Source organism: uncultured Photobacterium sp., assembly GCF_947502415.1.
Classification (GTDB): domain Bacteria; phylum Pseudomonadota; class Gammaproteobacteria; order Enterobacterales; family Vibrionaceae; genus Photobacterium.
Window position 1 is genome coordinate 1 of the sequence record NZ_CANMZV010000019.1, and the last position, 57,671, is coordinate 57,671.

General features: G+C 44.6%; 43 protein-coding genes, 3 tRNA genes and 1 pseudogene. 20 read left to right on the forward strand and 27 right to left on the reverse strand.

Annotation, left to right across the window (positions count from 1 at the left end):
* From Q0852_RS17590 to Q0852_RS17600, 3 genes are all read left to right on the forward strand, one after another.
* Positions 1–77: transfer RNA gene (locus tag Q0852_RS17590), tRNA-Val, on the forward strand.
* Positions 78–116: 39 nt separating this feature from the next.
* Positions 117–193, forward strand: a tRNA-Val gene (locus Q0852_RS17595).
* A 22-nt stretch (positions 194–215) separates the two neighbouring features.
* Positions 216–292, forward strand: a tRNA-Val gene (locus Q0852_RS17600).
* A gap of 235 nt (positions 293–527) precedes the next feature.
* On the opposite strand, the gene Q0852_RS17605 is transcribed toward Q0852_RS17600, so the two are convergent.
* Entirely contained in the window at positions 528–911 is a 384-nt protein-coding gene (locus tag Q0852_RS17605; RefSeq protein WP_367278168.1) for a polymer-forming cytoskeletal protein, read from the reverse strand.
* On the reverse strand, positions 872–1,822 hold the full coding sequence (locus Q0852_RS17610) for a M23 family metallopeptidase (RefSeq protein ID WP_299020146.1): 951 nt from the start codon (positions 1,820–1,822) through the stop codon (positions 872–874). Before Q0852_RS17610 ends, Q0852_RS17605 begins: the two co-directional genes overlap by 40 nt.
* 225 nt (positions 1,823–2,047) lie before the next feature.
* On the opposite strand from Q0852_RS17610, the gene Q0852_RS17615 reads away from it, so the two are divergent.
* Positions 2,048–3,151: an efflux RND transporter periplasmic adaptor subunit gene (locus Q0852_RS17615; protein WP_299020148.1), complete on the forward strand. Its 1,104-nt coding sequence runs from the start codon at positions 2,048–2,050 to the stop codon at positions 3,149–3,151.
* Positions 3,151–6,318 carry an efflux RND transporter permease subunit gene (locus Q0852_RS17620; protein WP_299020149.1) on the forward strand — a complete coding sequence of 1,056 codons (3,168 nt, stop codon included), beginning with the start codon at positions 3,151–3,153 and terminating at the stop codon, positions 6,316–6,318. Before Q0852_RS17615 ends, Q0852_RS17620 begins: the two co-directional genes overlap by 1 nt.
* A 263-nt stretch (positions 6,319–6,581) precedes the next feature.
* On the opposite strand, the gene cydB is transcribed toward Q0852_RS17620, so the two are convergent.
* The 3 genes from cydB to Q0852_RS17635 all read right to left on the reverse strand — a co-directional run bounded on the left by cydB (position 6,582) and on the right by Q0852_RS17635 (position 10,138).
* Complete coding sequence (gene cydB / locus Q0852_RS17625) at positions 6,582–7,580, reverse strand: cytochrome d ubiquinol oxidase subunit II (RefSeq protein ID WP_299020152.1); 999 nt, start codon at positions 7,578–7,580, stop codon at positions 6,582–6,584.
* Between the two features lie 8 nt (positions 7,581–7,588).
* Entirely contained in the window at positions 7,589–8,974 is a 1,386-nt protein-coding gene (locus tag Q0852_RS17630) for a cytochrome ubiquinol oxidase subunit I (RefSeq protein ID WP_299020153.1), read from the reverse strand.
* Between the two features lie 306 nt (positions 8,975–9,280).
* Positions 9,281–10,138 (reverse strand): GNAT family N-acetyltransferase, encoded by an 858-nt coding sequence (locus Q0852_RS17635; RefSeq protein ID WP_299020154.1) that lies wholly within the window; start codon positions 10,136–10,138, stop codon positions 9,281–9,283.
* Between the two features lie 495 nt (positions 10,139–10,633).
* Here Q0852_RS17635 and Q0852_RS17640 point away from each other — a divergent pair, with 495 nt between their 5' ends.
* Positions 10,634–11,122 carry a L,D-transpeptidase family protein gene (locus Q0852_RS17640; protein WP_299020155.1) on the forward strand — a complete coding sequence of 163 codons (489 nt, stop codon included), beginning with the start codon at positions 10,634–10,636 and terminating at the stop codon, positions 11,120–11,122.
* Between the two features lie 199 nt (positions 11,123–11,321).
* On the opposite strand, the gene Q0852_RS17645 is transcribed toward Q0852_RS17640, so the two are convergent.
* The 3 genes from Q0852_RS17645 to Q0852_RS17655 all read right to left on the reverse strand — a co-directional run bounded on the left by Q0852_RS17645 (position 11,322) and on the right by Q0852_RS17655 (position 17,704).
* Entirely contained in the window at positions 11,322–14,090 is a 2,769-nt protein-coding gene (locus tag Q0852_RS17645; protein ID WP_299020157.1) for a bifunctional diguanylate cyclase/phosphodiesterase, read from the reverse strand.
* A 486-nt stretch (positions 14,091–14,576) separates the two neighbouring features.
* On the reverse strand, positions 14,577–16,070 hold the full coding sequence (locus tag Q0852_RS17650; RefSeq protein WP_299020158.1) for a glycoside hydrolase family 19 protein: 1,494 nt from the start codon (positions 16,068–16,070) through the stop codon (positions 14,577–14,579).
* A 188-nt stretch (positions 16,071–16,258) separates the two neighbouring features.
* Entirely contained in the window at positions 16,259–17,704 is a 1,446-nt protein-coding gene (locus tag Q0852_RS17655) for an NAD-dependent succinate-semialdehyde dehydrogenase (RefSeq protein ID WP_299020269.1), read from the reverse strand.
* Between the two features lie 719 nt (positions 17,705–18,423).
* On the opposite strand from Q0852_RS17655, the gene Q0852_RS17660 reads away from it, so the two are divergent.
* The gene (locus Q0852_RS17660) at positions 18,424–19,353 is read left to right on the forward strand and encodes a carbamate kinase (protein ID WP_299020159.1); all 930 of its coding nucleotides are present in this window, start codon (positions 18,424–18,426) and stop codon (positions 19,351–19,353) included.
* Between the two features lie 61 nt (positions 19,354–19,414).
* Here the strand turns inward: Q0852_RS17660 and Q0852_RS17665 are convergent, their stop codons facing one another.
* Complete coding sequence (locus Q0852_RS17665; protein WP_299020160.1) at positions 19,415–21,715, reverse strand: ATP-dependent helicase; 2,301 nt, start codon at positions 21,713–21,715, stop codon at positions 19,415–19,417.
* Positions 21,716–22,020: 305 nt separating this feature from the next.
* Between Q0852_RS17665 and Q0852_RS17670 the strand changes: the two genes are divergently transcribed.
* Positions 22,021–23,124 (forward strand): phosphoribosylaminoimidazolesuccinocarboxamide synthase, encoded by a 1,104-nt coding sequence (locus Q0852_RS17670; RefSeq protein ID WP_299020161.1) that lies wholly within the window; start codon positions 22,021–22,023, stop codon positions 23,122–23,124.
* A 276-nt stretch (positions 23,125–23,400) separates the two neighbouring features.
* The gene (locus Q0852_RS17675) at positions 23,401–25,269 is read left to right on the forward strand and encodes a methyl-accepting chemotaxis protein (protein WP_299020163.1); all 1,869 of its coding nucleotides are present in this window, start codon (positions 23,401–23,403) and stop codon (positions 25,267–25,269) included.
* Positions 25,270–25,403: 134 nt separating this feature from the next.
* Here Q0852_RS17675 and Q0852_RS17680 read toward each other — a convergent pair whose 3' ends face one another.
* From Q0852_RS17680 to Q0852_RS17705, 6 genes and pseudogenes are all read right to left on the reverse strand, one after another.
* Positions 25,404–27,314 (reverse strand): methyl-accepting chemotaxis protein, encoded by a 1,911-nt coding sequence (locus Q0852_RS17680; RefSeq protein ID WP_299020165.1) that lies wholly within the window; start codon positions 27,312–27,314, stop codon positions 25,404–25,406.
* Positions 27,315–27,865: 551 nt separating this feature from the next.
* Positions 27,866–28,180 (reverse strand): annotated as a pseudogene (locus tag Q0852_RS17685) (alanine:cation symporter family protein); the annotation flags it as partial.
* 230 nt (positions 28,181–28,410) lie between these two features.
* A complete protein-coding gene (locus tag Q0852_RS17690) occupies positions 28,411–30,003 on the reverse strand; it encodes an ABC transporter ATP-binding protein (RefSeq protein WP_299020166.1) in 1,593 nt (530 codons plus the stop codon).
* A gap of 3 nt (positions 30,004–30,006) precedes the next feature.
* Entirely contained in the window at positions 30,007–31,023 is a 1,017-nt protein-coding gene (locus Q0852_RS17695) for an ABC transporter permease (RefSeq protein ID WP_299020169.1), read from the reverse strand.
* A gap of 5 nt (positions 31,024–31,028) precedes the next feature.
* Positions 31,029–32,114 carry a microcin C ABC transporter permease YejB gene (locus tag Q0852_RS17700; protein WP_299020171.1) on the reverse strand — a complete coding sequence of 362 codons (1,086 nt, stop codon included), beginning with the start codon at positions 32,112–32,114 and terminating at the stop codon, positions 31,029–31,031.
* 100 nt (positions 32,115–32,214) lie between these two features.
* The gene (locus Q0852_RS17705; protein WP_299020173.1) at positions 32,215–34,029 is read right to left on the reverse strand and encodes an extracellular solute-binding protein; all 1,815 of its coding nucleotides are present in this window, start codon (positions 34,027–34,029) and stop codon (positions 32,215–32,217) included.
* A gap of 300 nt (positions 34,030–34,329) precedes the next feature.
* On the opposite strand from Q0852_RS17705, the gene Q0852_RS17710 reads away from it, so the two are divergent.
* The 3 genes from Q0852_RS17710 (at position 34,330) to fusA (ending at position 37,938) form a co-directional block, all read left to right on the forward strand.
* Positions 34,330–34,662, forward strand: coding sequence for a PBPRA1643 family SWIM/SEC-C metal-binding motif protein (locus Q0852_RS17710; protein WP_299020174.1), 333 nt, complete (start codon positions 34,330–34,332; stop codon positions 34,660–34,662).
* Positions 34,663–34,798: 136 nt separating this feature from the next.
* Positions 34,799–35,254 carry an RNA methyltransferase gene (locus Q0852_RS17715; protein WP_299020176.1) on the forward strand — a complete coding sequence of 152 codons (456 nt, stop codon included), beginning with the start codon at positions 34,799–34,801 and terminating at the stop codon, positions 35,252–35,254.
* A 596-nt stretch (positions 35,255–35,850) separates the two neighbouring features.
* Positions 35,851–37,938: an elongation factor G gene (fusA, locus tag Q0852_RS17720; protein WP_299020178.1), complete on the forward strand. Its 2,088-nt coding sequence runs from the start codon at positions 35,851–35,853 to the stop codon at positions 37,936–37,938.
* A gap of 87 nt (positions 37,939–38,025) precedes the next feature.
* Here the strand turns inward: fusA and Q0852_RS17725 are convergent, their stop codons facing one another.
* The 5 genes from Q0852_RS17725 to Q0852_RS17745 all read right to left on the reverse strand — a co-directional run bounded on the left by Q0852_RS17725 (position 38,026) and on the right by Q0852_RS17745 (position 41,944).
* The gene (locus tag Q0852_RS17725; protein ID WP_299020180.1) at positions 38,026–38,898 is read right to left on the reverse strand and encodes a phosphorylase; all 873 of its coding nucleotides are present in this window, start codon (positions 38,896–38,898) and stop codon (positions 38,026–38,028) included.
* Positions 38,899–39,245: 347 nt separating this feature from the next.
* Entirely contained in the window at positions 39,246–40,421 is a 1,176-nt protein-coding gene (locus Q0852_RS17730; protein ID WP_299020182.1) for an amino acid permease, read from the reverse strand.
* 179 nt (positions 40,422–40,600) lie between these two features.
* Positions 40,601–40,762, reverse strand: a complete 162-nt coding sequence (locus Q0852_RS17735; RefSeq protein ID WP_299020184.1) for a hypothetical protein — start codon at positions 40,760–40,762, stop codon at positions 40,601–40,603.
* Between the two features lie 292 nt (positions 40,763–41,054).
* Positions 41,055–41,516: a YeeE/YedE family protein gene (locus Q0852_RS17740; protein ID WP_299020186.1), complete on the reverse strand. Its 462-nt coding sequence runs from the start codon at positions 41,514–41,516 to the stop codon at positions 41,055–41,057.
* A gap of 11 nt (positions 41,517–41,527) precedes the next feature.
* Complete coding sequence (locus Q0852_RS17745) at positions 41,528–41,944, reverse strand: YeeE/YedE family protein (protein ID WP_299020189.1); 417 nt, start codon at positions 41,942–41,944, stop codon at positions 41,528–41,530.
* Between the two features lie 298 nt (positions 41,945–42,242).
* Between Q0852_RS17745 and Q0852_RS17750 the strand changes: the two genes are divergently transcribed.
* Complete coding sequence (locus Q0852_RS17750) at positions 42,243–43,946, forward strand: FAD-dependent oxidoreductase (RefSeq protein ID WP_299020191.1); 1,704 nt, start codon at positions 42,243–42,245, stop codon at positions 43,944–43,946.
* Positions 43,947–44,012: 66 nt separating this feature from the next.
* Here Q0852_RS17750 and Q0852_RS17755 read toward each other — a convergent pair whose 3' ends face one another.
* The 3 genes from Q0852_RS17755 to Q0852_RS17765 all read right to left on the reverse strand — a co-directional run bounded on the left by Q0852_RS17755 (position 44,013) and on the right by Q0852_RS17765 (position 46,853).
* Positions 44,013–44,999, reverse strand: coding sequence for a hypothetical protein (locus Q0852_RS17755; RefSeq protein ID WP_299020193.1), 987 nt, complete (start codon positions 44,997–44,999; stop codon positions 44,013–44,015).
* Between the two features lie 456 nt (positions 45,000–45,455).
* Positions 45,456–45,851, reverse strand: coding sequence for a DUF805 domain-containing protein (locus Q0852_RS17760; RefSeq protein ID WP_299020195.1), 396 nt, complete (start codon positions 45,849–45,851; stop codon positions 45,456–45,458).
* Between the two features lie 99 nt (positions 45,852–45,950).
* Positions 45,951–46,853 (reverse strand): LysR family transcriptional regulator, encoded by a 903-nt coding sequence (locus tag Q0852_RS17765; protein ID WP_299020196.1) that lies wholly within the window; start codon positions 46,851–46,853, stop codon positions 45,951–45,953.
* A 154-nt stretch (positions 46,854–47,007) separates the two neighbouring features.
* Here Q0852_RS17765 and Q0852_RS17770 point away from each other — a divergent pair, with 154 nt between their 5' ends.
* The 5 genes from Q0852_RS17770 to Q0852_RS17790 all read left to right on the forward strand — a co-directional run bounded on the left by Q0852_RS17770 (position 47,008) and on the right by Q0852_RS17790 (position 52,229).
* Entirely contained in the window at positions 47,008–48,702 is a 1,695-nt protein-coding gene (locus Q0852_RS17770) for an L-lactate permease (protein ID WP_299020198.1), read from the forward strand.
* Positions 48,703–48,838: 136 nt separating this feature from the next.
* The gene (locus Q0852_RS17775) at positions 48,839–49,591 is read left to right on the forward strand and encodes a (Fe-S)-binding protein (RefSeq protein ID WP_299020200.1); all 753 of its coding nucleotides are present in this window, start codon (positions 48,839–48,841) and stop codon (positions 49,589–49,591) included.
* 2 nt (positions 49,592–49,593) lie between these two features.
* Positions 49,594–51,024, forward strand: a complete 1,431-nt coding sequence (locus tag Q0852_RS17780; protein ID WP_299020202.1) for a LutB/LldF family L-lactate oxidation iron-sulfur protein — start codon at positions 49,594–49,596, stop codon at positions 51,022–51,024.
* 10 nt (positions 51,025–51,034) lie between these two features.
* On the forward strand, positions 51,035–51,685 hold the full coding sequence (locus Q0852_RS17785) for a lactate utilization protein C (RefSeq protein WP_299020204.1): 651 nt from the start codon (positions 51,035–51,037) through the stop codon (positions 51,683–51,685).
* A gap of 295 nt (positions 51,686–51,980) precedes the next feature.
* Positions 51,981–52,229, forward strand: coding sequence for a hypothetical protein (locus tag Q0852_RS17790; RefSeq protein ID WP_299020206.1), 249 nt, complete (start codon positions 51,981–51,983; stop codon positions 52,227–52,229).
* Here Q0852_RS17790 and Q0852_RS17795 read toward each other — a convergent pair.
* Positions 52,210–52,485, reverse strand: coding sequence for a hypothetical protein (locus tag Q0852_RS17795; protein ID WP_299020207.1), 276 nt, complete (start codon positions 52,483–52,485; stop codon positions 52,210–52,212). The genes Q0852_RS17790 and Q0852_RS17795 overlap by 20 nt on opposite strands.
* A gap of 313 nt (positions 52,486–52,798) precedes the next feature.
* Complete coding sequence (locus tag Q0852_RS17800; RefSeq protein WP_299020209.1) at positions 52,799–54,016, reverse strand: NupC/NupG family nucleoside CNT transporter; 1,218 nt, start codon at positions 54,014–54,016, stop codon at positions 52,799–52,801.
* A 54-nt stretch (positions 54,017–54,070) separates the two neighbouring features.
* Here Q0852_RS17800 and Q0852_RS17805 point away from each other — a divergent pair, with 54 nt between their 5' ends.
* Positions 54,071–54,256, forward strand: coding sequence for a hypothetical protein (locus tag Q0852_RS17805; RefSeq protein ID WP_299020211.1), 186 nt, complete (start codon positions 54,071–54,073; stop codon positions 54,254–54,256).
* A 112-nt stretch (positions 54,257–54,368) separates the two neighbouring features.
* Positions 54,369–54,809, forward strand: a complete 441-nt coding sequence (locus Q0852_RS17810) for a c-type cytochrome (protein WP_299020213.1) — start codon at positions 54,369–54,371, stop codon at positions 54,807–54,809.
* Positions 54,810–54,878: 69 nt separating this feature from the next.
* Here Q0852_RS17810 and Q0852_RS17815 read toward each other — a convergent pair whose 3' ends face one another.
* Both Q0852_RS17815 and Q0852_RS17820 read right to left on the reverse strand, forming a co-directional pair.
* The gene (locus Q0852_RS17815; protein WP_299020215.1) at positions 54,879–55,799 is read right to left on the reverse strand and encodes a LysR family transcriptional regulator; all 921 of its coding nucleotides are present in this window, start codon (positions 55,797–55,799) and stop codon (positions 54,879–54,881) included.
* A gap of 119 nt (positions 55,800–55,918) precedes the next feature.
* Complete coding sequence (locus tag Q0852_RS17820) at positions 55,919–57,547, reverse strand: methyl-accepting chemotaxis protein (RefSeq protein ID WP_299020217.1); 1,629 nt, start codon at positions 57,545–57,547, stop codon at positions 55,919–55,921.
* Positions 57,548–57,671: the final 124 nt, after the last annotated feature.

Here is a 57,671-nt window from a genome sequence, read left to right on the forward strand (position 1 = left end):
GCGTCTGTAGCTCAGCTGGTTAGAGTACTACCTTGACATGGTAGGGGTCGGTGGTTCGAGTCCACTCAGACGCACCAATTTCAGTTAACTGCCCTATCGCAGTTTAACTAAATAGTACGACCGTAGCTCAGCTGGTTAGAGCACCACCTTGACATGGTGGGGGTCGGTGGTTCGAGTCCACTCGGTCGTACCAGATTCTCTTGAATCAACAATCTGCGTCTGTAGCTCAGCTGGTTAGAGTACTACCTTGACATGGTAGGGGTCGGTGGTTCGAGTCCACTCAGACGCACCATATTTATCTCAAAGAGATACAAAAGCCTGTTCTTGCGAACAGGCTTTTTTGCATCTTAAGCCGGCCTCTGCACTCACAATCCTTAGCGCAGCTCTCCTTATTAGAAATAAGAAATATTCTCCAAATTGTGTAATTGAACAGATAGATGACGCAAAGTCACATTCTACCTAACAATAAAAAAGCTCACTTTTATAGTGAGCTTTTTATTCAATAAAGTTGGCAACAGCTGGCGTAATTACTCGTTAACAGCTTTCTGCTCAGGTTTCTTTTTCGTTGTTTTTGAAGCTGTTTTCTCTTTAGAGGACAACTCGACCACCTGCTCTTTTTCTGCCGGATGAGTGCTACCCAGGAAGCAACCACCGCGTTCAATGCTCAGATTGTCGCAATAAATTGTACCGGAAACTTTGCCATTATCGAGAATTTCAATTGCGTTAGCGTAACAGGTACCTTCAATCAAACCATTCACAACAATTTTATCCGCAAAAATCTCGCCTTTCAGACGGCCAGTGTTACTAACGACCAAGGCTTTTTCCAGGCGAAGCTTTCCTTCAATTACACCATCTACCTGAATATCACAAGCTAGCTGGAGCTCGCCTGTGATGTTACAACCTTTTGCGATGACAGTTGTAGTTGCGTGCTGACTCGTTGTTCCACCTTGTTTATTAAAGATAGCCATTTTATTTTTCTCTCTTTTTCGAAAATATGTTCAAAGTTATCCATGCCCCAATCAACAAACGGACGCGGATCTAGTGCCCTGCCAACGAAGCGGATTTCATAATGCAAGTGTGGACCTGATGACAACCCTGAATTCCCGGAATATCCAATCAAGTCCCCCTTATTGACGAAGTCACCACTACGGACAGCAAACTTCTTCATATGTGAATATGAAGAGGTAAATCCAAACGAATGTTGTAGTCGTAAGAAGTTTCCTGAGCCCTTATTACTTGGCCTAACCGTTTCAACAACACCGTCGGCCGGTGCATAAATCGGCGTACCAATATTGACAGCAAAGTCGAGTCCCCGATGCATACGAGTTTTCCCCGTTACCGGATGTACACGCTTACCGAACTGTGAAGACTGCCTTGCATTTTTTACCGGCGCTCCATTTGGCAGGCTTTCAAGAATGCTAACTCTCACAGCAGAAGTAATCGCCGCCACATCTAATCGAGACTCAATCGGCGTTTCTCCATCGGCATTAACGCCCAATAAATTTTCCAGATCTCCTAGTCGATCAGAAACCAGCGTCAGCTTGGATTCCCGCTCATCCAGGTCATGTTCAAGATCTGTCTTAAGCTGCTTTAATACATCAAGTTCTTCGTTTAAAGAATAGGAACGTTTCTCCAGCTCCTCTTGCTTCACTTTGGCAAAGTCAACTTCATTCATCAGATAGAAAATTGAACCTACCGTAACAAGTGAAGCAGTCAAAACACCAACCACTGCCCAACGAATGCTTTTTTGCGCTTTCATCCCCAGATGGAAGTGCTTGGATCCATTGATAGTGGATACCGAAATAATGATACGTTCCTTCATGGAATTGCATTTCTTAATGAATCTCTACATTAAAAAAGCGACCACCTTCGGTAATCACTTAAGCCTTGTTATACGCATTTTGCGTTACTCAGATATAAAGTTAACAATACAGCAATTTATTGCTAGTATATTCACCTTGCGCACAACGCAAAAATGCATAATAAACTCTCACTAACCCATACATCGGCCACATAAATTACACTTTGCTTACAAGGAAAGTAGCAGATGATCCCAGTAAAACAGACTCTCTCTAGAAACCCTTGGATTATTTCACTCTTTATCTTATTAGCCATTGGGTTATGGTTACTTAGCGGAATAAACAAATCTCCTGAACAAAATTCCCAGTTACAGCCCGATGACTCAAAAACCTCTCTCTCAGCCCCTCTCGCAAAAGTTGTTGTATCAACCGTCAAAACCCAACCCATCAGCCGTTCAATCACCCTTTACGGACGGACTGCCCCCGATAGAGAAGCCACCCTTGGAGCTGAAGTCTCTGGTAAAGTCGAATCCCTACTTGTCCGCAAAGGTGAACGGGTAAAATCTGGGCAACCATTAGTGCAGCTCAACAAGGCAGACAGGGAGCTTCAATTAAAACGAGCAGAAGCCCTGCTTCTGGTACGTCAAAAAGAACATAAGGCGGCAAAATCACTCCGAGAACGCGGATTACAAGGCGAAGTCGCTTTCAGCCAGGCAGAAGCCGCTCTAATCGAAGCGAAAGCTTCTGTGAGAAGCTTTGAACTCGCATTGGAAAATACCGTTATCACAGCCCCATTCGATGGCATTGTAGAAATATTACATATAGAAAAAGGGGACTATCTTGGTATCGGCGATCCAGTGGCTTTGATTGTTGATCTCGATCCCTTAGTGATCACCGCCGATGTCAGTGAGCGACACATACAGCAAGTCTTCCTTGGGCAGGAAGCGCAAATTTCCCTCATTACCGGACTCACAACAACAGGGGCACTTCGTTATCAAGCAACCGTTGCTTCTTCACAAACCAATACGTTTGCAATTGAAATTGAGATCCCCAACTCCAAGATGAAAATATCAGCAGGTATCAGTGCCGATATTGCTTTAGCTCTTGATACCCAGTCCGCCATAAAAATCACACCATCAATGCTGGCGCTTGATGAATCCGGCAACCTTGGGATCAAAACTGTAATTAATAAAAACCAAGTGAAATTTATCCCTATATCCATAGTTAAGGTTGAACCCGACGGGGTATGGTTAGGTGGCGTTAACAATGAAGTTAATGTCATTACGGTCGGACAAGGTTTCGTCCGTGATGGAGATAACGTTATCCCAGTCCGAGAAGCGGGGAATGAATAATGTTCACGATTATCGATGCAGCCCTAAGCCGCTCCAGGACTATGATCACCCTGCTGATACTTGTCCTGATTGCAGGCATCATCATGTATCGGGTGATCCCGAAAGAATCCAACCCGGATATCGCCATTCCTATTATTTATGCCTCGGTTACTCATGAGGGGATCAGCCCAGAAGATGCTGAGCGACTATTAGCCAGGCCTCTGGAGAAAGAACTACAGTCCATAGAAAATGTCAAAGAGATGCGTTCGACAGCAGCCGAGGGCTATGCCTCTGTCGTGCTGGAATTCAATGCAGGTGCCGATCTCAATGAAGCTCTGACCGACGTACGTGAAGCCGTCGATATCGCTAAAGCGCAGCTGCCCGATGAAAGTGACGAGCCGACTATTCACGAAATCACAATTGCCAACGTGGATCCTATCCTATCAATGGTGCTCTATGGCACGGTACCAGAACGGACCACAATCCAAATCGCCAGAGAACTTCAGGACAAACTCGAAAGCTACCGCCAAGTCCTTGAAGTCGATATCGCGGGGGATCGTGAGGACGTTGTCGAGGTACTTGTCGAGCCATTACTTATGGAAAGCTACGGCCTTGACCAAAATGATGTATTCAACCTTGTAGCTCGAAATAACCGAGTTGTTGCCGCAGGCTTTATCGATAGCGGACATGGCCGCTTTTCTGTCAAAGTACCCTCTGTTTTTGACTCACTCAAAGATATCCTTGAACTGCCAATCAAAGTGGACGGCAATACTGTCGTTACCTTCGGTGACATCGCTACAGTACGCCGCTCATACCGTGACCCTAACAGTTTTGCACGCCTAAATGGTCAGCCTGCGATTGTTTTAGATATAAAAAAACGCGCAGGCGAAAACATCATTGAAACGGTAGAGATAGTCAAAGCTGTTGTTGCAGAAGCCCAAAAAACCGCAATATGGCCCGACAATCTTTTGGTCGAATACACCTTGGATCAATCCAAGGATGTCAAAATCATGCTCAATGACCTACAAAATAATGTTTTGTCAGCCATTGTCCTCGTGGTTATGGTGATACTGGCGATTTTAGGAGCAAGAACTGCACTGCTTATTGGTATTTCAATCCCCGGCTCTTTCCTTACGGGCTTATTGGTACTTGCAATGAGCGGGCTGACCGTCAACATTATGGTGCTATTTTCACTCATCATGGCTGTCGGTATGCTCGTTGACGGTGCTATCGTTGTCACCGAATATGCCGACAGACGGATGCAGGAAAGTATCCCCCGCAAACAGGCATACCAAGAGGCCGCCAAGCGAATGGCCTGGCCAATTACCGCATCAACAGCAACGACACTGGCAGCTTTTGCCCCTATGCTTTTTTGGCCGGATATTACCGGTGAATTCATGCGGTATTTACCGCTAACCCTAATAGCCACCCTCAGTGCCTCATTAGTAATGGCGATGCTTTTTGTTCCGGTTTTAGGCAGTGTGCTGGGTAAACCTCAACACATCAGTAAAGCCGAAAGGCAACGCAGGCTAGCGCTTGAAAAAGGACACTTTGACCAGGCCAAGGGCTTAACTCGTGTTTATCTGTCCAGCCTTGCCTTCGCGATTCGTCATCCGCTGAAAATTCTCATCGGCGCGCTGGTTTTTGCCTTCGTTATTGGTTTCGGTTACGCCCAAGCCGGATTAGGCGTCGTCTTCTTCCCGGAAGTAGATCCGCCTTTCTTTACCATAAAAGCACGCTCCCACGGCGATTTATCTATCTACGAAAAAGATGCGCTTATGCGCGAAATAGAGTCACGGGTACTGGAGGCTGATGGCCTGAGCAGCGTATACACCCGAACCGGAGGGACCGACCAAATTGGCTACATCGTATTAAATCCATTGGACTGGCAGTATCGCCCGCCAGTTAAAGCCATCATCGCAGATTTACGTGAAAAAACATCAGATTTGGCCGGGGTCGAATTAGAGTTCAAATTTCCGGAAGCCGGGCCGCCAAGCGCTCACGATCTGGTTATTGAAATATCAAGTACCAACGCAGACCAAATGTCCGATGCCGTTAAACAGATCCGCCATTGGGTTGAGTCACAGACTTCCTTAACCAATATCTCGGATTCTGACAATAAACCGGGCATTGACTGGGAAATCAATATCAACCGTGATGATGCGGCTCGATTTGGCGGAGATGCAACCCTTGTCGGTAATACCGTTCAGTTTGTGACTAACGGCCTAAAAATTGGCGAATATCTACCGGATGATACCGATGATGAAGTTGATATTTTGGTGCGATACCCACAAGAAAAGCGGGATATTGGACGCTTCGATGAACTAAGGGTAAAAACCCATTATGGACTGATCCCTATTACTAACTTTGCCAATGTCATTCCCTCCCCTAAGCAAGGCACTATCAGTCGCATTGATGGTAAGCGGGTACTTGAAGTAATGGCGGATATGGCCCCCGGCTATAACCTAAGTCTTGAACTCCCTAAAGTGCAAGCAGCCATCGAACAACTTCCGCTAGGAGACTCAATCTCATTCAAGCTCAGAGGCCAAAACGAAGAACAGGAAAACTCATCCGCCTTCTTGCTGTCAGCCTTCCTGGTTGCATTGGCTGTGATTGGCCTGATCCTGATTACCCAGTTCAACAGCTTCTATCAGGCGCTATTGATCCTCAGTGCCGTCTTGTTCTCAACTATCGGCGTTTTTCTAGGTTTGTTAATTTTCCAACGACCATTCGGGATCGTTATGTCAGGTATCGGTGTCATCTCCCTGGCGGGAATTGTGGTCAACAACAACATCGTTTTGATCGACACCTATAACCAACTAAGACATAAAGGGTACGACAAAACGCTGGCTATTATGCACACAGGTTCCCAGCGTTTGCGTCCGGTGTTGCTAACCACGATCACAACGATTTTAGGTTTAATGCCAATGGTTTTAGAAATGAACATCGATCTCATCAGCAGAAAGGTGGAATTCGGCGCACCTAGTACTCAATGGTGGTCGCAGCTGGCAACGGCTGTCGCTGGCGGCCTTGCGTTTGCGACCCTGCTAACATTAATACTCACTCCCTGCCTTCTGATGTTAGGAAGAGACAAACAACCTAAAGAACAGTCTCGAATATCAACTAAACCGGTAGAAACACCCAGAAAGCTTGAAGAACCAACAATGAAAACGGAGGAGATTTTCTGACAGCCTAGATGTATATCTCTTGATTTATGTTGATGGATAATCGGTACCAGCAAAAAGCCAGCCTAGTTCAGGGCACCTGAAACAGGCTGGCTTTTCTAGATGTATTTTTAGCAAAACAATAGATCGGCTATGTATCAACGAAATAATTCTTCAAGCGGGAAAAAGAATCCAGCGGATTAACAGCGCGATCAGTGAAACCGATAACACGCCGCCACACCACAATATGAGAAACCAAAACCAACGCTTTAAACAAGGGTTAATCATCAATGATAGCCCTCATCCTCATTGATTTTACCGCGGAAAACCCAATACGAATAAGCCGTATAGGCAATGATCAACGGCAATAAGACTACTGCCCCACTGAGCAAAAATATCAAGCTGGTATCGGGGGCCGCCGCTTCAGCATAAGTCAGGCTGTGTGGCACGATATAAGGGTAAGTACTGACCCCAAAGCCCACAAAAGCAAGAAAGAAAAGCCCCAGACTTGCCAGGTATGCCTTCACCGGTTTATGTGCAATTAAATCTTTGAACAATAAGAAAACAAGATAAGCAGAACCAGCAGGAATTAACAGAAACAACAAAGCCTGCGGAAACGAAAACCAACGTGCTGCAATTTCACTGTTTCCTAATGGCAGCCACAGGCTGAGGATAACAACCATCACCACCATCGCCAGAGCACACTTCTTCGCAGTACGGTAATAACGGGCTTGATATGGGGCAGGAAGCTTAATCAACAACCAACATGCCCCCAGCAAGCAATAGGCTGCAACAGTAACCAAACCACAAAACACGCTAAATGGTGTAAACCAGTCAAACCAACCTCCACTATACTGGCGGTCGACAACGTCCACGCCCTGAAGCAAGGTTCCCAACATCATTCCCTGAGTAAATGTCGCGATCAATGAACCGATGAAAAATGAGCTGTCCCAAAGGAACTGTCCCCGGCGGGTGCGGAAACGGTATTCAAAGGCAACACCTCGGAATATCAATCCAAGCAACATCATTGTCAATGGCGCATATACTGCTGGCATCACCACTGAATATGCCAACGGAAAGACAGCAAACAACCCACCGCCTCCCAGCACCAGCCAGGTTTCGTTACCATCCCAAACCGGTGCGATACTGTTCATCATCAGATCCCGCTCTTTAGATGAATCAGCCCCGAGAAAAAGAATACCAATTCCCAAGTCAAAACCATCCAGAATCACATAAGCGAAAACCGCGACAGCAATTAAGATATACCATATCAATGCATAATCCATATGGCCTCCTAAGGATTCAAGTGAGTAGTAGTGGTGATTGACGAACTGGCTTCTGACGTTTTCGATTCTAGCGCCTGCTGATACTTAGTTGGTGATTTACGCATCAGGCGTAGAATATAAAAGAGCCCCGCACCAAAAACGCTGAAGTATACGACAACAAAAGCAGCCAGTGACACGCTCACAGCAGCGGCATCAACCGGAGAAATAGAATCAACCGTCCGAAGCAGCCCATATACTGTAAAGGGCTGCCGCCCTACCTCTGTTGTTATCCAGCCGCTAAGAAGAGCAATAAAACCGGCAGGAGCCATCACCAAACAGCAACGATGGAACCAGTTATTATGATAGAGCTCTTTCTTCCAGCGAAGCCACAAACTGGTCAACCCTATTGCCAACATCATAAAGCCCAGAGCAACCATAATCCTGAAACTCCAAAAAACCAAAGTCACAGGTGGCTGCTGTTCTTCAGGGAAAGCATCAAGCCCTTTCACTTCTCCGTTCCATTCATGCTTAAGAATAACGCTGCCGAGATGAGGAATAGCAATTTTGTAATCGACAACTTTTTCCTCTTCATTGGGAATACCAAACAAAATCAGCGGAGCCCCCTTCTGGGTTTCAAAGTGCCCTTCCATTGCGGCGATTTTTGCCGGTTGATGCTCCAGAGTATTAAGACCATGCAAATCGCCGACAACAACCTGAAGTGGGGTAACAATAGCAGCCATCCACATTGCCATTGAAAACATCTTTCTAGCCAAGTGGTTATGCTGGGAGCGAAGCAAGTGGTATGCACCGACCCCACCGACAACAAATGCAGTCGTCAGATACGCGGCCAGAACCATGTGAACGAGTCGATATGGAAAAGACGGATTGAATACAACCGCCCACCAATCCTCAGGAATAAACTGCCCCAACTCATTAACAGAATAACCTGCCGGGGTGTGCATCCAACTGTTTACCGACAATATCCAAAATGCAGAAAACAATGTGCCGAAGGCGACGATTAGAGTTGATAAAAAATGAAGTTTTTGACCAACACGCTTCATCCCGAACAGCATGACACCAAGGAAACCAGCTTCAAGGAAGAAAGCCGTAAACACTTCATATCCCATCAGCGGCCCGAGTACCGGGCCGGTTTTTTCTGCAAACACACTCCAGTTAGTACCGAACTGGTAGCTCATGACTATGCCACTAACTACCCCCATACCAAAACTGATCGCAAAAATCTTAATCCAGTACTGGTAGAGCTCAATGTATTTATGTTGGCCTGTCTTGAGAAATAACCCTTCCAATACGGCAAGATAGCTTGCAAGGCCAATCGTAAAGGCAGGGAAAACGATATGAAAAGACACAGTAAAAGCGAATTGAAATCTAGCCAAATCAACAGCAAGTTCACCCATAACGGCTCCTTAACCCAACCCGCTTATTAGTGTGATAGGCTGGGTATCTCCAATGCCAAAAGCTAACTATGCTTTTATACGATTAAAGCTAAATTATGGTTCATTGTTCAGTAGATGACGGAACTTAATAAATACAAGGGATAGTTATTGGGAAGAATTCAGAAACAATCGGTCATCTAGGCGGTCTCCATTTCATGTGACTAATAAATGAATAGATTCTTAGCTCAAAATTCTTGGCGGGTCATAACTCTCAATACCATAACAGCCTGAGATTATGCCCGACGCTTTATTATTTATATTGCAAGCTCAAACCATACTTTCGACAAAAATCATCGGCTCTTGATAGCTGATGGCCCAACCGTCATCCATCAGCTCCTCAACCACATCATCATTCATATCAACAAACTCTTCACTCAAAAAGCCACAAATAGCCTCTCCCCCAGGCGTTAATGCCAATGCAGAAAACCAGGGCATAAGGCGGATATTAGCTTCCAAAAGGCAAAGATGAAGGTGTTTCATGTCCTTCCGAGCAATATTTACTATCGTATTTGCCAGGCTCTTAGCTATACCCATCTGCCTGAACGCTGGATCAACATATACAGTATGTAACGACAACTCGTAACAAAGCTCACCATGATGAATAGGGAAACGGTGATCTTCGATATACCGACTGAACACTGCGGTAGCAATCAATCGATCATCACAATAGACCATCAGCGCAATATCATTCTCTTCATGGTACAAACGGCTAAATGGCGACGCTAATATTTCTGATTCTAGAGAAGCTGTAATCTGCTCTTCACCGCACAATCCCTTTACTCCATCATAAGCCTGTACTAACGGCATCACGACCATAACAGCATTGTCACAATCCAGCGCCTCCACTACCCCCATTAGTGAAAGCATTGCTGTCGGGGTAAGTTTCACCGTCTGATAAAGCGCATTAGAAAGGTGCCCATTACTAATCGGATTCCCCATTGCATCAACCTGAAAAACGTCCTCTGTATTACTGTTAGCGCTAGCATCAAAGATATAAACGTTTTTCTTAGACTGAGCTTGTTGCAACGATGCAAAGGTGAGTGCCTCCTGCCAAAAACAACAAGACTGAACTAACTGATAATAAGAATCTTCCTGCGAAAAGATTTGATAGCGATTATGAGGCATCTGTTCCAAACTCCCGGCCTATGATAAAACACATAGCAATTAAGCTAGTTGCATAATAACAAAATACCTCCCCTTGAACTGCCCATTGCTTACAAGTTGTGATACATAAGCTATTTGGTGTCGAGCAATTGACTATTTTTACGCCAATAGAACCTTCGATTTCGTCAAATAATCATCGACAAAAAAATGACGCCAAAATTTATTTTTTGACAGTCAAAAAATTATCAGATTTATATCAATAGATTGAATTAGAGCTGATTATTTTGCATTCAAACCAGCACAAAAACGACCATTTTTTTGGTTGAAAAATGTTCAGTCATTTATTACAGTCAGCAATGTCAGAACGATGTCAAAACATGAAAAACTTTCAATGGCATCTCACTTTGGTCATTAACACAGAAAGCAAGGAAGCATATGAAAAAGTGAACACATCCTCTGATTATTTAGCAGTGAACACCCTATAAAAAAATAATTTTAAAATAAAATAATTAGTTAATGAAAACGTTAGTATTATCATTATTACTGGTCTTATCTCAAACTGCTTTTGCATATAGTGATAGACCAACAGCGGATTACGTTCTAGTAAAAAAATCTGAAAGAAAAATGTTCTTAATCAAGAACAATCAAATCTTTCGTGAATACACAATAAGCCTTGGAAAACAACCGATTGGACACAAGCAGCAACAAGGAGATTACCGAACACCTGAGGGAATATACGAAATAGACTTTCGAAACAGACAAAGTAAATTTCACTTAAGCTTGCATATTAACTACCCTAACAAGCAGGATATTGAAAGGGCAAAAATACTAGGTGTAAATCCGGGCGGTGATATTTTTATCCATGGCTTACCAAATGGTAAAAATAAGCCGTTATTATATCAAGGTGTTGATTGGACCCGTGGCTGTATTGCAGTAAACAATCCACAAATTAGAGAAATCTCGCAATATGTCGTAGACGGGACACCAATTCAAATATCACCATAATTAGACATCAAAGTCTAATTTAAAAGACACAACAATAATAATAGATTTAAAAGTAAAAACGTTTAATGAGGGCATTGCCCTCATTTTTTTATGTGTGTAATTAGGTTATGCCAAATTGACTCTCCCAATCCTAGCTAAACTGCGACACCACAGGTTCTACCACTGGATATTTTTATATTCAGTCGCCTTATAAACGAGTTCAGCTAACGCGTTTACTCCCTAAAGGAGAACCTATTGCCGCCTGCATACACTCCTGCTCCGACATAGGTTGATAGAAATAAAAACCTTGAAGCTCTTCAATATGCAGAGCCTGCAAAGCTAATTTCTGCCCTTCTGTTTCAACCCCTTCGGCCACCATAGACAAACCTAGCGCCTTAGACATACTGACGATATTACTCATCAGTATTTCCCCCTGATGATCAATACCGATCCGCTTCACAAAGCTCTGATCTATCTTAACCACATCCAGCGGAAACTCACACAGCGAATTCAACGCTGAATATCCTGTTCCAAAATCATCCAGCGCCAATTTGATACCCATCGATTTAAGCGACTGCATTTGATGAATCACCTGATGGGTTGATCCAATCAGTATGCTTTCAGTGATCTCTATCGTCAGTAAATTCGGTTGGATGTCGTACCGATCCAGACAAGATTGAACCGTTGGTATCAAATCCGGGTCAGAAAAATGCGGGCTGGATAAATTTACATGCATCGTCAATTGGCTTAAACCGCAGTCTTGACGATGACGATTTACCTTAGCCAGAAATTCACAAGACTTATCAAGAATCATACAACCAAGCGCAATAATCAGCTCTCGCGACTCTGCCATAGGAATAAACTGTGCCGGTGATACCTCACCAAGTTCAGGGTGATGCCAACGCGCCAAAGCCTCAAATCCGCATATTCCTTCATTTGCACCGTATACTATTGGCTGAAATTTAGGATAGATATCACCGTCTCTAATTGCCCTTACCATATCCCGCTGAATAACAATATGGCTTTTAAATAATTCACCAACACGAAGGTTAAACAACTGGATACTTGATTTCTCATACCCGGCCCGATATGTGGCGTATTCTCCGGCATTCATCATGGCTTCAGCCGTCGGAGTCATTTTGGTTGAAAGAACGATACCTACCGATACCGATAACCTCACTTCCAGCCCTTCTACCACCAGTGGCTGCTCTAAAGCAGAAACAATTGTCCGAGCATAACGGTATGGGGCGTAACGGCTTTCAGTCGACAAGACAAAAGCAAATTCACTGTCTGATACCCTCCCCAGCAAGCCAACATCGACAATTTTCCTTAATTCATTGGTTGCTGCTACCAGAATTTGATCTGCCATATGATGACCAAATGCCCCGGCAACGATATTGAATCGCTCAATCCGGACATAAAGCAGGGCAGGTGAAAAGGCGCAATCACTGCCTCCTGTTTCAGCCAGCTTCTGTTCCAGCACAGAAAACAAAGTACTTCGGTTCACTAACCCGGTTACTGAGTCATGTTTTTCCAACTGTTTGATCAGGCCCTCTTGCTCTTTTTGACGGCTTACATCCTTAACCGACAACATCAAAGCATCCGAGTTTTGCTGCTTGATTAATGTCAGCTCCAACTTACACGCAATCAGACTGGCATCAGCAGCCAGCATCTCGACATCAAAAAAACGCTCTCCATTTTCAACTGCACGATAGAGTTTCTCAACAGTAAATGGTTGTTCACCCAGCTCGGGACATAAATTCAACAAAGGCTGACCAATCAAAACCGCACCAGATGGATACCGCAAGATCAAAGCCATCGTATCATTGGCATCAACAACCTCCTCATCCAGCACCATCAGCAAACCCAGGTTACTGTTTTTATATAAGGCATCGAATTTTTCGGCGACATCATTCAATGCCGAATGCGTATGAGATGACTTAGCCAGGATCTGGTTAATAACTTCACCAACCATCGAAAATTCATCATTACCCTCAACTTTCATCTGGGTTTTGTACTGTCCCTTGATCACCGACTCAAGACCTTCTTCAAGAGCAATAAAACGCTGACCGACCTTGAGACGAAAAACGAACAATGTCAGGACACCAATCAAAACAGATGCAATAAACATAGATATAGCCAGCCAAGTAATAAGCTTGTTTCCTTCCTGGAAAATGGTTCTCTGCTGACTACTCTTCAAAATCGCGATTGGTGTACCATTGAATCCGGCGAGTAATCGGCAAGCCGATAGTGACTTTCCATTGTCCTCAATTGCCACCACCGGAAAAGCCTGATTCTGAATATTATCATCAGGATTAAACGTTGATAGCGTGTTTGTCGATGACAAGATAGATTCAAACTGACTAGGGAAACCTGTTGAAAGATAACGCCCCCACACCAACCAACCACCAACAGGGCTATCTCCGAGGCTGTTACGAATAGGGGTAACACTTACAACCCAAATATCACCATCCATTACAATCAAACCGGCACGCTCATCGGATTCTGCAACTTTCCCACTAACTAATGAATTGATTAATGTACCTATCCCTTCATTCGACATCAGCTGCTCTCGGAGAGAAACAGATAACTCATCTAATTGCTGTGGGGATGTCGTCATAATGCTTTCAACAATCTGCCCGGAGCGATTAATGAACACCATCATGTCGAGATCAAGGCTTTTTAAGCCATTGTAATAGAGGTTTCTATCCCGGTATGCATCATCCCCTTTCGTGACCAACTGATAGCTTTCATCCCACGAGGCCCAATCATAGGCCCTCTTCCCCTGGCTCTGTACCAGAATATTGACCACAGACTCAGCTTCGCTACTATGCTGGAGGATTTGCTGCTGCTCTATATCGTTAAGGTTCATCAAGAAAAAATAACGGGCACTAAACAAGCAAATAGCAGCAATGGCAAACAAACCGGTACCGAACAAGAGAAATGTTCGGGTACTCAATTTAAGTGAGGCTAATTCAGTTATTTTCATTATCTGCCGCAACCAAAAAATCATTCCCATTAAGAATATCAATGTAACAGCATTTAAGGCAATGCAACCTACACCATAACAATCCCATCAACACTTCCAACAAATAAGATTAATTCATCTTACTTTTTGTTTTCACTGTCTAAATCTTTTTTGAGGATGAGAGCCTGGTTGGCCCGCTAACCTGTCTATGTATCACAGCATACCCACTTCAGCACCGCTTTCCTCGGGCTCCTTCGCTTGAGTCTCAAACCGCTCCTGAAGATCAAACAATTCACGACGAACATCAAACAGGTACTCCTTACCAAGAAAAACTAAAAATGCAAAACACCAAATCAATAATCGGGCTAAATATTAGTGCTAATTTTCTTGATTCAACAAAAATAAGCCTTGTAAAAAATAAAGCCACCAAGCCCATCAAGAAGGCAAGGAGGCCATTGCTATTAGTATATGATTCGGCACATAAAACAAATTAAGTCATTATCATGCTTATTGCCCTTCAGGAATTACATTACCGTTTTCATCATAAGTCTGGACATTGAAGTGGTGCTCAACACATTTCTCATAATCACCTTTGAATAACGCATTAAAGGCATACTGGTACGGTACAAGTTTACAGGTGAAGCTATGATTTCCCGGAGTATTCGGATTCCAACCCCAGTTTTTATCCCAAGTGATCATCAGTGCACCAGCACCATCAGTATTAAACGGCTTCATGTCGGCACATCCGAGCTTCTCACCCGTAAGATCAAGGCTGAGCTCTTTGGCAAATAACTTGTAATAATCAATCCGGTTTTGTGCCAGTGTTGTTTCTGCTCCCTTATTACATTCAAAAGCACCGTTAATGATCTGGATAGTCGAACCAAATCCAGATTCAATTCCCGCCGCCTTATCGGCAGCATTCGGCTTCCAAGTACCATCAATAACATGCAACATACTTGGCTTCGGTGGTTGCGGATAAATATAGAAGAATACTGCAGAAGCCAAGTTGAGCCAGGTATCAGCCACCAACGCTGGGTTTTCCAACAGAACGTTTTTATCACCGAACATCGCTTCAGAAAACGGCCCGTAGTTATAGTTCCAGCTCAGCTGTTTAGCACCACGACCAAAATAGCTCTTGCCCGGTGCACATGGCCATCTCTCACCTTGCCAGCCACCACACTTGCTGTATGTCTTATCCAGCTTATCTTCTGACTTATACATCTCACGAAGGTAATACAGTCCTTGGCGCCACTCCGACACCCCTTTACTCGTTTCCCAGCTTGGTGCATGGGCACCAGTCTCCTGAACGAAATGAGCAAACATTGTAGTAAGAGAGCGCTTACAGATTTCGTCAGAATTACGGCCATCGGTATAAGTTCGGCAAAACGCCGGGAACTTAGCGATCGCCTGCAAAAAACGCTGATAAGTATATTTATCATTACGTAACGGGAATAGATAATTCCACATCGCATCATCAACTATAGATTCTGCTCTGCGGACGTTTTCCGGGTTAGTTGCTTTCAAAGGAGCTACAGCTTCTACCGCTGCATTATCGAGCGTCGCAATATCCGAGCGAACCAGTTTGAATAAGTCCGTATTCGTCTGGCTCTCTTCTATCGCAACCAGTTCACTGCGCGGCATGAGATACCCTCCCTTGCCATCAGGAATGATCGTCAATTCGCCGGGGTTTGGATTAGGGTTTGGATTAGGGTTAGGGTTAGGGTTAGGGTTAGGCTCGCCTCCAGTCGGACAGTCGACAACATCCCAGAACCAACTATTTACTGATGGTGATTCCCAGCTGCTAGGACTGTTTTTCGCTTTATAGCAACTCTGCTGATAGACAACAATGTCACCATTATTTACTTTTGTTTTGCCTGGCTCCCAGTTGATAGCATCCCCCGGACTCGCCGCCTGTGAAGACAGAGCATACCCGCAAGCACAAATCCCGAGCACAAAACTGGTAAGATACTTTAGCCTAAGCCCCTTTATCTTGTGATTCATAAATAAAACCTCCATTATTCTTTCAGACTCAGAGGCTATTATTTGTCCAACAAAAACAAAGGGGCGATTTGTTTCCTCGCTTAATTACTGTCTGTCGAGGCTATTCACACTATCCCGCAAACTTGCCCTGTTATTTAGCTAGAAAATGGATACAACCCGACATTATTGCGGCAACCGCATCAGAAGTGTTAAATACCGCCCATCAGCATGTATTTCACTTCAACATAGTCTTCGATGCCGTATTTTGAACCTTCACGGCCAAGGCCGGATTCCTTGACACCGCCAAATGGTGCCACTTCAGTAGAAATAATTCCCTGATTGATGCCGACGATACCGGACTCTAGTCCTTCAGCAACACGCCATACCCGGCCAATATCACGAGCATAGAAATAAGCCGCCAGGCCTGAATCGGTATCATTAGCCATCGCCAAAACTTCTTCCTCGGAACTGAATCGGTAACAGGCAGCTACCGGGCCGAAAGTTTCTTCGTTAGCAATCAACATCTCATGATCGGTATTGGCAAGCACGGTCGGCTCATAAAAATTACCACCCAGCGGGCTTCGCTTGCCGCCAGTCAACACTGTCGCGCCTTTGGCTACAGCATCACTGACGTGGCTCTCTACTTTTTCAGCTGCCATAGCGTTAATCAAAGGCCCCTGGGTTGCACCTTCCTCTAAACCAGATGCGACTTTCAGCTGCTTAACGGTTTCGGCCAGTTTCGCTGTAAACTCATCGTATACACTGTCCTGAATATAGAATCGGTTTACACAGACACAAGTTTGGCCGGTATTGCGAAATTTGGATGCCATAGCCCCCTGCACTGCCTCATCAATATCAGCATCGTCAAAAACAATAAACGGCGCATTACCACCAAGCTCCAGAGAAAGCTTTTTGACTGAATCAGCAGCCTGACGCATCAACAACTTACCAACACGTGTCGAACCGGTGAACGATATTTTACGCACTGACTTGGATTCCATCAGCGCCCCACCGATTGCCGCAGCGTCACCAGAAACCACGTTGAAAACCCCCGCAGGGATCCCAGCTTTCTCAGCCAATACAGCCAATGCCATCGCACTTAGCGGTGTTTCTTCTGATGGCTTTAGAATCATGGTGCAGCCTGCCGCCAATGCAGGACCAGCTTTGCGAGTGACCATCGCCAGTGGGAAATTCCACGGAGTGATCGCACCAACAACACCAATCGGCTCTTTAGTGACGATAATACGGGAGTCCGCTCTATGTGACGGGATCACATCGCCATAAACGCGTTTGCCTTCCTCAGCAAACCATTCAAAAAAGCTTGCGGCATAACCCACTTCCCCTAAGGCTTCAGCATAAGGTTTACCTTGTTCGGTCGTCATAATCATCGCAAGATCGTGCTGATGTTCAATGATCAACTCCCCCCAACGACGCACAGCCAGACTGCGTTCCTTGGCTGTCTTCTTACGCCAAAGCTTAAACGCGGCCTTCGCGGCCTCTATTGCAGCCAGAGTTTCACTTTCCCCGGCACACCCTACATCTGCGATCTTCTCGCCATCCGCAGGATTGGTGACAGCGTAACACTTATTGTTAGTCTGCCAGATACCGTTAATATAAAAGCCTGTCTGCAATAGTTCTGATTGTTTAATATTCATCATTATTCCTGCTGAACAGCTCATTAAATGTAAATACCTAAAAAAACTTTAGCTACGAAAACATCAATGTGCTATCCGGTCGATTTATTTCATTTCTTACCGCTGAACAAACTGCTCAACCTTTCTGTTATCAAAAAGTAATTCAACAGCATTCAGTAGCCGCCCAATATACGCCGATAAACACCGAAAGCCAGTAACGATACGCTATCACTCTGTTTTCTGGTTAAATCCAGCATCTTCACAGAATTTATGTGCAATATCCCAGCAAAGAGGGCACCATTTACCCACCAGCGTTTCAAACGTTGTTAAGCTCCATTAACAAAACACAACAGTCAAAAGGGGGAGATGCTGACAGCAACTTGCTTATAGCAAATAAAAACTGTGATCAATAAAACAATTTAATCATGTTTTTAAAATATTAACTGAATATTCGGTTGAGATTCTATTCATTCTCGACGAATGAATCATATAGAAATAATGGTAATACTCCTTTAATATTGATTTTGAGCTGGATATTTAATCGATATGTTATTATTGCTTCTTTTAAGTGCCAATTTTGTTGAGTATGTTTTTTTGAAATTAATCACATTTAAGTAAATGTTTTTTATTTAATCTAGCCCTGCTTTCCAAAGCACTACATTAAATAAAAACAAAGTTAATCAAACAATTAACTGCACCTTACATATAACAGCACTCTTTAAAGAGGCGGAGATACGATCATGCGCATAGTTTTAGCTCTAGGCGGTAATGCCCTATTAGCTCGCGGACAAGCACTAACAGCAGAAAACCAACGTGAAAACATTGTAAAGGCAGCAGCAAGCATTGCTTCAATTGCCAAGGAACATGAAATTGTTATTGTTCACGGCAATGGCCCTCAGATTGGCTTACTTATGGAACAAAACAGTGCTTATCAGGAGTATTCTCCTGAAACTACGCCATACCCAATGGATGTATTGGGTTCACAAACCTGCGGTATGGTCGGCTATATGCTGCAGCAGGAATTACGTAATATCGACGCGAACCTGAATATCGCAACTCTGGTTACTCAGACCGAAGTCAGCAAAGAAGATCCTGCTTTTACCAACCCAACTAAGTTTGTCGGCCCGGTTTACACCGAAGAAAGAGCCAAAGAAATAATGGCTGAAGGCGACAAGGTATTTAAGGCAGATGGCGAATACTTCCGCCGTGTTGTTCCATCACCTATGCCGAAAACGATTGTTGAAAAACAGCAAATTGAAACCCTGCTTCAGGCTGATAATGTTGTTATCGCTTGTGGTGGTGGCGGTGTACCTGTCTGCGTTGAAGACAACCGCTTAGTCGGCGTTGAATGTGTTATCGATAAAGACTTGACCGCTGAGCTATTGGCTGAAACCATCAATGCAGATCTATTTATTATTCTGACTGACGGTTCTATCTACCGTAATTTTGGTAAAGAAAACCAGGCTGAAATGAAAGTAGCAACACCAGAAGGCCTGTCCCACTTCAATTTCCCAGCGGGTTCAATGGGGCCAAAAGTTGATGCTGTCTGTAAATTTGTAGAAAGTAAGCGCGGTAATGCTGCCATCGGTTCTCTATTTGACTTAGATCGAGTAATTACCAACGAAGCCGGAACGCTAATTACTCAAGGAGAAGGTATCGAATATTATTAATAGTTAATACGTTGCTCCCATAAATAAAGCCTCATATTGAGGCTTTATTTTTATATTACCATTATCGCCTAACCCGGCTTCTGGCATTCGCCGCAACAATTAATCTGTTTTCCAATACTTTCTTTTTCGTATCAGAAGCACTGTTTAGCTCTCTAATCACCCGACTGATTTCCGAATCAAGGTATTTCGCTGTCTTAGTTATAATCATCGCACTAATTACCTTTTGTGCATTATTAGGTAATGGTTGGCGCAATGCCCACTGATAGCTATACTCACCACTCTCTGCTGAATCATTACGACTATCTGAGCTTTTAATTACAGGTTGCTGCATATCTTCACCGCGGCCAAGGCGTCGATAATACTCTTCCACTACAGGTGATTTTGAATATGGTAACTCACCGTTCTGATACAGTTTTGGCCCCAGTGTCTTAGCTAATTCTACTTTGGCCTCCAATACAAACTTGCTGGCATTCGTCGCCTTCGCCGATTTTTTCTCAGATTCTGTAAAATAGATCGTTGCCTGTTGCTTGGCCCGAGTCATGCCGACATAGGCCAGTCTGCGTTCCTCTTCAACATCCGCCGCAATACTGCCCGCCGCTTTATTCATGTATGGAAAAGCATCCTTGTCCCAAAATGGCAGATGGACCTGGTCATACTCACAACCTTTGGCGCGAAAAATCGTTGTCAGCTGGACCCCTCCGCTCACTTGCTCAGCATCATGTCGGCTGGATTGCTGAGTATAATACTCAAAGTATTGCAGTGCCTTATCACAATTCTGATCCATCGACTCCAATACCGTAGCCACGCTATCAAGCCTTTCAACCGCTTCTTCAATCTCTGTTGCAGTGGCCTCGGTTTTCCAAATCCAGTTATCCAACCCGCTTTCATTTCGATACTGGTTAAACACCTCTACAGCCTTAAAACTACCTTTGCGCTGAAGGCGAACCAACAGTTCAAGGCGTTCGATCAGATTATCCAGCTTCAAATTACTGTTCGCCTTGTCATAACGGGCAATAAATACCGCCCAGCCCGATGTTTCCATACCTGCAAGCTGATCGCACAAAGGTCGCAACACCTTATTAGGTACATAACAGTGAGGAAAGCTGAGCAGATTAAATAACAACAACGATTTTTGCTGTGGTGTTACCTGTTCATACCGACCTGTAGCCAGCGACATCAGCTCTATCAACAGCTTCACTTCCCGGCTATTACCAAGTACTGACGGTACCGGCATCTGGTATGGCAACTGCTTGCTAAGAAAAGCCAGTTCAAACAGCAGGGTCTGCGACCAACGGCGAACCAGAATCGCAACCTGAGCAGGATCTCCTCCTTCGCTGATATACTGCTGTACCGACTGGGCAATTTCGCCGACCTGACGCGGCGTTCCCGACAGCTCAATCCGGGTATCACCCACTCCCGGCTCTGAAATGGTCAAGAAGTCACTAAAACGTTGCTTGTTATTCGCAATCAAGTGGCTGGCCGACAGCGCAAGGCTGTGACCGAAACGGAATGTGTGCGACAAAGTGTAAGTCTTCGCCGGGGCAAAGTCCTGCTCAAAATTCAGCATGAACTGCGGGGCACTCCCACGCCACTTATAGATACACTGATCGACATCGCCAACAGCAAGCAATTGAGTCTGCGGCCCCAGTAGCTGCTTCAGCAGACGATACTGAGCCGTATTGATATCCTGAAATTCATCAACGACCACCAACTTACAGTGCTGGTGGTAATGCCCCCTGATAACTCCCGACGATTCCAGCATATTCACCGACTCTACCAGCCAGTCATCAAAGAAAAGGACTTTATTCTGCTTACGCAGGGTCTCGAATTGCTCAAAAGCATCAATGATAAACAGGTAGTCGCGGCTGATCTCCGACATCGAAAAAACTTCTCGGGGCGGCAGCATATAGGCTTTCACCAACCCGATAAAACTCAATAACAATTCGATGGTTTTCGGATCTTTGATCATCTGCTGGCGCTGGTAAGTCTTCTCTTTTCCAGCGATTTCGCGCAATACCATCTTGACCAAAGCCTTATCACTCTCGCCGCTTTGGTAATCAACCCGAAAGCCGGTTTCCCTCAAAAAACCACTCTGATTGAGAAGCCTAAGACAGAAACTGTGGAAGGTATGCACCGGAACAGGCTGCCCGATCCCCTTTTCCTGCAACTTTTGCTGGAAATCAGTCCGAATATCACGGTTAAACATCATCACCAGCATCTCTTCAGCAGGGATTTGACCCAGCTGTTTTTCAATCAAACCAACCAGTGTGGTTGTCTTGCCCGTCCCGGCTCCGGCAATACATAAAGCGTTTCCTGCCTGATGATTAATAAATGCGGTCTGTTCGGATGTGTATTGGGACATGATGATACCGGGGCTAAAAATCAAACTCGGGCAATCTTGCCATAACTCTCCAATCATGGCTCGGTAAAATCAGCGGCTGATACCCGGAACGGTTATCTTATCCCCGAAATATTAACGCAAACGTTTGCCTTTCTTGCTGAAAGGCAAAATCACTTCTGCTATCATCTGCGTCAGTCACAGGCTAAGCGACGTTTTTAACAGAGGTTTTTAATTAAAGCCTCGGTTTTAACTAACGTCTAAGTTTTTAACTAAAGTCTCGGCTTAGTCTGCATGGTTTTATCTTCACTTTGAAATAGGAATTCACCATGAGCCTTGCTGATCAAGTTCTCGCTGTAAACGATGACCTCCCGATCCGTACCGATAAGCCAGTACACAGCGGTAAGGTACGCTCTGTATACTGGTTGACTGAAGCCGACAGCCGCCGTCTGATCAAAGAAAAAGGCTATAATGTGAAGCCTGACGCTCCACTGGCAATAATGGTGATCAGTGACCGAATATCTGCCTTTGATTGCATCTGGCATGGCGAAGGTGGCCTCAAAGGCGTTCCGGGTAAAGGTGCTGCGCTAAATACTATTTCAAACCACTGGTTTAAGCTATTTCGTGAACATGGTTTAGCTGATAGCCACATTCTTGATATTCCCCACCCTTTCGTCTGGATTGTACAAAAAGCCAAGCCAGTTAAAATCGAAGCTATTTGCCGTCAATACATTACCGGTTCAATGTGGCGCGCTTACGCCAATGGTGAACGTGAATTCTGCGGTATTCAATTTACTGAAGGGCTAGAGAAAAATCAGAAACTGCCAGAGCTGCTAATCACCCCATCGACAAAAGGTATTCTAGAAGGGATCCCAGGGGTGCCGGCGGTTGATGATGTGAATGTTTCCCGCAAAGATTTGGAAAACAATTTTGCCACATTTAACTTCAACTCAGCGGCGGATATCGAACGTTATGAAACCCTGTTAAAACAAGGCTTCAATGTGATCAGTGATGCCCTGGCAAAACTAGACCAAATTTTTGTCGATACTAAGTTCGAATTTGGTTATGTCACAGATGCGGAGGGTAATGAAAAGCTTATCTATATGGATGAAGTCGGTACTCCCGACTCCTCACGTATCTGGGACGGCGCAGCCTACCGAGACGGCGATATAGTTGAAAATTCCAAGGAAGGCTTCCGCCAGATGCTGCTAAACCACTTCCCTGATCCAGATATCCTACTGAATAAAGACCGAATGGAAGAACGCTTTGATTTGGCTCGTGACAACGCACTTCCTGTCGAAACGCTATTGGAGGTATCGAATATTTACATCGGTATTGCCGAAAAAATTACCGGAGAAAAGATTGTCCTCAGCAACAACCCTAAGCAAGAAATCATCGACATTCTCCGCGACAGATACGATTTAATCGGCTAATCAACTCGGCACAAATCCATCATCAACTGATTTGTCTAAAGGCAGCACCGGTGTGCTGCCTTTCTTACTTTTTAACTCTGTTTTCATATCAATATACCACTCAGTGTATAAGTCGAAAATATCGCCAAAAAATTCAAAATAGAAACTTTGTAACATTAAACAAAAAAATCCAACTTTTGATCACATATTGTCAAAAGCACTATTAACAAAACTATTAGTCTGCCGACAAAATGAGCAACCACTACAAATATTCGTGCGCTTGTTGAGGTCTCTACCATGAAGTTCAGCCATAAAGTTGTTGCCACATCGTCAGCCATATTGCTTGCTGCCTTATCGCTACTTTCTGCCAATCAATATTTCAATACTAAATCCCAAATCCAATCGTTGGTCATACATAGCATTGACGAAATCGTCTCTGGTATGAGTAATACCATCAATGCCGAGATCAACAGCCGTACCGGGCTGGCCAGTTATGCCACCAGCCTGGTTGAACAAGATCTGTCTGAAGACAGTATTACAACCACAATTAGCCAACCTGCATTGAAAGACGCCTTTCTGTTAACCGGTGTAGGTTTTGAACAAGATGGTAGACATACAAGCAATGATCCTAGCTGGCAGCCAGGTGAAAGCTGGGATCCACGATCACGCCCTTGGTATAAAGACACCAGGCAGGCTAAAAAGCTGATTATCACAGCGCCATATGCCGACTCTGTTACCAAAGAGATCCTTGTTTCCATCGCAACTCCCCTGTTTAAGAACGGTCAGTTCACTGGCGCTATTTTCTTTGACATGAGCCTTGGTGGCCTTGCGAAACTGGTTAACCAAGTCTCGCTATTTGATGCCGGTTATCTATTTATCGTTGCCAAAGACGGCACGGTAATTGCGCACCCGGATAAAGCCTACAACGGCAAGTCAATGACAGAATTTCTTGGTAACCAGCCTATTTCAAGCAAAGTGGCGACTACCGAGCTGAATGGCAAATCCGTCACAGTTTCATTTACCCAAATCAAAGGGCAAGACTGGTACATCGGCGCCATTCTTGACGAAGACAAAGCCTTTGCCGCCGTCGATAAGCTAAAAACAGATTCGATCATTTATTCTATTGTTGCGCTGATCGCCGGTATTATTGCCCTATTACTGCTTATCAAAGTACTAATGCGTCCATTGCAGGATCTCAATGTGGCAATTCAGGACGTTGCGTCCGGACAGGGAGATCTGACCCGTCGCCTGGATACCAATACCGACGCAGAGTTTGCTGAGCTTGCTAGCGGCTTCAACGCGTTTACCGAAAAACTGCAAACCTTGATCATTCAATCCAAGTCATTAAGTAGCAGCATTTTACAAGGTACCGAACTCACCGCGCAGGGAGCTCAGCACTCCGCCAGTGCTATGTCGACCCAGCTACAAGAGCTAGATCAATTAGCAACGGCGATGCATGAAATGGCAACTACTTCATCTGATGTTGCAGGTAATGCGCAAGGTGCCGCCTCTGCCGCACAGAACGCAGACATCGCAGCTCAAGATGGCAGCGAAGTCGTCTCCCACACAGCTAACGCGATTACAGAGCTGTCAGATCAGATTGATCATGCCGTGGATGTTGTTAAGCAGCTGGAATCAGCAACAGGTAATATCGAAACGATCCTGAAAGTGATCAATGAAATTGCCGATCAAACGAACCTGCTAGCACTGAATGCGGCTATCGAAGCAGCCCGAGCTGGTGACTCTGGCCGAGGCTTTGCGGTAGTTGCTGATGAAGTTCGTACCCTGGCTCAGCGCACCCAGCAATCAACAACTGAAATTCGCCAGATGATCGAACAACTGCAATCTGGTGCCAGCTCAGCAGCAAGCGTAATGGGGCTGAGCAAAGAAACAGCTGCCAACACCGTAATTAAAGCCCAGGAAGCGGATGAAGCACTTCAACGTATCAGCGGTGCAATCCAGCAGATCAATGATATGAACCTGCAAATTGCTTCTGCCGCTGAAGAGCAAAGCCTGGTTGCCGAAGAGATCAACACTAATACCACCAATATTAAGGAACTATCGGTTCAGGTGGCAGAGGCTGCTAACGGCGCTAACGAAGCGATGGAAGAGCAAATTCGCAATGTTCGTGAGCAAGACAACATCATGAATAAGTTTGTTGTGTAACAGCAACAACCGTATACAACAGACTACACAAGAATAAGCATACGAACATAACGTAATAAAAGTAGTGTTGATATGAAAAATGCCACTCTCCATCAGAGAGTGGCATTGCTTTTTCTTAGATCTAGCCTTTAGTATTAGTTCAGTTTGAACTTACTGACAATGGCGGCCAATTGCGTATTAGCAGAAGCCAATGTTTGGCTATTTTCCAAATTCAGACGACCACTCTCAGCCAAAGTGTCTGCCATATGGCGAATTGAGGCCATATTCTTGCTAATTTCTTCCGACACAGAGCTTTGCTGCTCAGCCGCCGTCGCAATTTCAACGGCCAGGTTATTTACCTCAGTGATTGAATTAGCCATTTTATCCAAGTCCAGGTTAACCTGCTCAGTGTTAGTCGCTGTCTGATTACAGCTTTCCTTAATCACATTCATGTTGTTAACCAAACCATCAGCCCCTGTCGTCAGCTTCGTCAGCATCTGCTCTATTTCAGAAGTACTCTGCTGAGTTCGTGCAGCCAAGGCGCGAACCTCATCAGCAACCACTGCAAATCCGCGTCCTTGCTCGCCGGCACGGGCAGCTTCAATTGCTGCATTTAATGCTAGCAAATTGGTTTGATCCGCAATATCGCCAATCACTTTCAATACATCGGCAATATCCATGCTATTGCGGTTCATTTCACAGATACTCTCAGCCATCGACTCAACATCACCGATTAACGCCGAAACAGAGCCCACTGCATTAGAAACAATCACTTTCGACTCTTGAGCCTGATCATTAGTCAGATGGATATGTGAAGAGGTTTCTGCAGCATTCGCCGACACATTCTCTGCCGTAATACTCATTTCATTGATAGCTGTAACAACCTGATCCGTTTCATCAACATGGGATTGCAAGACTCCGGCATTCTGTTCAGACTGCTGTCTTAAATCCTCAACACTTGCTGAAATATGACTGGTCGCCTGAGAGACCTCCAGCATCATTTGTTGCAGGTTACTGATAAAAATATTGACGCTTTCCGCGATCTGGCCAAGATCATCTTCACTATTAACTTCAAGGCGACGAGTAAGATCCCCTGTACCCGCAGATAAATCGGCCATGGTTTCTTTCAGGGCTGTGATCGGACGGTACAATTGATTCAGTACCACAAAAACAATTGCAAGAGCAATCAGCAGGATAATGACCGATGTTGTAACGGCTTCTTCAAATGCTTTATCAACAGCCGCATAAACCACCGACTTATTGACACCGACATACAAATACCACTTATTGCCATCAACCAAAGAAATCTCAGAGAAATAGGCTCGCTTATCTGCCCCTTGCCACTGGTAATCCGCAGCACCCGTTCCTTGAGTCGCCATCTCTTTCTCCAGAGATGGCAATCCAAACGAAACACCTAGCTCATCGCTAGAGTCAGTTGACGCCAGCTGATCAAAATCCTCACTCAAAATCAGTGCAACAGCACCAGGGAAATTAACTCGACTAATAGTTTCATTCAGGCTTTTCAATGATACATCACCAACCACCACGCCTTCTTTCTTACTGCTGATAGGTGTCGCCAAACTCACCATCAAGCTACCAGTGGTCGCATCGGTGTAGAAGTCAGTCAGGATAGTCCGGTTTTTAGCCATCGCTTCTTTATACCACCCACGGGTACGAGGATCGTAATCACTGACTTCAAACACCCCGTCATTGCCGCCAGAATCGCCATAAGCTCGTCCGTCGGTGTAACCAGCAGTAAAACTGGCATAATCCGCCGCTTTGGTAATCAATCTGGCAACTTCGACGTACTCACTATCCGAATGCTCTCCAGCATAAAAACCTTTCGTTGATTCCAGGGCGTCTGTCGCCTGCTTCATCGACAATTCAATTTCACGTTTTGCACTGTCGACAATTAGCCGTGACTTCTCTTCAATAGTTGCAACTTTATCCTCTTTAAAATGTTGATAGGAAAGCCAGTTAGTTATGGACAGTGCCACAGCCACCAAAATTGCAACGGTAAGGATTATCCGTTGTTTAAAACCTAAGTTACTTAAAGAGAGGGTCATAGTTTTCTTGCCTGAATCAATCTGAAACTGATGAATTGAGCAAGTCTACTCACGGGGGGATCTATTGTGGAGTGTAAAAATTTTGACTCTTTGGGCCAATTTTTTTTGTTCAAGAAATATTAAGCTCTATTCCATTTAATACATTATCTATCCACTCAAACATACATATGTATATATTCGCTACAGCTTTACTCGGTTTATCGCCATTAACAATAAATTTTCGTTATCAGCAAATAAGATATATTGATGAAAAAAAAGTTAGATAAATTGAATATGATGTCATTTTCAAACTTAGCTAACACTTTTCTGCAATTCTTCAATTTATGATATTCATCACAATCAAATAGTTACGCGTTCTCACTGTTTCAATTTTTTTGTACTTTGATTACATACCCCCTTCATTAATGACTAATTACTCAGTTAATAATCAAGGTTTAAACACAAATAAGAGGCTAGCCTGAACTAGCCCCTTATATTAACAATTAGATTATTATGCTGCTGGTTCTATCGGTTCACCAGACACATCCTTTACACCAGATGATGACTTGCCGAATGACTTTCAGCACAAACCTCATTCCCGGTAGCTTAAGTGAGCGGCGGATGTAAGCAATGTTTGTTTCTGCGATATAGTAGTAAGCAAGAATAGTTGTGAAAGCAAAGAAGAAAAGTGCAAATGCAATGAACGGCTTACCGATACCTGGCATCGCACTTTCAATTGCCATCTGAGTAAAGATCGGGCCATTTGCACCAATCTCGGCTGACAGGTTTTGAACCAGGAATGTACCTTTAGCACCACCATGAACATTATATGCGCCAGTAATAAGGATCATGAATGCTGTAGCCGAACACACCAGCACAATATCGAGGATGTTAATAATTTATTATATCGCTCAATTAACCATGAGCGGCCGCACGATTTTGCAATACCCGACCAACAAGTAAGCGTTCTGACTGGATTTTAATTAAAATCCAGCTATCACTACTGCCGATGAATAAAATTCAACCAACGAATTCGTCCGTCACATTAAGAATGTAAGCTTATTTTTATGTTGGAGATCACATAATTAGTCAGATGAAAAAGCGGGAGCCCTAGTAACTATACAGATGACAGATTGACCAAGTGGCGGGTGTAATCCTGTTGAGGTTCATTAAATATTTGGGCGGTATCGCCCTGCTCCACGACCTGGCCATCTTTGAGAACTAAAGTGTAATGACACAAAGACTTCACTACATTAAGATCATGACTGATAAATAAGTAACTCAGACCGTGCTTCTCTTGCAGCGACTTCAGCAGTGTCAAAACCTGAAACTGCACTGTCCTGTCAAGTGACGACGTCGGTTCATCCAACAAGATAAAATCCGGCTTTAATACCAATGCCCTAGCAATAGCAATCCGTTGTCGTTGACCACCTGAAAATTCATTGGGATAACGGTGGCGAGTCGCAGGATCGAGCTCAACCTCACGCATTGCTTCACAAATCACCCTGTCTTCCTCACCAGGGGTCAGGGATTTGTGAATTTTAAGCCCCTCACCGATAATCTGCGCGACAGACATACGTGGATTCAAAGCAGAAAAAGGGTCCTGGAAAACGACCTGCAACTTACTCCTATAAGGAAGCATTTGCTTACGGCTCAAGCCTGATATATCAACACCTTCAAAATTTATCACACCTTCACTGCTGAGCAATTTCAGTAAGGCCATTCCGGTAGTTGACTTACCCGAACCACTCTCACCAACTAACCCGACACTATGCCCTTTCCTTAGAACAAAACTAACATCCGTAACCGCCTTAATATGATCTCTGACTCGCTTGAGAATACCGCCCGTAATTGGGAACCATACACGAAGATCCCGGATATCGAATAATGGCTCGGAATTAGGATTGACTGGCACCGGGTTACCACTGGGTTCAGAGTTAATCAACTTAATAGTGTATGGATCTGATGGATTGTTGAAAATCACGTCTTTGGTATCCGTTTCCACCAGACGGCCAAGCTGCATTACCGCAACCCGATCAGCAATTTGGTGAACGATGCTTAAATCATGGGTAATAAACAACATCGCCATACCGAATTCCTGTTGTAATTCTTTAAGCAAATCAAGGATCTGAGCCTGGACAGATACATCAAGTGCCGTTGTGGGTTCATCCGCAATCAGTAATTCTGGCTCGTTAATCAGAGCCATCGCAATCATAACCCGCTGACGCTCACCACCGGAAAGTTCGTGAGGATAGGCAGTCAGCCTTTTCTCCGCATCACGAATACCGACCTTTTTCAGCCAACTCAATGCCCTTTCTTCTGCCTGCTTCGGGCGTATTCCACGGTGAATTGCCAGTGTTTCGCGTAACTGCCTGCCGATTTTATGCAGAGGATTAAGCGACATCATCGGTTCCTGAAAGATCATCCCGATACGATCACCCCGCATCCGCCGCATTTCCCGCTCGCTGCATGTCAGCATATCGGTGCCATCGTACTTTATATGCCCACCAATATAGTGAGTAGCTCCCCTCGGTAACAAGCGCAAAATCGCGTTGGCAGTCACCGACTTACCAGAACCACTCTCCCCAACCAGCGCCAATGTTTCACCGCGCTGGATCGACAAGCTCACATCATAAGTAACCTGATTAACCTCATTCCCGCTATGGAAGCCGACAGACAGTTCTTCAATTATCAGTAGTGGTTTCGCCATAAATTATCTCTGTTGATGGGGATCAAACGCATCCCGGACAGCTTCACCGACAAAAACCAGTAAGCTCAGCATAATAGAGAGGACAACGAATGCAGACAGACCAAGCCAAGGAGCCTGTAAGTTGGTTTTACCCTGTGCCAATAGCTCCCCCAACGACGGCGAACCAGCGGGCAAACCAAATCCCAAAAAATCAAGAGATGTCAGCGTTGTCACTGAACCGCTTAAGATAAATGGCATCATCGTCAGCGAAGCCACCATGGCATTAGGCAGCATATGACGCAACATGATACGGCCATCACTAACCCCCAATGCTTGAGCTGCCTTTACATAATCAAAATTACGACAACGAAGAAACTCAGCCCGTACAACCCCAACCAGCCCCATCCAGCTAAAGAGCACCATAATCCCAAGCAACCACCAGAAGTTAGGTTCGACAAAGCTAGATAGGATGATCAGTAAAAACAGGGTTGGCATACCCGACCAAACCTCAATAAACCGCTGACCAAAGAGGTCAACCCAACCACCGTAATATCCCTGACAAGCACCAACAATAACGCCCACAATGGTCGAGATAATCGTCAAGGCAAAACCGAACAGTACAGAGATCCGGAAGCCGTAAATAATACGAGCCAGCACATCCCGCCCCTTATCATCAGTACCCAGCCAATTAACAGCATCTGGCGGCGATGGTGCAGGGCCAGCAAGATCATAATTTATCGTATCGAAACTAAAGCGAATCAACGGCCAAATCATAAAACCATCAGCTTCTATCAAATCAGCAACATAAGGGTCGGTGTAGTCTGCTTCTGATTCAAACTCACCGCCAAACTCGGTTTCGGTATATTGCTCAACAATCGGGAAATACCAGCCAGAATTGAAGTTGATCAACAAAGGTTTATCATTAGCAATAATTTCTGCAAACAGACTGACAACAAACAACACAGAAAAAATCCACAGTGACCAGTAGCCCCGCTTGTGAGCTCGAAACCTGACCCAACGTTCCCTTGTCAATGGATTCATCTTCACTAGCGCGCCTCAAAATCAATGCGTGGATCAACAAAGGTATAAGTGAGATCCGAAATAATATTAAGTAACAGCCCCAACAAGGTCATGATATAGAGAGAGCTAAACACCACCGGATAGTCTCGCTGTATTGTCGATTCAAAACCCAGCAAACCAATCCCTTCCAGCGAAAACATCACTTCAATCAACATTGCGCCGGTAAAAAAAATACTAATAAAGGCTGCAGGAAAACCGGCAATTATGATCAGCATGGCATTACGGAAAACATGGCGATAAAGAATACTGCGTTCATCCAGTCCTTTAGCCCGTGCCGTCACCACGTACTGTTTATTAATTTCATCTAGGAAGGAGTTCTTGGTCAGCATCGTTAAAGTGGCAAAACCGCCAATCACCATCGCAAGAATAGGCAAAGTTAAATGCCAGAAGTAATCCCCTATCTGCTGATACCAGACAAGCTGGTCAAAGTCCGATGACACCAATCCTCGAAGTGGAAACCAGCTGAAATAGTTTCCACTAGCAAAGAATATGATCAGCAAGATGGCAAACAGAAAACCTGGAATCGCGTAACCGACAATGACAACAGCACTGCTCCAAATATCAAAACGAGAACCATGCTTGATTGCCTTGGCTATCCCCAGCGGGATAGAGACAAAATAAATGATTAACGTACTCCATAACCCGAGGGAAATAGATACTGGCAGCCGATCGATGATCAAATCAATCACGTTGCCACCTTTAAACAGACTCTCACCAAAATTAAAAGTGGCGTAGTTCTTCAGCATATCGAGGTAACGTTCAAGTAACGGCTTATCAAAACCAAACTGCTTCTTAATCGCTTCAACAACTTCCGGGTCTAGCCCTCGTGAGCCTCGATAACCACTGGTACTTTCACCTGGTTCGGCAGCAGTAACCTCTTTTCCTCCGCCGGTAAAACGCTCCATGATGCCAGACGAATGTCCCTCCAATTGAGCAACGGCTTGCTCGACCGGTCCTCCTGGTGCAATCTGAATTACGAAGAAGTTAATCGTAATGATTGCCCATAATGTCGGGATCACCAGTAACAGGCGACGAATAATATAAGCTGTCATTGCTACCTTTACCTTATGAGTCGTTCACCTGAACTGTCACCGGCATTTGCGCCTATGTTAATTATGCGGCTAACGCAATCTCGCTCGCGTACCTCATAGGTTACCTTCGCTTCTCCGGGAGCTTCGCGACCTTACTCGAATCAATCCACCAGGTATCTTTGCCTAAGGAATACTTAGGCCTCACTTCCGGTCGTGAAAACTTATCCCAGCTGGCAACACGGAACTTACTGATATGCCATTGCGGGATCACAAAGAAATTCCATTGCAGTACTCGGTCAAGAGCCCTCCCATAATAAAGCAACTCTTCTGGTTTCTGCTGATTTTCGACAATTTTATCTGTCAGGTAATCAATAGCAGGATCCTTAACGCCTGCGGTGTTATAGGTGCTGTCTATAAAATTACTGTTCCATGCAATCAGCAAGTTCGGATTCGGATACGCATTGGCACCATAACCGTGTGAGACCATATCGAAATCCCTGTCCCGTAACCGCTTAATATATTGAGTCGTATCTACGGTGCGGATTTTCATTTCGACCCCCATAAGTTTGAGGTTCTTCTGAACAGGAACAGCCAAACGTTCCGTTGACGGGCTATATATAAGCAATTCAAACACGAACGGGTCGCCCGTTTTAACATTGGTCATCACTTTATTCTTGAGTTGCCACCCCGCTTCCTTCATTAAAGCAATCGCCTTGCGAATATGAGTGCGGATCCGACCAGAACCATCAGTTACCGGTGGCAGGTACGCCTCGGTAAATACCCGGCTCGGCACTTGTTCTTTAATTGGCGCCAACACTTTCAGTTCAGTGTCGGACGGTAAACCATCCGCTTCATATTCTGTATTTTGAAAATAACTGCGGGTACGTTTGTATTGGTTATAAAAGAGACTTTTATTCATCCACTCAAAATCCATGGCATAATTCAGCGCCTCTCGCACCCTAACATCCTGAAAATAGAGGCTTTGAGTGTTGAAGACAAAAGCTTGCATTGACTGGGGGATCTGGTGGGAGATTTCTTCCTTGAGAATATAACCTTTGTCGAAATTAGTACCCTGATAAAGGGTCGCCCAAAACTTTGCTACATTCTCTTCGCGAATGTCATACTCGCCCGCTTTGAATGCTTCTAGGGTAACTGTTTCGTCACGGTAATAATCGTACTTCACCGTCTGGAAATTATGGCGTCCGACGTTTACGGGCAAATCCTTAGCCCAATAATCATCGACAAGAGAATATGTCACACTCTGACCAGCTTTATAACTTGAGACTTTATAAGCACTGCTTCCAAGCGGCGGTTCATTTAACGGCTCGCTTAAATTCTTGTCCTGCCAGAAATGCTCGGGCAAAACGTTCATTCCCTTCACCAGTGCAAACAAAATCTCACGGTTAGGCTTCGCCATTTCAATACGCGCTGTCAGTGCAGACTTCACCGTTACTGATTTCACATCCTTGAAGTACACCTTATATTGAGGCACGCCTTCTTTCATAAACTTATTAAACGTGAAAGCGACATCTAAGGCAGTAATAGGATGGCCATCATGGAAACGCGCCTTCGGATTTATATCAACCTCCATCCATGAAAAATCATCGGCATAACGAACCTTTTCAGCAATTAAAGGATAATGGCTATCTATCTCGTCAGCAGAAGAAATAAACAAAGTGTCATAAATGGTATCAGCCCCAGCAGCCGCTACTCCACGCGTTGCGTAACGATTAAAACTGTCATAAGTACCGACTTGCGCATAAGTTACTTGCCCGCCTTTAGGCGCCTCGGGATTAACATAATCAAAATGGGAAAAATCACTGGAATATTTGGCTTCACCGAAACCGACCAGACAGGTCGACTCAATAATGTCTGCAGCCTTTAGCATTCCGGTAGTCAGCAACATGGCCATAACTAATGACACCTTTTTTAGCATTTGCTTCTCCCTGCATTTTTGCTAATTCCCAACAACAGTAAAAACTTTTTTGTTTTCATTATTCTACGATAGGACAGGATCCGGGATTCGACAACGTAGCACGCATGATCGGACTCCCCACGTTTTCCCTGCTAAATACATGTCTGTTAGCAAGGATGATTCAACAAAGTCATCAGACAATGGCTTGCAGGGCGCAATATTAGCCGCTAACATCCCTCCCTCACCGCAGATGCGGGCAATTTTCTCCGGAACCAATTCAGGCTCTGGATACGCAACATTTAAGGTACACAGGATCAGGTTATGTCTAAATTTTTCTACAAAGGCCGCATAGAAAAAAAACCAAAGCATGAAAGCTATGGCTTTAACACAAAACGTTCGGCTAAATTAGGCACCGAAGAAAACCCGCTACCTCTGACAGTGCAGAGCGAAACGCGTAAAGCAGAAATCGAAGCGACCCTGGCCGAAAATAAGCTGTTTGGTACTGTTACAGTCAATCCAGATACAGCAGAAAACATCGTTGAGCTTGAAACCCTTTTGAACAAGCCACAAACGACCGTTTTCGAAAAAACACCAAACCGCAATGACCCTTGCTCATGCGGAAGCGGTAAAAAATACAAGAAGTGCTGCGGATAACCCTGAACGCAGTCAAAATGAGCCCTTTTTACACAAGAGGGCTCACTCAAATATCCCCCAAATCATCCCCACCTGCATTTTTATTTAAAAATCCGTATAATCCCGCCTCATTTTGTTTTAAGAAGATGTACAAATTATGAGCAAAGGTTATTCCTGTGTGGGACTTTTCAATCCCAAAACGCCTGAAAATGTTGGTTCAGTCATGCGCGCGGCTGGTTGTTATGGAGTGAATTCAGTGTTTTATACAGGAACTCGATATGACCTTGCTAAGAAGTTCTGCACCGATACTAAAAATGTATACCAGGATATACCGCTAATTGGTGTACAGGACTTAAAAGAAATCATTCCGCATGATTGTGTGCCTGTTGCCGTTGATTTGATTGAAGGTGCCAAACCACTGCCTGACTATAAGCACCCTCAGCGTGCTTTTTATATCTTCGGACCAGAAGATGGCACGCTAAAGAAAGAAATTACGGAATTTTGCCGAGAAACCATTTATGTTCCAACACAAGGCTGCATGAACCTGGCTGCAGCAGTTAATGTCATCCTCTACGATCGCATGGCAAAAGGCGACAACTTCTCAAACCACTAACCCCTCTATATCTACTGGACGGAATCATTGCAACTACGCAGACATTCCGTCCGGTACAACATGAACATCTTGCCAAGATTAATACCTTTTATTCTGCACAAACACACAAAACCAACCTTGCCATTAACGTTTTCCATGAAAATACCCTTCCTCGACCAAAGCACCAGGGCAAATAAGTCTATGAGGCATTATCGAATACAGCTACTTCAAACAAATGAAATACAACTGCCCCCCCTTACCAGCAGAATAAAAACGAGGTCTGAACTGGTAGCAGTAGCTGAATCAGACTAGACTTAACGCGATTTAAGTCTTGCACGTTTTTTATGCCAAACGCTCTGGCGCAGACAGTTTCGGACAATAATCCGTAAGCTGAAATTGACGGTAAGCGACTTATAACTGGGCAAAACCCCAGTATATAATCTTGGTTAGCAGAAGTTTCTGCACTTTTATTGAGCGTTTAAACTAGAAATGTGAAAAAGGCGGAGCAAAAACAAGCAAATGTTCATTTAATCTTGAATGAGCTATGTAATGTTTGTTGGAATCAGTGATATACTCCCCCACCGAATAGTGACAGTAATTGTTTATAGAGAAAAACAATGGCAGATTTATCTAAATACAGAAACATTGGTATTTTCGCGCACGTTGATGCGGGTAAAACCACTACTACCGAGCGTATCCTTAAGCTAACTGGTAAAATCCACAAGATCGGTGATACTCACGACGGCTCAACTACTACTGACTTCATGGATCAGGAAGCAGAGCGCGGTATTACTATCCAGTCAGCAGCTGTAAGCTGTTTCTGGAATGATCACCGTCTAAACGTTATCGATACTCCTGGACACGTTGACTTCACAGTAGAAGTTTACCGTTCTCTTAAAGTACTTGATGGCGGTATCGGTGTATTCTGTGGTTCTGGTGGTGTTGAACCTCAGTCAGAAACTAACTGGCGTTATGCGAACGAATCAGAAGTTGCTCGTCTGATCTTCGTTAACAAACTAGACCGTATGGGTGCAGACTTCTATAACGTTGTTGACCAGGTTAAGAGCGTTCTAGGTGCAACTCCTCTAGTTATGACTCTACCAATCGGTCGTGAAGACGATTTCGTTGGTGTTGTTGACGTACTAACCCGCCAAGCTTACGTTTGGGATGAGTCTGGTCAGCCAGAAAACTACGAAATCAAAGAAATCCCAGCGGATATGGTTGATGACGTAGAAGCTTACCGCGAAGAGCTAATCGAAACTGCTGTAGAGCAAGACGATGACCTAATGGAAGCTTACATGGAAGGTGAAGAGCCTTCTATTGAAGACATCAAGCGTTGTATCCGTAAGGGTACTCGTGATATCGCATTCTTCCCAACTTACTGTGGTTCTGCATACAAAAACAAAGGAATGCAGCTAATCCTGGACGCAGTTGTAGATTACCTACCTGCTCCAACAGAAGTTGATCCACAGCCGCTAACCGATCCAGAAACTGGTGAGCCAACTGGTGAAGTTGCACTAGTTGACGAAAAAGAGCCACTACGTGCTCTTGCGTTCAAAATCATGGACGACCGTTTCGGTGCCCTAACTTTCATCCGTATCTACTCAGGTGTGATGAAGAAAGGCGACACAATCCTTAACAGCGCAACTGGTAAGACTGAGCGTATCGGCCGTATGGTTGAGATGCAGGCAGATGATCGTAACGAACTTACTAGCGCACAAGCTGGTGACATCATCGCTGTTGTAGGTATGAAGAACGTTCAGACTGGTCACACTCTATGTGATGTTAAGCACGAATGTACTCTTGAACCAATGATCTTCCCAACTCCAGTAATCTCAATCGCTGTTGCTCCTAAGGACAAAGGCGGTTCTGAGAAGATGGGTATCGCGATCGGTAAAATGGTTGCAGAAGATCCATCATTCCAGGTTGAGACTGACGAAGATTCAGGCGAAACTATCCTTAAAGGTATGGGTGAACTTCACCTAGACATCAAAGTTGACATCCTTAAGCGTACTTACGGTGTTGACCTAGTTGTTGGTCAGCCACAGGTTGCTTACCGTGAAACTATCACTCAAGAAATTGAAGATAGCTACACGCACAAGAAACAGTCTGGTGGTTCTGGTCAGTTCGGTAAGATCGACTACCGCATCAAGCCAGGTGAGCCAAACTCAGGCTTCACGTTCAGCTCTGTTGTTGTTGGTGGTAACGTACCTAAAGAATTCTGGCCTGCAATCGAAAAAGGTTTCGCAGGTATGATGGACAACGGTGTTCTAGCTGGCTTCCCAGTACTAGACGTTGAAGTTGAGCTGTTCGACGGTGGCTTCCACGCAGTCGATTCATCTGCAGTAGCATTCGAAATCGCAGCGAAAGGTGCATTCCGTCAGTCTATGCCTAAAGCGGGTGCACAGCTTCTTGAGCCAATCATGCACGTTGACGTGTTCACTCCAGAAGACCACGTTGGTGACGTAATCGGTGACCTTAACCGTCGTCGCGGCATGATCAAAGACCAGATGGCTGGCGCTACTGGCGTACGTATCAAGGGTGATGTACCTCTATCAGAAATGTTCGGTTACATCGGTACTCTACGTACTATGACTTCTGGTCGTGGTCAGTTCTCTATGGAGTTCTCACACTACGCACCATGTCCTGCAAACGTTGCTGAAGAAGTAATCGCTGAGCAGAAAGAGAAAAACGCTAAGAAGTAATTTTTAATTACTTTAAGTGTTAAAAAACCCGGTTGCTTCGGCAACCGGGTTTTCTTTTATCTGAACAGTTCAAATCTAATACTTCGGTTAACGGCTTCCCTCTAGCCTGTAGATTACACTGCATTCAGATAAATAGCGCATAATGCCGTAACGCTGTAACCACTTCAGCTGCTTCGCCTCCCTCACCAAGAACCGTCCAGTGTAATTCAAAGCATTAGCAAAGATCCCCTCGATATTATTTGTCGATCGAGGCAACACCAGCATCCATCTAGCTGTCAGCAGAATGTTATAAGGCAAGCATTCATCATCTTCGTTTAACGAAAGCAGCTCTAACGCAGTCAAATAACGCTGATACAACCTTTCGGCATCCAGCTCATCATGGAGAAAAAGGCAATGCCTGAAAGGTAACCCACCGGTACAAATTACCGATTCCAACGGGATATCAGCCCGAACAACCTGCATATGGCGGTGTGGCTGGCTCGCACCGGCAACAGGACCACTGTTATATAAACCGAGAACATCAGAGCGGGTAAAGCCTAACAACCAGGCTTCAAAATCATCCAATGTTAAAGGGGCAGACTGTGCAACAAACTCTTTGGAACAAATTAATAGGTGTGGAGAGAGAACCGGAAACTTATTAAGCAGGCAGATATGGTGATATCCGGCCTCCCCGACATACATTGAGGGTTCATAAGGTAAAAAGGGGTTAGCCTGCTGATTTTTCGCTATGGGCTTTTTCCTTGCGTTACGTGTAACAACATAACCGAGATAGTTGATTCCATGTTCCTGAATAACCTCGGCTTCTGTGGTGATCGGCATCAATTGGCCGTCAATCAGAGCCTTTTCTGATACTCGTTCAGCATCATCCCAAAACATACCCCGCCCCCTAACAATCCCTAATAGCGATACATCAGTCCTATCACCAAACAAGGTATCGCTATTTATACCCGCTGACACCATCAGACTATCTTAAACAGCTGATATTTCAACCATCTGTATTATTAAGTTTACACTTAAGGCTTAATTATGACAGTGTACAAAAAGCATCGCCTATAGCCGCATCAAGGTAAAATTTGTATCATCAACACATTGATTGAAACAGGCAGTTATCCCACCCTATTCCCTTTCTGTACTCCAGACGGGATACTGCGAAAGCCTTGGTTCGGTCATTAAAAGGCTTTTAAAATCAGTACATTATTGTTCGGTCAAACTTTATTGTGCGCTTCAGTTTCAACAATTTCTCTAAATGAAAAAAGGCGTCTACCCACAGGGTAAACGCCTTCTTTTCATGGCTTTATTCTACGAGTTTAAATCAACTCAGCAGCCAACAGGAAGCACCCGAACAGGAAGCTAAATCCCATCGCGATATGGCCACCACCGGCTCTATAAAGCACACCTGTAGCATCAACTTCAAACGCAGAATCATCTTCACCGCGCAATTTGATTGTCATCGCCATCGGGATGAATACAGCCAAGAAGACCAGAATAATACCGGCATAACCCAGTACAGATAAGAACTTATCCGCAGCAAGCAGCGCACCAGCCAGAGGCAGGATAAAAGTCAACACATAAGTCACCGCACGGTTTTGCTTGAAAGCATCAGTATTCTGATCAAACAGCGCCATCGCAACACCTAAGAAAGAAGTCAGCAGTGCCAAACCGGTGAATACCGACAGAACGACATTAATCATGCTGTGGTTTGCACCAAGCGCTGCAATCAGCTCAGAGACATTGGCGAACGATACCATCTGTTCAGCAGGCAGGTTACCCATAGCAGCATACAGCCAGAACAGATAACAAACTAAAGGAATACAAGAGCCGCCGATAATCATGTTACGCAGCTGCTGATGAGTCGCATCTTTGTTGTAAGTAACCAAAGAAGGAATAACAACGACAAACCCGAAACTGGTAAACAGCACCGAACTTGTTTTAATCAGCTCAATCCTACTGTCGCTGGAAGCTTCCATCAAGTTGTCGATCGAAATAGTCGGTACCAGTGACATCAGTGTCAGCGCCAACATAACGACCATTATCGCGAACAGAAGACGGTTGAGCTTGTCTATCACTGACGTACCAGCCGCCACGACACCACCTGCAATTAAGGTAAAGGCAATCTGGCACTGCATCATAGTCAGTTCAATACTCAACCCACCCAGCATTTTTTTAACCAGATCACCAGCGCCGATGATGTAAGCCATCAACAGACAAACCAGCAATGCATACAAAAGGCCGTTTGTGACTACTTGACCACCTTTACCCAACGTCTTGCGGGCAATCGTATTCATGCCTAGTCCACCACCTACTTTGATACTGGCTTCAAGCAGCAATAACGCCGCATAAGTTGTACCCAGCCAGATGAAGAGCATCATTAAAGTGCCCCATAGCAAGCCGAATTGTGCCAATACCATAGGGATAGCCAGCATCCCCGCACCTAACGCTGTACCAGCAACGATCAGCGCACTACCTAATAGCTTCAAATTCACAACAATTATCTCTGAAAAATAGTTATATCGCTCTGCCTGAGTAAATAATTCGGTCAGTCTCAAACAGATAAAAGGGGTTGTTTTAACGATCTATACTGTCGAACACTGTGGTCAGCAGCGAAAAACCAGCCTGAATAAATTACAGGGATCGTTAGTCCAGTAAGGACGAAACAGGAAGATTAGCTAAAGTTGCTAAATCGAAAATCGGCAAAGAAGCCAAAATACGGGAAGGTAAAGGCAGAAGAGTGAGCTGAATGTTGTTGAGATTGATCGGCTGAGCATCGCATACGCGATAAGCCCTTCGTGGCTGTATCTGGCAGCCCTGCTGTATGATGTTTCATTTATCGTACTCCAAAAAACGATATGTCCCTGCATAATAGGATTATGCATCCGATAATTATGCTTTTTTTGTTCGGTCAATTAGCAACTTAAAGTTATGAGTAACAAATCACAACAACCATAAATGAAATCTTTTATTCCATCAATGATCACCAGAGACGTTTCATAACCTTTGCTGCAAAATTAGTCTGTTCTCCTTCAAATTGAGCCTCAAACAAGATAGATACTCACCTTAACCAATTACTATTAGCAATCACTGCACTCATTAAAGTATACATAGTTATACTTCCGCAATTACTTAACACGCCCGGTATTAACTTTAAGTTCATTGACGCTTTCAAACATATCTGTCAATTTGCTTCCCAGCCATATTCCGACCAACATGCTGGCTACAAATACGACTACACTCGCATTACCACCCGCTAATAACGTCACCGCAGGCCCGGGACAGATACCAGCAGTGCCCCAACCAATTCCGAACAATACAGAGCCGCTGATCAACCTGATATCAATCGCTTTATTGTTGCTCAACCGGAAATTAGTATCGCAAACCGGGTGAGCCATTTTACGAATAATGAAGAAATACACGGGCATAAAAACAGAAAGCGCTCCCCCCATTACAAAGGCCAGACTCGGCTCCCAATTGCCTGCAAAATCTAAAAAACCAATAACTTTATCTGGGTTAACCATACCGGACATCATCATGCCAAAACCAAACAGCAAACCGGCTAACAGAGCGACAAATCGAGCAAACATTCTGACACCTCTTAACTATGAAGACGAACAAAAACAGTGATGGCCGCCGTAGCCATAAATATGCAGGTTGCGACAATCGAACGCTTAGACAGACGCCCCACACCACAGATCCCATGACCGCTGGTACAACCATTACCAAGCCTCGTTCCCAACCCCACCAGCAAACCAGCAATAATGAGCAGCAGTGTTGATGTTACCGGCAGCGTTTCCGGCAATTCAAAGCCAAGGAAAGGCGCCGATAAGCCTGCTAGGATCATGCCCAACACAAATAAAAGTCGCCATGAAAACTCGCCTTTTTGCGGCTTGAGCAAACCTGCAACAATGCCACTGATGCCAGCCACCCGACCGTTTACCATCAACAACAATACTGCAGATACACCTAGCAGCATTCCCCCCAATAACGCATCCATTGGAATCTGATCCATCATTATCCACCTCACTAGCAAAGCAAAACCTAATTTAGAGATTACTAAAACGCAAGATTCAGTCAACTCTAATTTAGGATTTTATTTATTAGACATGACTAAATTAAAGTTTTATAGTTTTCGATAGATTCGCTAGTGGCAAACCTACTCTAAATCACAAACATAGGTTTTGCCCTGCAGCTAACGTATTAAGTAAACTGGGATTTCAATCAAAATATCAGTTCAGAAGCCCATGCTGATTTACCAGAAAGACTAAGCTCGGATTAGTCCTGTATTAATTTATGTATTTGTGGAGTTATCAATGACTAAAATAGTTATCGTCGGTGGTGTTGCAGGTGGTGCCTCTGCTGCTGCACGAGCTCGTCGTTTAAGTGAAGATGCTGAAATCATCATGTTTGAACGCGGTAGCTTCGTTTCATTTGCAAACTGCGGATTGCCTTACCACATTGGCGGCGACATCCAGGAGCGAAGTAAACTGCTCCTGCAAACACCAGAAAGCTTCCTTGCTCGCTTTAATGTCGACGTTCGTATCATGAGCGAAGTAGTAACCATCAACCGTGAAGATAAAACGGTAACAGTTCGCAGTATGCTAGACGGTTCAGAATACACCGAAGACTATGATTTTCTGCTGATTAGCCCGGGAGCTGCGCCGGTTGTACCACCAATTCCTGGTGTTGATAACCCACTAACACACTCACTGCGTAACATCCCGGATATGGATACAATTATCCAGACCATCGAGATGAACAACGTCGAACACGCAACCGTAGTGGGCGGCGGATTCATCGGACTTGAAATGATGGAAGCCTTCCACCAGCGCGGCATTAAAACAACCCTACTTGAGCTTGCAGATCAGGTCATGACGCCGGTAGATAAAGAAATGGCCGGATTTGCTCATGCCGAAATCCGTAACCACGGTGTTGATCTACGTTTGGGCACAGCGCTTTCTGCAGTGGAATATGTTCCTGAAGCTCATATCGCCAGTGAAGACTCAGGAGAAGATGCCACTCACCAGCATATCCATGGTCATCTGGACCTAACTCTGAGCAATGGTGATACATTAAAAACTGACATCCTAATCATGGCAGTCGGCGTGCGTCCTGAAATCAGGCTGGCGGTAGAAGCCGGACTGAAAATCGGCGAACTTGGCGGTATCTGGACTAACCCAAGTATGCAGACCAGCGATCCTGCTATCTATGCCGTTGGAGATGCCATTGAAGAAGCCGACTTCGTAACAGATAACGCAACTCTAGTTCCACTGGCTGGCCCTGCAAACCGTCAGGGACGTATGGCAGCAGATAATATGCTTGGCCGCAACGAAAGCTATCAGGGTACTCAGGGAACGGCTATCTGTAAGATATTCGATTTAGCTGTTGCTTCAACCGGTAAGAATGAAAAACAACTAAAGCGTGAAGGCATTACCTTTGAGAAGGTTTATGTCCATACCGCCAGCCATGCCAGCTACTACCCTGGTGCAGAAATTGTGTCATTCAAAATGCTGTTTGCCCCACAATCCGGAAAAATTCTGGGTGCGCAAGCCGTAGGTAAAGACGGTGTCGATAAGCGTATTGATGTTATGGCCGTGGCACAACGTGCTGGTATGACAGTTGAACAATTGCAGCATCTGGAACTAACTTATGCACCACCTTACGGCAGTGCTAAAGATGTGATTAACCAAGCCGCTTTTGTTGCCAGCAACATCATGAAGGGTGACGCAACAGCAATTCATTTTGATGAAATCGATAACCTGTCAGAGGATCAAATTCTGCTGGATGTCCGTAATCCTAGCGAGCTGGAAAATATGGGTTACATTGAAGGCAACATCAACATTCCAGTGGATCAACTACGTAACCGTATGAATGAGCTACCTAAAGACAAAGAGATCATCATCTACTGCGCCGTTGGTTTACGCGGTAACGTCGCTTACCGTCAGCTGGTCAATAATGGCTACAAAGCCCGCAACCTGATTGGCGGTTTCCGTACTTATAAGTTTGCACAAGCATAAGAACTTAATGAAAAAGCCACTGCCTACTCAGGCGGTGGCTTTATATTTAGAAATTATAGAAAGATACTAATAACGATAATTTGAATAAACAGAGTCATCTTTATCGTCACTGGACTCTTCATCTGATTCCGTGGCTTCATATGGGTCATATGATTCATCAGGATCAGTTACCGCGTATTCATCTGTCATTTCATCCGGATCGGTAACTTCATAATCATCCGTCATTTCATCCGGATCAGTTACCTCACCATCATCATAAGAGTCTCCGAAATCTCCCGTATCTTGGTATGGATTCTCTGACTCATCGTCCTCTATACCGTAATGGGCATTATAGAAATTCGGAGAATGCTGGTCTTTATACCATTTGTGCCAATATGGGTGTTTACCCTTTATTTTCTTCAGATCGATGACGAACAGACAGTCAAAGTAAATAGGTGTGTCGACACCGGCAAAATCATCAAGGTTCACCATTCCAGACAACCGAACAGTACCGATAAGGCCGTGGTATTTTCCTGTCGCTTTTATAATGCTATTTTTATCGCCAGAGGCTCCGGTGATATGAGTAATCTCCTCACCATCCGGAGTAGTCGTATCTTGTAGTACAGGCTGAACGGTTGTCAACCCACGTGTTACGATTTTCCCTCCAGGCAAGTTAAAAAATGTGGTGCCAATTAATTTAAGCCCCTCACCTTCTTCCATTATTTCAGAAAGACAATCTGTCGCTGTACCAATTACTTTTCCGTCTTCAATATTTTTCAGATCAACATCAAAACAAGAAGCCATATCCGGTTGATCATCTCCCGTTACATCCGGCACTTCTTTCTCGTACATATTGCCTCTACCAACCAAATTAAGAGCTAATCGCCCAGCATCTTTAACTTCTGGATGGTATTTCCTGTAATGGTCTTTATCACGTTTATATTTCTTTATCCGGTCTTCATTACTTTCATCGGTTCTTTCATAAGAGGAGTATTCTCTTTCTGATGCTAAAGACAATCCTGAAAAGCCAATACATGCTGCTAAGAGTGATAACGCTACCTTGTTCATTTTCATTACGATTCTCCACGAAACACTTGTGGCATCATTCAATTTCCGCCAACTGAAATAAAACAATCTACCAAGTAATATTTCTAGCCATAGCTGCCAATCATAAACATAATTTAAATAAGGAATAAAAAACAGACTGCTCATTACAATAAACAGGACTGACACCCTACTCTTATTAGTGAGTAATTATCAGTCAGGTATTAATTGTAGATGCAATCAGGAAGGTTATTAACAATTATCAGAATTCAGAAATATTGAACATTCACTATTATTTTGAGCAACTTACGCAAAATAGTGTTTGCTTTCCCTAGAAATAATAGGTTACTGTTCTCAATGATAAGATTTATCACCTTAAGCATATGACTTAATTAAAAAAGGCTAAATTACTTCAGCCTTAACTCTTATTGAAATGTTAACTCTTAACACCCATACGGAATAATACAAGTATGGAGGCTATGGTTATTAAACCTTAAAGTGGCCTTCAGTATCTGTTGTTATCTCTTTGGGATTAGCCCCATATTCATTACTTCCATAATTACCATCTAAAACAAAGAAATATATTAAGATCAGCACACCTATTAACGGAATAAAAGCGATTAACATCCACCACCCTGTTCTTCCGGTATCATGTAAGCGACGAACACCAACAGCAATCGTAGGAATGAGTACAGCAAATGAGTAGATAGAACCTATAAGACCTGCACCTTCTATAGAACCAGGCGTTGCCAACGCGTTATCAACAAAACTCAACACAATACTGATAATTGCATTAATCAAAAAAAAGTACCAATACTCTTTTCTACGGGCTCTTCCATTAAAAACAGCATAATTTTTTAGGACATGAAGATACCAATTCATTTCTTTACCTATTTACTGATATATTTTGACAATTATATCCATTAAATCAAAAAAAGCTTTGTTTTTAGTTGAACAACCTCAATAAATTACTATTAGCACCTAAAAATAATAGTGTATTTCCAGGTAACGCTTACGAATGTGTTCAATTAACAACCGAATCTTTTGTGATGGCTGACGCGTATATGGATAAACAGCATATACACCGAGCTTTTTGCCGACTTGATCAGGAAACAAGTCAACCAATTGACCATCGATGAAATCATGATAAACAAGACAACGCGGTACATAAGCAATACCATAACCACCAAGTGCCGCTTTTCTCAAAGCCCCAGCATTATCTGTCGAAAAGTTACCCCTCACTCTCTGGATATAATTTCCTTGCTCCCCGATAAACTCCCATTCAGATGCGCCTGTTGTCTGATAGGCATATTGAAGACAGTTATGATTGACCAAACCTTGAGGTGTATTCGGTTTGCCATACTTAGTAATATATGCAGGGGCGGCGCAAATTACCCACTGCGAGTCGAGAATATGCCGCGCAACCAAACTTGAATCTTCTAAATAACCTGTACGGATCACTAAGTCGTAACCATCTTCAACCAAATCGACGAACCGATTATCAAGAGACATATCCACTGTAATACCCGGGTGCATAGTACAAAACTCAGCGATAGCATCAGCCAAAAGCAAATCTCCAGATATCGTCGGTACAGATATTTTGACATGTCCGCTGACTTTTTCGCCATAACCACTCACCGCATCGATAGCTTCAATTGCTGCCTGCTTCACATTTTTCGCACCCAGATACAAAACTTTTCCTGCTTCACTAACCGTTAACTTTCGCGTCGTACGGTACAAAAGTTGTACCCCAAGATCGTCTTCCAGCCGGGCTATTCGTTTGCTAACTACTGAGTTTGTAAGGGAGTTCTGTTCTGCAACCTTACTAAATGAACCACACTCAACCACCTGAGCAAAGAGAATTAAGTCGTCTGTTTTCGCCATGATTTATCAACTTTTGGAATTAATCTTTTTCATTATTTCCCTATATCACGAAAAAATAAAGCGCTAATGTCACACAGCGTTAACAAGCACCCTACAATCCATAACAACCCTTAGAAAGCTAGACAAGAAACATCTGTACGAAGGAAGTACTACCATGAATGAAACTCTACTAGCGTTAATCGCCTTTTCACCCATAGTGGTCGCTGCGGTTCTACTGGTCGGCCTGAACTGGCCAGCTAAACGAGCTATGCCCGTGGCCTTTATTCTTACTGTTGGCATCGCCCTGCTGTTCTGGGACATGTCAGTAACTCGAGTTTTCGCTTCAACCCTGCAAGGACTTGCCATAACAGTCGCTGTGCTCTGGATTGTTTTCGGTGCCATTTTCCTCCTTAATACCCTCAAACACACAGGTGCGATTGCCACTATCCGAAGCGGTTTTACCGATATATCCACCGACCGCCGAGTTCAGGCCATCATTATTGCCTGGTGCTTCGGTTCATTTATCGAAGGTGCTTCAGGGTTTGGTACGCCAGCAGCTATCGCCGCTCCCCTTTTAGTCGCTATCGGTTTTCCGGCACTGGCTGCTGTTGTGATGGGTATGATGATTCAGTCCACACCGGTATCATTCGGTGCAGTCGGCACACCTATCATTGTTGGCGTTAACAAAGGCCTAGATACTCATAATATTACTGAATCCCTGATTGCTAACGGCTCAACCTGGGATATCTACCTGCAACAGATCACCACCAATGTTGCACTGATCCACGCAACTGTCGGTACACTGATGCCCGTACTGATGGCAATGATGTTGACCCGTTTCTTCGGTAAGAACAAGAGCTGGAAAGAAGGGCTCGAAATCCTGCCATTTGCAATTTTCGCCGGTCTTGCTTTCACCATTCCTTATGCCCTGACCGGTGTCTTCCTGGGGCCTGAGTTCCCGTCACTGATCGGTGGACTGGTAGGTCTGGCTATCGTGGTTGTAGCTGCTAAGAAAGAGTTCCTAGTACCAAAGAACCACTGGGACTTTGAAAGTGAAGACAAGTGGCCGGAAGAGTGGCTGGGTTCTCTGAAAATGGACCTAAGCGAGGATGAGAAAAAGCCAATGAACATGGCGCTGGCATGGGCTCCGTATGTACTGCTAGCTGTAATACTGGTTGCCAGCCGTGTAAGTGCTGATTTCAAAGGGTTCCTCGTTGGTATCAGCCTGTCATTTAGCAACATCCTGGGAGAAACCGGTGTTAGTGCGGCTATTCAGCCCCTGTACCTACCTGGTGGTATCCTGGTATTCGTGGCATTGCTGGCAGTACTGCTGCAATCACGTAAAGCTGCGCCTCTGGTTAAAGCCTTCGGCGAATCTAGTAAAACACTGATTGGTGCTGGCTTCGTACTAGTATTCACTATCCCGATGGTCCGTATCTTCATCAACTCCGGTGTTAACGCCGCTGACCTTGCCAGTATGCCGGTAACAACAGCTAACTTCGCCTCAGACCTTGTCGGTGATTTCTTCCCAGCACTGAGTGCAACAATCGGTGCGCTGGGTGCCTTCATCGCGGGCTCAAATACCGTATCAAACATGATGTTCAGCCAGTTCCAGTTTGAAGTTGCTCAAACCCTGACGATCTCAAGTGCCGCGGTTGTTGCCTTACAGGCTGTAGGAGCAGCTGCAGGTAACATGATTGCCATCCACAACGTGGTAGCCGCATCCGCTACTGTCGGCCTGCTTGGACGAGAAGGTGCCACCCTGCGCAAGACGGTTATCCCGACATTCTACTACCTGGTTGTCACCGGTTTGATTGGTCTGTCTATCATCTATGGCTTCCATATCACCGATGCCCTGATGACGAAGTGATAACACAGCCCATAATTAAGTGAGCAAATAACGATTAGCAACACTGCTATTTCATTCGGCAAGGATCAACAGAATGACTGGTAACCTGCATTCTGCCTGCCGGATGAAATAGTCAACTGCTTTCAAGGAGTCCAAGATGCGAATCTACCCTGCCAAGCCGGAGAAAGTATACTTTTACGCAACTTGCCTGATCGATATGTTCGATCCGGAAGCCGGTCTTGATGCCATAACGCTGTTGGAACAGCAGGGACTCGAGGTCATCTTCATCGAAAAACAAACCTGCTGCGGCCAGCCGGCTTACAGCTCCGGCTATGACGAAGAAGCCAAGCAGGTTGCCCTGAGTCAAATGGCACTATTTGAAGAAAGCTGGCCTGTTATCGTCCTCTCTGGCTCCTGTGGCGGTATGATGCACCATCATTATCGTCGCCTGTTCAAAGGAGACCACAACCAGCACCAGGTCGACAGCTTCTGCGACCGTGTTTTTGAACTAACCGAGTTTCTTGTCAATGTCTGCCGAGTCAAATTAACTGACACCGGTGAAGCAACCTCTGTTGTTATGCATACATCCTGCGCAGCCCGCCGGGAAATGAATGTTCACATTACTGCAACAGAGCTTCTCAACCAGCTCGATAACGTCGAATTACGGGAACAAGCCTACGAAAGCGAATGCTGTGGCTTTGGCGGTACTTTTGCTGTGCGCCACCCGAACATCAGTCAGGCAATGGTCGAGGACAAGACCCGCCACCTTTCAGATACCAAAGCCGATCAGCTTGTCAGCGCAGACTGGGGGTGCCTACTCAATATCAACGGCGCTCTCGAATATCAGGGCAAGTCAATGCATGGCCGCCACCTTGCCAGCTTTTTACTGGAAAGAACAGGAGGGAAATAACCATGACTGATCAAACAAACGGTCAAGGACCACAGTTCTTCCACCAGCAAGCCAAATCCGCTTTAGAAGACCAACAGCTAAGACAAAACTTTCGTGGAGCAATGGACTACCTGCGTGACAAACGCCGGGCTGCATTCCCCGATAGCAATGAAGAGAAAAATATCCGGGATGTAGCCGAAGCTATCCGCCAGCGCTGCCTGAGTAAATTGCCTGATCTGCTGGAACAACTGGAAGAAAATTGTAAGAACAACGGTATCCAGGTTCACTGGGCCGAAGATGCCGAGCAGGCCAATTTCATTATTGCCAATATCGCCCGCCTGCACAGTGCAAAAATGATTGTCAAAGGCAAATCAATGGTGAGCGAAGAGATTGAGCTCAACCACGAAATGGAAAAAATCGGTATCGAATGCCTTGAGAGTGATATGGGCGAATATATCGTTCAGCTTGATGGTGACAAACCGTCCCATATCATCATGCCGGCTATCCATAAAAATAAGCAGGAAGTCAGCGATACCTTCGAACATAACCTCGATAATTTCACCCCTACCCTTGACGTTGATTCACTGATCCAGACCGGTCGCTCCAGATTGCGGGAAAAATTCCGCGATGCCGAAATCGGGCTGTCCGGTGTCAACTTTGCGGTTGCAGAAACAGGTACCCTTTGCCTGGTAGAAAACGAAGGCAATGGCCGAATGTGTACCACGGTGCCTAACGTCCATATCGCAATAACCGGCATCGAAAAGGTCGTGGAGTTTCTATCTGATGTTCCGCCTCTCTACAGCGCTCTCACTCGCTCGGCAACAGGTCAGGCAATCACAACTTATTTCAATATGATCAGCTCTCCTCGACGCGAAGGCGAGCTCGATGGCCCGGAAGAAGTGCACCTGGTACTGCTTGATAATGGTCGCTCACAAGCCTACCGTGACGAGGAAATGCGTAAAACGCTGCAATGTATCCGCTGTGGTGCCTGCATGAACCATTGCCCGGTTTACACCCGAGTCGGAGGCCATGCCTACGGTACCGTGTATCCCGGCCCGATAGGCAAAATTATCTCTCCTCACCTGATGGGGTTAAAACAAACTAAAGATTTGGTTACAGCTTCCAGCCTTTGCGGAGCCTGCGGCGAAGTCTGTCCTGTTAGGATTCCAATCCCTGAGTTACTACAACGGCTACGCTACGAAGCAAAAAATCCGCCGAAAGCAGGCAACGATGAAATTGATGGTCAGGCAGCAGCTGCCAATCAAGCAGAAAAAATGGCAATGAAAGGTTTTGCCTATGCCGCTACTCATCCATCGCTTTACCACACAGGAACATTCGCTGCTACCAAGTTAAAAGCTCTGATACCAAGCAAGCTTGGCCCGTGGACTCAGTGCCGAACAGCACCAAAGCCTGCCAGTAAGACCCTGCACCAGCTAATCAAATCGCGGAAATAAGGAGAGAACTATGAACCCTGCCCGTACAACTATTCTGTCTCGCCTCCGTGAAGCCGGCGCCCATCCGCTCAGCTCTGATGATCATTGTTATCATCCCTGGCAATCAGATTCTGAACAGGATATCGAACAGCGCTTCGTCGAAGGGCTCGTCGCAAGCCACGCCGAGGTCATCAGCACCAAAGCCGAACTACTTGAAAATGTTTTAAATGAAGTTATTAGCTCCAAGCAGCTTAACCGTATTGCAATCGGTTCCGACGGCGAATTCATCCAAAAGATACAACAAGCCTCGCAACAAAATGAATCAATCGTTTTTGACCGCGATATTACTGAGTGGAAAAACGATCTTTTCGGACAGGTTGATGCTGGTATCACCCACTGCCTGGCAGGGATTGCCGATACAGGTACACTCATTTTATGGCCGGGTACTGACGAGCCACGGACGTTGTCCTTAGTACCGCCAACCCATATTGCACTGATTAAACGCTCGACGCTGATAAGCAATTTTGCCGAATTAATACAAAAACAATCATGGCATATCGGAATGCCAACCAACGCGATTTTGGTATCCGGCCCTTCAAAAACGGCTGATATTCAACAAACGTTGGCCTATGGTGCCCACGGGCCTAAAGAGTTAATCGTTATTTTGATAGAGGATAAGTAACACAAGGAGGTTCTTTTAATATTCATGATGTTTGTTCATATATCCAATCCCCTGTAGCTTGAAGCGCTCCCGGTGTTCGGTGAGCGCATTTTCCATTTTTTAACGATTAACGCTATACAAAACCAGCCGAAGACGTGCAGATAAGTTGCTATGGTCAAGAAGAAAAAACAAGAAAATCAAAAGTAGACAAAAATCACATTACGCGATTTTTAGCCTAACCTAATTAATATAGAAAAGCGCATTAATATGCATATGCAAGAACCGCCAGGAAGTTCAAAAAGAAAAGGAATTTACTATGTCGGATAAACACGATACCGAAAAAAGCTACACGCTAAACTTTTCTGGAACTTGCCAGCATTGCGGTAATGCAACCTTAATCCATGTTCTTGAGTATAACCTCCAAACTTGTGCATTCTGTCATAAACCGCAGACCGAAAAAATCACGACTCAAACAGTGAGTAACCAAATAGCTTCAGAGGAAGATGAACATATCAACAATGCACCAATGACAGAAGATACAGGCCTCAATAAAGTTTCACCCTAACGACTTTCATTACTTCGAGTTCAAATCCAGCAACCTGTTCTATTGACGGGTAGTAGGTCATGTTTACTTTTGCCCCTTTCAGGCTTTTGTATTTTTTCTTACGTTTGAATTTAAATGGCGCATCGCAGCCTTCAATCATCAGAATATGAAGAATCCACTCCCCTTCCTCACGTTGAATATGGGATGTCACTTTCACGCCTTCGGAATGAACCAGATTTTGATGATTCTGCAATAATTTATCGACGGGAGACTTCATATTCTTCTCTTATTCTGATGAAACGAAATACCGAATGAAATCCTAAATGAAACAATGGCCCAGCAGCAAGCTGTTATTACGAAAAAGAGATTTGCAATAGGTCGGGATAATTAGCTTCTCACTTTTAAGACATGCTCACTGTTTCCAGAGCGCTACTATTACATTTGTCCTTAGGTCTTAGATGCAATAGCTAAGAATACCCGCGTTGCTGGGTTTTCTTCAGCCTCCAAACCAAAAACAGAGAGCCGAAGCTCTCTGTTTTGTCTTTTCTGTCACTGGCTATAAGTAACCAAAGATTAGCAAACTATTCCCGTTAGAATGACAGGAAAATACCCGCTAGCGTTGCACTCATCAAGTTTGACAGTGTCGCTGCAAAAATTGCTTTCAGACCCAAACGTGCAATATCAGGACGACGGCTTGGTACAACGCCACCAAGGCCACCCATCAGCATAGCGATTGAAGTCAGGTTAGCAAAACCACATAGAGCAAAAGTAACGATTGCCTGAGAGTGTTCACTCAGCTGATCTTTCACTTCCATCAGGTCAGCAAAAGCAACAAATTCATTTACAGCGATCTTCTTACCAATCAGGCTTGCTGCCACTGTTGCTTCAGACCAAGGCACACCGATCAGCCATGCCACTGGTGCAAAAATGTAACCGAAAAGAAGTTCCAGGCTTAGGTTTTCGATACCAATCCAAGTACCAAGGTGACCCAGACCGCCATTTAGCAATGCAATCAAACTAATGATAGATAGAAGACTCGCACCTACAGCCATCGCAATTTGCAGACCACTTAGCGCACCCTGAGATGCTGCATCAATAATATTAACTGGTGCACTTTCGTCTTCATCATCAACCTGAGGTTCTTCAGCCAGTTCTTCTGTCTGTGGAACCAGGATCTTCGCCATCATCAGGCCAGCAGGAGCAGACATAAAGCTTGCAGCGATCAGGTAGCTGATTTCAACACCAAGCCCCGCATAACCCACCAGTGTACCGCCAGCAACAGATGCCAGACCACCAACCATGACAGCAAATAGCTCAGAGCGGCTCATTTTTGCAAGGTATGGACGAACCACCAGCGGCGCTTCAACAGAACCAACAAAAATATTTGCAGTCGCGGACATAGATTCCGTACGGCTCGTTCCAAGCATACGCTGCAGCGCGCCGCCCATAACGCGGATCACCCACCCCATAACACCAACGTAATAAAGTACGCCGATTAATGAAGAGAAGAATACAATTGTCGGTAATACGTTAACGGCAAAGACAAAGCCAATCTTAAACCTCGCCAAATCACCGAACAGGAATTCAGAACCAACACGACCGAAGTCGATAACACCAGAGACGGCATTTGACACTGTGTTCAGAACTTCACGTCCAACAGGTACATACAAAATAAAACCTGCGAACACAATCTGGATAGCGAACGCCCCGCCAACAGCACGCCAGCTGATCGCACGACGATTTTCCGAAAATAAAATTGCAACCGCAAAGAGTGAAACAATGCCTAAGATGCTGACCAGAAGCCCCATGGTCATTCTCCAATGTTAGTTAGTGTTTTAGTAAAACGATTGCGGCGGCATTTTATGGATTTTAAAAACTGTGACAAGCTTCAAAATGTTATGCAAATTTACAGGTTTGATACATTAACACGAAAACATGCTGAAAATATCGTCAAAGCAAACGAAATCGGCATATTAGTTCCCGTGCGGGATACTGTTGTTACAGTTGTTGATAATAATGATAAAGATCACACTATTAGCCCTGTTTAATTTATGGCTATTTCGCCGATGCTTTGTAAATCATCCTCTACACTTGTCAATAAGATACTCATTACTGGGTTTCCAACAGCTTGCTGGCAATATGCTAATACGGAGTGATTTCATGAAAAAACATCTAATACTAACAATGATCTTTTTTATGTTCGGACTCACTGGCTGTGAACAGGGGCCGCAAGGCTTTAGCCTACCACCTGGCGATCCGACACAAGGTGAGCAGGTTTTCCTGAACATGCAGTGTTTGAGTTGTCATACTATGGAAGGTTATGAGCGACCGGAAGCCTCTGAAGATCAGCTTTCCGTAAGTATTGGCGGGAAGGTTCAAAGCCTGAAGACATATGCGGAACTGGTGACATCCGTAATTAACCCGTCTCACCAAATCGCAAAAGGCTATGATGTTGAAAAAATTCAGGTATCCGGCGAATCTGTAATGCCGATTTACAATGACGTGATGACTGTCGACCAACTAGTGGATTTAATTACCTTCCTTGAGTCCAAGTATGAGCTTGAACCCTATACGCAGACTAACTACATTATTTATCACTAGAACTTCAATCAAGCAGCATGAAAAAGCCTTTGCTTTTCCATGCTGCTTGCAATTGCCACGTAAACAGGATCAAAACAAATCACGATCCCAGTTCGCCGGTTCCCCTATATGCTCGCGAACAAAATCGATAAAAACTTTAACTTTAGCCGGCAAGAACTTATGACGGGGATAAATCGCATATAACGGCATATGCTGATTAAGTTGCCAATCCGGCATCAGGCGGATCAGTCGCCCTTCCCTAAACTCATTCTTGAGCAAATATGTAGCAAGATAACCAATACCATTCCCAGCCAGCGTAGCATCACGAATAGCGTCAGCTGAATCCACCCGATAGTTTCCCTTTACCTTCACTTGCAGACCTTCACTCTCTTTGCAGAAGCTCCATGAAGTATCTTTCCGCTCACGGCTGTAATAAGTAATACAATTGTGGTTCTTTAAGTCCTGCGGATGATACGGCACTCCATGCTTAGCCAAATAGTCCGGGCTTGCAGCCAATACAAACTGACAGTCTGTCAAATGACGCGCAACAAACCCCTCAGGGGGCGAATCCATAATACCAATCCACAGATCAAGCTGTTCCGAGATGAGATCGACACGATGATCAAAAAGGCTCATTTCCAGATCGAGCTGTGGATATTGCTCATGGAACTCTGAAATATATGGACCAATATGATTCGATGCAAAGGATTGGGCAATTCCAACCCGCAATGCCCCTTGTAGACTATTTGAATCAACTAACAATTCACTTTCCGCCTCATTGATTTCATCAACAATATTGGCGCAATGAACAGCAAAATGGCGGCCAGCTTCAGTTAGGGAAAATGACCGTGTAGTACGCTGAACCAACTGGGTTCCCAATCGCTCTTCCAACTGCTGTATTTGTTTACTTACCTGAGTTCTGGAAATATCAAGTAACTGTGCAGCACGTGTGAAGCTCTGCTGCTTGGTCAGTGCATTAAAAACAACCATTTGCTGGGCTTTTTTTAGCATGGATACCTTCGGTTTTGGATCTAGCAATCTACTTTCAAACTATATTGGTTTTTGACTCTGCGCCAAAAACAAAAAGACCTGTCATAGACAGGCCTTTACTTTTCGTATTTTAAGCCAGCTTAAATCTTAAAGAAAGAAAGCTGATGCTTTTGTTTTTCTGCCAACTGCGAAAGTTCGTTACTGGCTGTCGCACTCTGACTGATACCGGCAACGTTCTGGTTGACAATCTCTGACATATTGGTGACATTTCGGTTAATATCCTGCGTCACCTGAGACTGCTGCTCGGCCGCAGTCGCAACCTGAGTGTTCATATCGCTGATCTGTACGACAGACTCAGTAATACCAACCAAAGCGTCATTCGCCTGAGTCGCCAGCACCTGATTGCGATCAAGCATTTCAAGGCTAGACTGCATGCTTTCATTCGCATTATTAGACTGTGATTGCAGCTCTTCAATAATCGTCTGAATTTCCTGAGTTGACGACTGCGTACGCGCAGCAAGCATACGAACTTCATCTGCAACCACCGCAAAACCACGGCCGGATTCACCTGCACGCGCCGCTTCGATTGCCGCATTCAATGCCAGCAGGTTAGTCTGCTCTGAAATGCCTTGAATAACTTCGATAACCTTACTGATTTGCTCAGACTGCTCTTTCAGACGCGTTACAACATCTGCTGCTTCTGTCAGAGTCTGGTTCATCTGAACACTTGCCGCGTTGCTTTGCTCAAAAATGCTCAAGCCTTCACGGGCCAACTCATCAGTCTGCTTCGCCATCGTATCTGCTGCTGTCGCATTGTCACTGACATTTTCGGCCGTGCTTGATAGCTCGTTAACCGCAGAGGCAACCTGATCAATCTCATTGTGTTCCTGCTGAGCATTAGCTTCAGACTGAGTCATTACTGCCGCCAGCTCTGTTGATGCAGAAGCCACGTCTTCACTGATACGGATCAGAGCATCAACCGTCTGGTGCAGCTGCTGAACGGTACGATTAACATCGCTACTTAACTGAGCAATTTCATTTGTGCCATCTTGTTCTGCATGTACTCGCAGGTTACCTGAAGCCACTTCACGCATCACGGACTGCAGTTTAATGATCGGGTTAACAACCAGGCCTGACATCCACCAGGCAACAACAATAGCAAAAACAAACACAACTAAAATTGAAAGCGTAGCCTTATTCATCATGCTCTGGCTGTTTTCTGCACTTTGCTCCAGACTTTTTGATGTATATGCGTTAATCTGCTGGGAAAGAAGATTAATCGACTCAACCATGTTGCTACCAACAGCACGGTACTTAGAAATAAAGTTATTAAAAGCTTGCTCCGACAATTCACCGCGATCATGCTGGTTTAGTGTTACGACCGCACGTTGCGAGTAATCGATATAATCTTGAATTGCAGAATTAACTTGATCAGCCTGATTCTTAAATTCATCAACCTGCTCTAGCTGCCGAAGATCTTGAGCAATCTCTTTTGCTGCTACATTTAGCTCACCCTGAAAGCTATCACGACGGGAAGCATCATAAATAGCATACACCGCACTTATTCGTAACGGATAAACCCGATCATCAATTTGGGCCAACGTATCTTTATACTCAACCAATGAATTTGTGCTTTCAGTAATGACCTTTTGTTCAGCATCAAGTTTGCTTTTCGTGAGCATCAAAGTGGTAAATAAAACCACAACCATCAACATTACAGGCAGCAAAACCTGATAACGGATGGACAAATTTTTAAGTGAAGATTGCATTCAAGCCTCAGGAATTGTTTTTATATCTGCAAAAATACAGTTGATAAATCAGACTGACTAAAGAGTGCACAATATAGATCCAGATCACATAAATGTCCACAAAAAATGAAGTCGCTTTTTCTTC

Coding starts and splice junctions, on each gene's coding strand:
- Q0852_RS17705 (WP_299020173.1), bottom strand. CDS start 34,029: ATGCTAAAAAAGGTGTCATTAGTTATGGCCATGTTGCTGACTACCGGA.
- Q0852_RS17640 (WP_299020155.1), top strand. CDS start 10,634: ATGAAAACGTTAGTATTATCATTATTACTGGTCTTATCTCAAACTGCT.
- Q0852_RS17700 (WP_299020171.1), bottom strand. CDS start 32,114: ATGACAGCTTATATTATTCGTCGCCTGTTACTGGTGATCCCGACATTA.
- Q0852_RS17725 (WP_299020180.1), bottom strand. CDS start 38,898: ATGGTGTCAGCGGGTATAAATAGCGATACCTTGTTTGGTGATAGGACT.
- Q0852_RS17635 (WP_299020154.1), bottom strand. CDS start 10,138: ATGCCTCATAATCGCTATCAAATCTTTTCGCAGGAAGATTCTTATTAT.
- Q0852_RS17610 (WP_299020146.1), bottom strand. CDS start 1,822: ATGAAGGAACGTATCATTATTTCGGTATCCACTATCAATGGATCCAAG.
- Q0852_RS17740 (WP_299020186.1), bottom strand. CDS start 41,516: ATGTTTGCTCGATTTGTCGCTCTGTTAGCCGGTTTGCTGTTTGGTTTT.
- Q0852_RS17770 (WP_299020198.1), top strand. CDS start 47,008: ATGAATGAAACTCTACTAGCGTTAATCGCCTTTTCACCCATAGTGGTC.
- Q0852_RS17650 (WP_299020158.1), bottom strand. CDS start 16,070: ATGAATCACAAGATAAAGGGGCTTAGGCTAAAGTATCTTACCAGTTTT.
- Q0852_RS17715 (WP_299020176.1), top strand. CDS start 34,799: ATGAGCAAAGGTTATTCCTGTGTGGGACTTTTCAATCCCAAAACGCCT.
- Q0852_RS17760 (WP_299020195.1), bottom strand. CDS start 45,851: ATGAATTGGTATCTTCATGTCCTAAAAAATTATGCTGTTTTTAATGGA.
- Q0852_RS17630 (WP_299020153.1), bottom strand. CDS start 8,974: ATGGGTGAACTTGCTGTTGATTTGGCTAGATTTCAATTCGCTTTTACT.
- Q0852_RS17695 (WP_299020169.1), bottom strand. CDS start 31,023: ATGAATCCATTGACAAGGGAACGTTGGGTCAGGTTTCGAGCTCACAAG.
- Q0852_RS17795 (WP_299020207.1), bottom strand. CDS start 52,485: ATGAAGTCTCCCGTCGATAAATTATTGCAGAATCATCAAAATCTGGTT.
- Q0852_RS17735 (WP_299020184.1), bottom strand. CDS start 40,762: ATGAAACATCATACAGCAGGGCTGCCAGATACAGCCACGAAGGGCTTA.
- Q0852_RS17710 (WP_299020174.1), top strand. CDS start 34,330: ATGTCTAAATTTTTCTACAAAGGCCGCATAGAAAAAAAACCAAAGCAT.
- Q0852_RS17790 (WP_299020206.1), top strand. CDS start 51,981: ATGTCGGATAAACACGATACCGAAAAAAGCTACACGCTAAACTTTTCT.
- Q0852_RS17660 (WP_299020159.1), top strand. CDS start 18,424: ATGCGCATAGTTTTAGCTCTAGGCGGTAATGCCCTATTAGCTCGCGGA.
- Q0852_RS17775 (WP_299020200.1), top strand. CDS start 48,839: ATGCGAATCTACCCTGCCAAGCCGGAGAAAGTATACTTTTACGCAACT.
- Q0852_RS17820 (WP_299020217.1), bottom strand. CDS start 57,547: ATGCAATCTTCACTTAAAAATTTGTCCATCCGTTATCAGGTTTTGCTG.
- Q0852_RS17750 (WP_299020191.1), top strand. CDS start 42,243: ATGACTAAAATAGTTATCGTCGGTGGTGTTGCAGGTGGTGCCTCTGCT.
- Q0852_RS17645 (WP_299020157.1), bottom strand. CDS start 14,090: ATGAAAATAACTGAATTAGCCTCACTTAAATTGAGTACCCGAACATTT.
- Q0852_RS17780 (WP_299020202.1), top strand. CDS start 49,594: ATGACTGATCAAACAAACGGTCAAGGACCACAGTTCTTCCACCAGCAA.
- Q0852_RS17690 (WP_299020166.1), bottom strand. CDS start 30,003: ATGGCGAAACCACTACTGATAATTGAAGAACTGTCTGTCGGCTTCCAT.
- Q0852_RS17765 (WP_299020196.1), bottom strand. CDS start 46,853: ATGGCGAAAACAGACGACTTAATTCTCTTTGCTCAGGTGGTTGAGTGT.
- Q0852_RS17745 (WP_299020189.1), bottom strand. CDS start 41,944: ATGATGGATCAGATTCCAATGGATGCGTTATTGGGGGGAATGCTGCTA.
- Q0852_RS17675 (WP_299020163.1), top strand. CDS start 23,401: ATGAAGTTCAGCCATAAAGTTGTTGCCACATCGTCAGCCATATTGCTT.
- Q0852_RS17615 (WP_299020148.1), top strand. CDS start 2,048: ATGATCCCAGTAAAACAGACTCTCTCTAGAAACCCTTGGATTATTTCA.
- cydB (WP_299020152.1), bottom strand. CDS start 7,580: ATGGATTATGCATTGATATGGTATATCTTAATTGCTGTCGCGGTTTTC.
- Q0852_RS17665 (WP_299020160.1), bottom strand. CDS start 21,715: ATGTCCCAATACACATCCGAACAGACCGCATTTATTAATCATCAGGCA.
- fusA (WP_299020178.1), top strand. CDS start 35,851: ATGGCAGATTTATCTAAATACAGAAACATTGGTATTTTCGCGCACGTT.
- Q0852_RS17810 (WP_299020213.1), top strand. CDS start 54,369: ATGAAAAAACATCTAATACTAACAATGATCTTTTTTATGTTCGGACTC.
- Q0852_RS17680 (WP_299020165.1), bottom strand. CDS start 27,314: ATGACCCTCTCTTTAAGTAACTTAGGTTTTAAACAACGGATAATCCTT.
- Q0852_RS17800 (WP_299020209.1), bottom strand. CDS start 54,016: ATGGGGCTTCTGGTCAGCATCTTAGGCATTGTTTCACTCTTTGCGGTT.
- Q0852_RS17670 (WP_299020161.1), top strand. CDS start 22,021: ATGAGCCTTGCTGATCAAGTTCTCGCTGTAAACGATGACCTCCCGATC.
- Q0852_RS17805 (WP_299020211.1), top strand. CDS start 54,071: ATGGATTTTAAAAACTGTGACAAGCTTCAAAATGTTATGCAAATTTAC.
- Q0852_RS17655 (WP_299020269.1), bottom strand. CDS start 17,704: ATGAATATTAAACAATCAGAACTATTGCAGACAGGCTTTTATATTAAC.
- Q0852_RS17785 (WP_299020204.1), top strand. CDS start 51,035: ATGAACCCTGCCCGTACAACTATTCTGTCTCGCCTCCGTGAAGCCGGC.
- Q0852_RS17620 (WP_299020149.1), top strand. CDS start 3,151: ATGTTCACGATTATCGATGCAGCCCTAAGCCGCTCCAGGACTATGATC.
- Q0852_RS17815 (WP_299020215.1), bottom strand. CDS start 55,799: ATGCTAAAAAAAGCCCAGCAAATGGTTGTTTTTAATGCACTGACCAAG.
- Q0852_RS17755 (WP_299020193.1), bottom strand. CDS start 44,999: ATGAAAATGAACAAGGTAGCGTTATCACTCTTAGCAGCATGTATTGGC.